42 protein-coding genes, 2 tRNA genes and 3 pseudogenes (1 of these 47 cut by a window edge) are annotated in these 57,671 nt (G+C 45.7%); 12 read left to right on the top strand and 35 right to left on the bottom strand.

Annotated features, from left to right (window positions below):
• Positions 1–150 precede the first annotated feature (150 nt).
• The 11 genes and pseudogenes from G493_RS0105525 to G493_RS0105470 all read right to left on the bottom strand — a co-directional run bounded on the left by G493_RS0105525 (position 151) and on the right by G493_RS0105470 (position 11,808).
• Entirely contained in the window at positions 151–585 is a 435-nt protein-coding gene (locus G493_RS0105525; protein WP_028579576.1) for a GNAT family N-acetyltransferase, read from the bottom strand.
• A 352-nt stretch (positions 586–937) separates the two neighbouring features.
• The gene (locus tag G493_RS27950) at positions 938–2,947 is read right to left on the bottom strand and encodes a methyl-accepting chemotaxis protein (protein ID WP_051309034.1); all 2,010 of its coding nucleotides are present in this window, start codon (positions 2,945–2,947) and stop codon (positions 938–940) included.
• A gap of 431 nt (positions 2,948–3,378) precedes the next feature.
• The gene (locus G493_RS31840) at positions 3,379–5,676 is read right to left on the bottom strand and encodes a PAS domain S-box protein (protein ID WP_051309033.1); all 2,298 of its coding nucleotides are present in this window, start codon (positions 5,674–5,676) and stop codon (positions 3,379–3,381) included.
• A gap of 3 nt (positions 5,677–5,679) precedes the next feature.
• Positions 5,680–6,804, bottom strand: coding sequence for an ABC transporter substrate-binding protein (locus G493_RS27940; protein WP_051309032.1), 1,125 nt, complete (start codon positions 6,802–6,804; stop codon positions 5,680–5,682).
• A gap of 715 nt (positions 6,805–7,519) precedes the next feature.
• Positions 7,520–8,437, bottom strand: a complete 918-nt coding sequence (locus G493_RS0105495; protein ID WP_153306436.1) for a hypothetical protein — start codon at positions 8,435–8,437, stop codon at positions 7,520–7,522.
• A 456-nt stretch (positions 8,438–8,893) separates the two neighbouring features.
• Positions 8,894–9,226, bottom strand: a complete 333-nt coding sequence (locus G493_RS27935; protein WP_051309031.1) for a methyltransferase domain-containing protein — start codon at positions 9,224–9,226, stop codon at positions 8,894–8,896.
• Between the two features lie 163 nt (positions 9,227–9,389).
• Positions 9,390–9,512, bottom strand: a pseudogene (locus G493_RS34295) (IS3 family transposase); the annotation flags it as partial.
• 159 nt (positions 9,513–9,671) lie between these two features.
• Positions 9,672–10,001 carry a low molecular weight protein tyrosine phosphatase family protein gene (locus G493_RS0105485; RefSeq protein ID WP_028579572.1) on the bottom strand — a complete coding sequence of 110 codons (330 nt, stop codon included), beginning with the start codon at positions 9,999–10,001 and terminating at the stop codon, positions 9,672–9,674.
• Between the two features lie 199 nt (positions 10,002–10,200).
• A tRNA-Arg gene (locus tag G493_RS0105480) sits at positions 10,201–10,277 on the bottom strand.
• Positions 10,278–10,462: 185 nt separating this feature from the next.
• On the bottom strand, positions 10,463–11,245 hold the full coding sequence (locus G493_RS31835) for a flavodoxin family protein (protein WP_051309030.1): 783 nt from the start codon (positions 11,243–11,245) through the stop codon (positions 10,463–10,465).
• A gap of 11 nt (positions 11,246–11,256) precedes the next feature.
• Positions 11,257–11,808 (bottom strand): DUF309 domain-containing protein, encoded by a 552-nt coding sequence (locus G493_RS0105470; protein ID WP_028579571.1) that lies wholly within the window; start codon positions 11,806–11,808, stop codon positions 11,257–11,259.
• A gap of 266 nt (positions 11,809–12,074) precedes the next feature.
• Between G493_RS0105470 and G493_RS0105465 the strand changes: the two genes are divergently transcribed.
• From G493_RS0105465 to G493_RS0105455, 3 genes are read left to right on the top strand one after another with little or no spacing between them, the layout of a single operon-like run.
• Positions 12,075–12,959: a DMT family transporter gene (locus G493_RS0105465; RefSeq protein WP_028579570.1), complete on the top strand. Its 885-nt coding sequence runs from the start codon at positions 12,075–12,077 to the stop codon at positions 12,957–12,959.
• Positions 12,960–12,962: 3 nt separating this feature from the next.
• Complete coding sequence (locus tag G493_RS0105460) at positions 12,963–14,189, top strand: exonuclease SbcCD subunit D C-terminal domain-containing protein (RefSeq protein ID WP_028579569.1); 1,227 nt, start codon at positions 12,963–12,965, stop codon at positions 14,187–14,189.
• Between the two features lie 4 nt (positions 14,190–14,193).
• Positions 14,194–17,862 carry an AAA family ATPase gene (locus G493_RS0105455; RefSeq protein WP_028579568.1) on the top strand — a complete coding sequence of 1,223 codons (3,669 nt, stop codon included), beginning with the start codon at positions 14,194–14,196 and terminating at the stop codon, positions 17,860–17,862.
• Between the two features lie 70 nt (positions 17,863–17,932).
• On the opposite strand, the gene G493_RS27925 is transcribed toward G493_RS0105455, so the two are convergent.
• From G493_RS27925 to G493_RS27915, 11 genes and pseudogenes are all read right to left on the bottom strand, one after another.
• Positions 17,933–19,105: an AI-2E family transporter gene (locus G493_RS27925; RefSeq protein WP_084813435.1), complete on the bottom strand. Its 1,173-nt coding sequence runs from the start codon at positions 19,103–19,105 to the stop codon at positions 17,933–17,935.
• Between the two features lie 134 nt (positions 19,106–19,239).
• Positions 19,240–21,503, bottom strand: a pseudogene (gene bioA, locus G493_RS34790) (adenosylmethionine--8-amino-7-oxononanoate transaminase).
• On the bottom strand, positions 21,500–22,144 hold the full coding sequence (locus G493_RS0105435) for a YkgJ family cysteine cluster protein (protein ID WP_028579565.1): 645 nt from the start codon (positions 22,142–22,144) through the stop codon (positions 21,500–21,502). The pseudogene bioA and the gene G493_RS0105435 overlap by 4 nt, the downstream one beginning before the upstream one ends.
• Positions 22,145–22,150: 6 nt before the next feature.
• Entirely contained in the window at positions 22,151–22,732 is a 582-nt protein-coding gene (gene amrA, locus G493_RS0105430) for an AmmeMemoRadiSam system protein A (protein WP_028579564.1), read from the bottom strand.
• Positions 22,733–23,022: 290 nt separating this feature from the next.
• Entirely contained in the window at positions 23,023–23,529 is a 507-nt protein-coding gene (locus tag G493_RS0105420; RefSeq protein WP_028579562.1) for an LEA type 2 family protein, read from the bottom strand.
• Between the two features lie 224 nt (positions 23,530–23,753).
• Positions 23,754–26,264, bottom strand: coding sequence for a response regulator (locus tag G493_RS0105410; RefSeq protein WP_161629794.1), 2,511 nt, complete (start codon positions 26,262–26,264; stop codon positions 23,754–23,756).
• A gap of 199 nt (positions 26,265–26,463) precedes the next feature.
• Positions 26,464–27,375 (bottom strand): Tll0287-like domain-containing protein, encoded by a 912-nt coding sequence (locus G493_RS27920; RefSeq protein ID WP_161629793.1) that lies wholly within the window; start codon positions 27,373–27,375, stop codon positions 26,464–26,466.
• Positions 27,376–27,561: 186 nt separating this feature from the next.
• Entirely contained in the window at positions 27,562–29,955 is a 2,394-nt protein-coding gene (locus G493_RS0105400) for a response regulator (protein WP_028579558.1), read from the bottom strand.
• Positions 29,956–29,957: 2 nt separating this feature from the next.
• Positions 29,958–30,446 (bottom strand): rhodanese-like domain-containing protein, encoded by a 489-nt coding sequence (locus tag G493_RS0105395; protein ID WP_028579557.1) that lies wholly within the window; start codon positions 30,444–30,446, stop codon positions 29,958–29,960.
• Between the two features lie 15 nt (positions 30,447–30,461).
• Positions 30,462–30,776: a rhodanese-like domain-containing protein gene (locus G493_RS0105390; protein WP_028579556.1), complete on the bottom strand. Its 315-nt coding sequence runs from the start codon at positions 30,774–30,776 to the stop codon at positions 30,462–30,464.
• 89 nt (positions 30,777–30,865) lie between these two features.
• Complete coding sequence (locus G493_RS27915; protein ID WP_035273675.1) at positions 30,866–31,294, bottom strand: response regulator; 429 nt, start codon at positions 31,292–31,294, stop codon at positions 30,866–30,868.
• A 521-nt stretch (positions 31,295–31,815) separates the two neighbouring features.
• On the opposite strand from G493_RS27915, the gene G493_RS0105380 reads away from it, so the two are divergent.
• Positions 31,816–32,424 carry a PEP-CTERM sorting domain-containing protein gene (locus G493_RS0105380; protein WP_028579555.1) on the top strand — a complete coding sequence of 203 codons (609 nt, stop codon included), beginning with the start codon at positions 31,816–31,818 and terminating at the stop codon, positions 32,422–32,424.
• Between the two features lie 468 nt (positions 32,425–32,892).
• Positions 32,893–33,651: a fibro-slime domain-containing protein gene (locus G493_RS0105375; protein WP_028579554.1), complete on the top strand. Its 759-nt coding sequence runs from the start codon at positions 32,893–32,895 to the stop codon at positions 33,649–33,651.
• 310 nt (positions 33,652–33,961) lie between these two features.
• Here the strand turns inward: G493_RS0105375 and G493_RS0105370 are convergent, their stop codons facing one another.
• From G493_RS0105370 to G493_RS0105335, 7 genes and pseudogenes are all read right to left on the bottom strand, one after another.
• Positions 33,962–34,915 (bottom strand): L,D-transpeptidase family protein, encoded by a 954-nt coding sequence (locus G493_RS0105370; RefSeq protein ID WP_028579553.1) that lies wholly within the window; start codon positions 34,913–34,915, stop codon positions 33,962–33,964.
• A gap of 412 nt (positions 34,916–35,327) precedes the next feature.
• Positions 35,328–35,630 (bottom strand): Lpp/OprI family alanine-zipper lipoprotein, encoded by a 303-nt coding sequence (locus G493_RS0105365; RefSeq protein WP_028579552.1) that lies wholly within the window; start codon positions 35,628–35,630, stop codon positions 35,328–35,330.
• Between the two features lie 98 nt (positions 35,631–35,728).
• Positions 35,729–36,961, bottom strand: a complete 1,233-nt coding sequence (locus tag G493_RS0105360) for a L,D-transpeptidase family protein (RefSeq protein WP_205623639.1) — start codon at positions 36,959–36,961, stop codon at positions 35,729–35,731.
• Positions 36,962–37,283: 322 nt separating this feature from the next.
• Positions 37,284–39,098: a putative Na+/H+ antiporter gene (locus G493_RS0105355; protein ID WP_051309029.1), complete on the bottom strand. Its 1,815-nt coding sequence runs from the start codon at positions 39,096–39,098 to the stop codon at positions 37,284–37,286.
• A gap of 221 nt (positions 39,099–39,319) precedes the next feature.
• The gene (locus G493_RS0105345; RefSeq protein WP_028579549.1) at positions 39,320–40,612 is read right to left on the bottom strand and encodes a BamA/TamA family outer membrane protein; all 1,293 of its coding nucleotides are present in this window, start codon (positions 40,610–40,612) and stop codon (positions 39,320–39,322) included.
• Between the two features lie 17 nt (positions 40,613–40,629).
• Positions 40,630–41,658 carry a DUF2860 family protein gene (locus tag G493_RS0105340; protein ID WP_028579548.1) on the bottom strand — a complete coding sequence of 343 codons (1,029 nt, stop codon included), beginning with the start codon at positions 41,656–41,658 and terminating at the stop codon, positions 40,630–40,632.
• A 141-nt stretch (positions 41,659–41,799) separates the two neighbouring features.
• Positions 41,800–42,237 (bottom strand): annotated as a pseudogene (locus G493_RS0105335) (anaerobic C4-dicarboxylate transporter family protein); the annotation flags it as partial.
• A 688-nt stretch (positions 42,238–42,925) separates the two neighbouring features.
• Between G493_RS0105335 and G493_RS0105325 the strand changes: the two are divergent.
• Entirely contained in the window at positions 42,926–44,527 is a 1,602-nt protein-coding gene (locus G493_RS0105325; RefSeq protein ID WP_028579546.1) for a cation:proton antiporter family protein, read from the top strand.
• Between the two features lie 21 nt (positions 44,528–44,548).
• Here G493_RS0105325 and G493_RS0105320 read toward each other — a convergent pair whose 3' ends face one another.
• The 3 genes from G493_RS0105320 to G493_RS0105305 all read right to left on the bottom strand — a co-directional run bounded on the left by G493_RS0105320 (position 44,549) and on the right by G493_RS0105305 (position 46,998).
• The gene (locus G493_RS0105320) at positions 44,549–44,962 is read right to left on the bottom strand and encodes a septal ring lytic transglycosylase RlpA family protein (RefSeq protein ID WP_035273673.1); all 414 of its coding nucleotides are present in this window, start codon (positions 44,960–44,962) and stop codon (positions 44,549–44,551) included.
• A 658-nt stretch (positions 44,963–45,620) separates the two neighbouring features.
• Entirely contained in the window at positions 45,621–46,415 is a 795-nt protein-coding gene (locus G493_RS0105310) for a nitroreductase family protein (protein ID WP_028579543.1), read from the bottom strand.
• A 19-nt stretch (positions 46,416–46,434) separates the two neighbouring features.
• Entirely contained in the window at positions 46,435–46,998 is a 564-nt protein-coding gene (locus G493_RS0105305; protein WP_028579542.1) for a flavin reductase family protein, read from the bottom strand.
• Between the two features lie 446 nt (positions 46,999–47,444).
• On the opposite strand from G493_RS0105305, the gene G493_RS0105300 reads away from it, so the two are divergent.
• Both G493_RS0105300 and G493_RS34785 read left to right on the top strand, forming a co-directional pair.
• The gene (locus G493_RS0105300) at positions 47,445–47,798 is read left to right on the top strand and encodes a winged helix-turn-helix transcriptional regulator (RefSeq protein ID WP_028579541.1); all 354 of its coding nucleotides are present in this window, start codon (positions 47,445–47,447) and stop codon (positions 47,796–47,798) included.
• 111 nt (positions 47,799–47,909) lie between these two features.
• Positions 47,910–48,152 carry a tyrosine-type recombinase/integrase gene (locus tag G493_RS34785; protein WP_084813431.1) on the top strand — a complete coding sequence of 81 codons (243 nt, stop codon included), beginning with the start codon at positions 47,910–47,912 and terminating at the stop codon, positions 48,150–48,152.
• A 41-nt stretch (positions 48,153–48,193) separates the two neighbouring features.
• Here the strand turns inward: G493_RS34785 and G493_RS0105290 are convergent.
• The 3 genes from G493_RS0105290 to G493_RS0105280 form a co-directional block, all read right to left on the bottom strand.
• Positions 48,194–48,270 (bottom strand) — tRNA-Arg (locus tag G493_RS0105290).
• Positions 48,271–48,378: 108 nt separating this feature from the next.
• Positions 48,379–50,559 (bottom strand): Rne/Rng family ribonuclease, encoded by a 2,181-nt coding sequence (locus G493_RS0105285; protein ID WP_028579540.1) that lies wholly within the window; start codon positions 50,557–50,559, stop codon positions 48,379–48,381.
• A 135-nt stretch (positions 50,560–50,694) separates the two neighbouring features.
• A complete protein-coding gene (locus G493_RS0105280) occupies positions 50,695–51,684 on the bottom strand; it encodes a radical SAM protein (RefSeq protein ID WP_028579539.1) in 990 nt (329 codons plus the stop codon).
• Positions 51,685–52,028: 344 nt separating this feature from the next.
• Here G493_RS0105280 and G493_RS0105275 point away from each other — a divergent pair, with 344 nt between their 5' ends.
• The 4 genes from G493_RS0105275 to G493_RS27900 form a co-directional block, all read left to right on the top strand.
• Positions 52,029–54,356 carry an LPS-assembly protein LptD gene (locus tag G493_RS0105275; protein WP_028579538.1) on the top strand — a complete coding sequence of 776 codons (2,328 nt, stop codon included), beginning with the start codon at positions 52,029–52,031 and terminating at the stop codon, positions 54,354–54,356.
• 16 nt (positions 54,357–54,372) lie between these two features.
• A complete protein-coding gene (locus G493_RS0105270) occupies positions 54,373–55,341 on the top strand; it encodes a hypothetical protein (protein WP_028579537.1) in 969 nt (322 codons plus the stop codon).
• A 331-nt stretch (positions 55,342–55,672) separates the two neighbouring features.
• Entirely contained in the window at positions 55,673–56,821 is a 1,149-nt protein-coding gene (mltA, locus tag G493_RS27905; RefSeq protein ID WP_051309028.1) for a murein transglycosylase A, read from the top strand.
• A 73-nt stretch (positions 56,822–56,894) separates the two neighbouring features.
• Positions 56,895–57,671: the 5' portion of an SAM hydrolase/SAM-dependent halogenase family protein gene (locus G493_RS27900; protein WP_051309027.1), read on the top strand. The gene runs 15 nt beyond the window's last position; 777 of the gene's 792 nt are visible here — the first part of the coding sequence; it begins with the start codon at positions 56,895–56,897; its stop codon lies beyond the right edge, outside the window.

Raw genomic sequence — 57,671 nt, 5'->3', positions numbered from 1 at the left:
GATGAAAATATTCAGGATTGAAACAGCTTCAAAACCCCTGTATTGCAAATCAATGACGACAGCTGTAGTAACACAGCTAGGTCGCCACCGGTCTGGAATCCTGATATGACCTTTTCGGTATAAATGAATGCCAAATACATTGCTAAAAGGTTAGAGTCGTTTGAGCGGATAATGCATTTCTATCAGTTGGTGGCCACCAACAATTTCCACTTCTTGGACAAACTCAAAGCCAAATCTTTCATAATACTCGCGCAAATATTCATGAGCATGTATTTCTATGGAAACCACATTTGTCTCTGCGGCATGGGTAATCAATGCCTTTACAACTTTGGTTGCAATTCCTGAATGTCTATATTCTTGAGCTACGGCTACCCTGGCCATTATCGCATGCTTCCCGTCGGCTGTGAAAAGTCGCGCTGTTGCAATGGGCAGGTCACCCACGGTCACTAATGCGTGACAGCAATTTTCATCCAAACCATCGAGGTCTAATTCTAAAGGGATGCCTTGTTCGATTACAAACACCTTATGCCGTATAGCTTGAGATTTAGCAATAATATCAGCGTTATTTCCTATTATTAATTCCATCAGATGAACACTAGTTGGTCTTTAGTGACTACTCATAGGGACAGTGACTAAACCTTGTAACTCTCCTGTATTTGTAACTGCTAACAGAGCGCCTGAGGTTTTCGCAATCAGGTTGGCGCAGCGTATTACCCCATACGTAAACCAGGCTGATCGCGGAAAGATCCGGTGCGCTGTGACCAGTTACGACTATTTCAATAAGTAAGGGAGGGGATGTTTTAATATAAGCAACAACTATTTAATGTCCAGAGAAACAACTCTTCTGCTGATCTATTGTGCACATGAACGGTTAAAACATCCCCGGAAACAGCTCTCCCTGTCTGTATTGCGTTTGCGCTAACGTATTGCAGGAATGTTACACCTTAAAGGTTCCCACTATTTCGTTGAGCTGGTTTGAGTTACTTAAAAGCTCTTGAGCATTTTTGCCAACTTCTCTGCTGCTTTCAGAAATGCTTTGAGATGCAACTGAAATCTCAGATATTTCTCCGGTAATATCAGCTGCCATGATAGAGCTTTGGCTCACATTTTCATTTACTTCTTGGATTCCCTGGCTCGCTTGGGAAATGTTTTCAGCAATTTCGCTTGTCGCAGATGTTTGTTCTTCCACTGCTGTTGCAATTGAGCCGACCGTATCATGGACTCCGCCTATGACATCAGAAATTTTGACAATTTCCGCTCCTGTTTGCTTGGTAGTTCGTTGAACATCTTCAATGAGTGTTTTGATCTCTAGGGTTGCTTCTGCCGTTTGTTTGGCCAACTCTTTAATTTCATTCGCAACAACCGCAAACCCTTTTCCAGCCTCTCCAGCACGAGCAGCCTCAATCGTTGCATTGAGTGCAAGCAGGTTAGTTTGTTCAGAAATCTCTGTTATGGCTTCAGTTACTTTACCTATTTTATCTGCTGCGCTTCCTAGTTCACCCATGTAGCGAGATGCTTCTTGCGCCTGTTTGACCGCATCCATGGAAACGCCACGTGCACGTTCTGCGTTCTCAGCGATTTCATTGATAGTGGTATGCATTTCTTCAGCAGCAGCTGCAACCATATTCGCATTGGTAGATGACTGTTCCATTGCTGCGGCAACGTTGTGAAGGTTTGAACTCATTTCGTGAGCCGCAGCCGCAACTTTTGTAGCTCGATTAGAGGTGTTTTTTGCATTTTCTAAGAGATTGTCAGAAATTGTTGATAAAAAATGAGAGCTTGAATCGACGTTGCCAGAACTAGAGGCAATTTTTTTGACAATTTCTTGAAGCTTTTCTATGAATGAATTGAACCACTTTGCGAGTTCACCAAGTTCATCTTGGGAGCTAACATGAAGACGTTTAGTCAGGTCTCCTTCGCCTTCAGCAATATCTTGTAACATATTCGCTGCTTTTCTAATTGGACGAGTAACGCTATTCGCTAGGAAAAGTCCCATGATACAAAAAATAACTAATAGGAAAGTGGCTATAGCAAATAATATTTTGGTAAGTGTGTTAGCCTTCTCCATTACTTCAGATTTTGTAATAAGGCCAATAAATTTATATCCAAGACTCTGTGAACTGTGGATAGTAGCTATATATTTCGTATTATCCAATTCTAATTCAATGGAACCGCTATCCATGCTATCAAGAGTTGTATACGCAGGAATTTTCAAGTTATTCATTTTTTTGAAATTAACTTCAGGCAGATTGGGGTTCGCTAAAATTGTTCCATCAGACTGAACCAAAACAACGAAACCGGTTTTTCCAATCTTCACCTCATCTATAAGATCTGTCATGCCCTTGAGAGAAACATCTATCCCTATAACCCCAAGAGGATCGTTTTGCATGTCGTTTATCGGAGTGACGACACCAACCACGGCTGTTTGTGTTGTCACACTCATGTAAGCTGGTGTTATCATTAACTGACGTGAGTCAAAAGAGCCTTGATACCATCCGCGTTTTCTCGGATCATAGCCGGCCGGCATTTCACTAGGTGCTGATGAGGCAAATCCGCCGTATTTTGTCCCCATGTATACTTCAAGATATGCATCATCTGCGTCTTGAATGATTTTCAAAAAATCAGCCAGCTCAACAGCGTATTTACCTGCCTGCTGAGCTGTGATAGTTGTTTTTGTTGTGGTTGTTACATAATTAGGGATTGTGTCATCCGCACGTCTGACCAGGGGGGTGTTGGCTGCTGATTTTACTGCGCTTTCTACCCCTTGCATAAAAAAGGTAAAACCTCTGTCAATCTGCTGCAGTTCTCGGTTGGTAGATGATATAAAAGAATCCAACGCATTCTTTTTGATGTTGCTAAGTAAAAATAGGGAAAGGATGCAAATGGGGATTAACGTAACCAGCGCAAATGCCAAAATGAGTTTTCTCTTAATTGTCAATGTATTCATAATCTTTTTAAATTGAGTGCGTGTGAATCTGAAAAGTTACTGTCTTGCAACGCCTTCCCCGGAGTATATCATGCATAAAAGAAGGGATAAAAGTATTTCCTACATGATGTAGCGCAGATCCATTTTAATGACCGCTAATGGACGCATTTGTCCGAAAATAGATAGAAATGTAGGTGAGAAAGGGGGTACCCCCTCGAGTGTGTTGAGCAACACCTGGGAGAACCCAAAATTGCTTGAAAGGACGATTGAAAAAAGGTTACTCGATGTTGACAACAAAAGGAAAGGAATTTACGAGAAAGTTAGGGGGACTTACAAAGCTATATCTTATTACCTCACCTATTACCTTGTAACTGATCATGTAGTCTCCCGCCGGTAGCTCACCTGCGGAAAATAGCGCTTGCCCAAATCTGAAGCACCTGTGATCAGTTACATTACCTATTCATTGCTTCTCTTATTTTTGCAGCCAGTTCCTTTTTAGATAATGGTTTAGATAAAAAGATAACACCATCATCCAATACGCCCCGGTGAGCAATGACATTAGCTGTGTATCCGGACATGAAAAGTGTTCTAAGATGAGAGTATTGCCGTTCCAGTTGCTCGGAAAGCTCACGGCCATTCATTTCCGGCATAACGACATCTGTAATCAGAAGATTAATTTCATTAGAATGCTTTTCAGCGAGCCTGATTGCCTCACTTGGGGTAGATGCTGGCAGCACTTTATATCCTAAGCTATTGAGCATTCTTTCACCGAGTTTCAGGATAGACTTATCATCTTCAACCAACAAAATGGTCTCACCCTTGCTCAAGGGGATTTTCTGGTCACTACCATGACTTATTGTAATAGGTTCTCCTGTATATCTGAGCAGATAGCTTTTGATCGTCGTGCCTTTTTCCGGTTCACTGTAAACGTTGATGAAGCCGTTATTCTGTTTGACAATACCGTAAACGGTGGAAAGCCCCAGCCCGGTTCCCTGGTGAAGTTCTTTGGTGGTGAAAAATGGTTCAAAAACTTTTTCCAGGGTCTCGGGATCCATGCCGCTGCCGTTATCACTGACAGCAAGCATTATATAATCGCCGGGAATAAACCCCGCATGATCGGCACAGTATTCCTCGTCGAAGCTGACATTCTTTGTTTCAATGGTGATTTGTCCTACGCCATTTATGGCATCTCGGGAGTTGACGCAGAGGTTTGCCAGAATTTGATCAATCTGGGAGGGGTCAATTTTAACGGGCCATACTTTTGATCCGGGCCGCCAGGCAAGATCAATGTCTTCCCCGATTAATCGTCGCAGCATTTTAAGCATATTCTCTATGGTGTCATTTAATTGGAGCACTTTGGGTGCGGTTGTCTGCTCGCGTGCAAAAGCAAGTAATTGCCGGGTGATATCGGCCGAACGTTTGCCGGCATCTAAAATCTCTGTGATGTCGTCATATAGAGGATCTTCAGGGTCAAGACTGTCGAGGGAGGATTCTGCATAGCCGATGATAATGCTCAGCATATTATTGTAATCGTGGGCTACCCCACCGGCCAATCTGCCCACCGATTCCATCTTCTGTGCCTGGAACAACTGCTGCTCAAGAGTTTTACGTTTGCGCTCCAAGATTTTATGGTCTGTTCCCAGCCGAATAAAGTTCAAGGCATAGGCAAGGTCTCCTGCCATTTCGGTAAACAGATCGAGCTCTTCCGCCTCCACCTCGATATCGTCGTCGATGACCGCAATGAGATAACCGAAGGTATTGGCGTCATGGGCCAACCTTATACACAACGAGGTCGGTTGTTGGGATTCACCGGCAATTGGACAACTGCCGCAAAGATCCTGCAGAGAATCAATCACTACGACCCCATTGGCACTTCTGCTTAGGGCGCAGCAAGGGGGGGCTTCCCGGCGTCGAAGCATTGCATCGATTTTGTCAGGGGAGCATATTGGGCCGGAACCCGCCCAGGTGACGATTCTATCCTTTTCGTCTGTAAGAAAAATCAGGGCAGAAGCGTACCCTCGATTATCAACCAATAAACGGCATCCTTCGTGGATCAGGGTCTCTGGATCCCGTTCACGGACGATTAATTGATTGATGGTCCGGATTGAACGTAATACACGATTTAAATGCTCAATACGCTGTTCGGCATGCTTGCGATCGCTTATATCACGAACTAAACCTTCGGTTCCCATGGTTGTACCATGTTCATCGTGAATGATTTTTATAGTACTCGACGACCAGAATTGCGTACCATCCCTTCTTCTGAGCAAAATATCACGATCATACAGGACGCCTTTTTCTCGAAGCGTATGAATCAATTCTTCTCTGCTATTGGGGTCGGCATACATTGCTGCTATGTTGCGACCGATAAGCTCCTTTGGCGATGTAAAACCGCACATTTTGGCGATTGCCATGTTCGCCATCGTTATGTTGCCATCGGTAGCCGCTCGTATAAATCCTTCTTCCATGAATTCAAATAAGGAACGATAGCGTTTTTCGCTTTCTTTCTGTTTTTTTATGAACTCGAAGATAAGAATGCCAAGGGATATAAAGAGAAAAACAACCATAATCCGGGAAACAGTCTGATATGGAGGAACTCTTAAAAGAAATGTGTCAAGATAGGAGGAAGGTTCACTGAAAATTAAATTTTTTAAATTGTTTTCAAAAGACAGATACGACCAGATACTATCCAGTACCCAGTAAAATAAGCATACAACCCCTATTATCGTATAGCCTTTCCATCTTCTCATTAGCTATTCTCCATATATTTCCGCTGCGATCTTTAATATACCTCCGGGTATGCTGAAATGTATCTTTTGGGCTGTTTTGATATTGACGGCTATTTCTAAAGGATCCTCGCATATCTGATTTAAAACTCTTGGTGTTGTGCCATTTAAAATTTCACCAATTTTATTGGCATTGTATTTTCCCTTTGCGGCATAGCCAGAATCACTTGAGATACTGAATAACATGCCCTCTTTGACAAACTTTGAACCTACCATAGAAAATGATGGGATACGTTTGCTTATAAAAATATCTGCAATTTCTTTTGCCTTTCTGTCAACACACGTCAAGCCGGTTACATATACTGCGTCAACGTTTTCCGAAAGCTCACGATAACACGCTAAACAGGAGCGGTCAGATTTTTGAGTATCGGGGGTTGTATCAAAAACCTTGCAGGTTCTGATTTTAAAGTTCATTTCTTTGGCAATGGTTTGTACTTCGTCCATTGCCGAATAGGTTCTTCCGTCAGGAGTGTCTTCAAAGGCAATGCCCAGGGTAGAAAAACCCGCAATTCTGTGAAACATTCTTAACTGTCGAAGATACCGGTTCGGATCAACCCGTGCGGTAACATGATCAAGCCCAGAATCCTCCGCACTTCTTATGATACCGGCTTCTATCGGATCGGACGTGGATAAGACGAGAACGGGAACCTTATGTTCATTGTTTGCCAGGTCAATACCGGCCCAGGTTCCCATTGCAATCACCAGGTCGATTTCAGAGTTCTTGAGCTTTTTTAATAATTCATTTCTACACGTTAAGCGAAGCTGCTTGTCCCAATTGGCGGAATAACAATTTTCTGGCTTAAATGATAGATAAGGACTTTTGATTGTATGTAGCCATTCAATATAAGGTTTAGGCATCTCTTTATGATATTCCGGTGGATCGATATCAGGGAGCCAACCTAAATCAATCAGGCCATGAACCAGCGTCCTCATCTCCTCAGTATAATCGGAATACGGCCCACCCTCGTAGTAAGCAATGCGCCACTTTTTTCCATCGTTTAATTTCGGGGTACTCTTTGCGAAGACAAAAGGTGTAAAGAGTATCGCAAGAAAACAAACTCCTGTCATGAATCCAATCGCCTTGGTTCGCATCACGTTTCTCTTGTATTTACATTGGCTTGTTTGTTGTGACTTGTTGCTTCCACGCCGTAATGATAAGTGATTACTATGTTGAGTATAGCACGGGTCTTTATAAAAAAACAAACACCTGTAATATGGTGGACGTTCACATCGATTTCAGGTTTCTTATACATTTTTACGGAGATGTTGCTCGCAGGGGCATAGGGGCAGGCCATGCTAACACTCTATAATCATGTCTGTAATTGTTTACAAAATGTAATGAGTCATAGGGGAAGTGATTCAATCTGAAAACTCCCCTGTATTTGTAACTGGTTAAAGGGGAGCTGAGGTTTTTTCAAGCAGGCTGCCGCAGCGTATTGGGTCATGCCTAAGCCAGGCTGAAAGTGGAAAGATCTATATGCTTCTTCTTCTTTGTAAAATGGATCTTATTGCTATTATATGGATGGATTATGTCGATGATTTCATATATCTGTAACAGCAATTAAGGGTCACGAAAAGAATAAATAATCCAATCTTGCTTGTCTCTCAACTCGGTAATGTTGTCGCGTTAATGGTTCAATACGGCCAGTATGGAACCATTGCGCGATAACATTACCAAACCGATATCCTACGCAATTTTTGGATATTTATTATTTTCCGCGACCCTCATCTCATATGTATTTTTTCACTGCATAAATAGCTGCGGCTTGACCGCAGAATGTTCTTGTTGGAGTTTTTCTTACAATTTTTATGGACACGGCACACTGCCGTCACCGGACAACGCAGAAGATTCAAGCTGAACATCAAAAGAAAATGAAGTAGCGGTCGAGCTTTGAAGAATAATTGGCGTGATGCCGACATTATCCTCCCAGAAATCTTTTCTTTTGTCCAGGTTATAGATGGAGCCATAACGAATGCCGGTTTCGGCATCATGGGATGCGAGAACCACTTTGATGCTGGGTTTGAATGCAGGGGTAATGGCTGCATAGCCCTGAGCTGCTGAATCTATATCGTTACAGTTGCCAATGACATTCACCATCAATTGATTTGTTCTATCACTGGGGAAAAAGCCAGGATTGTCGGGAGGAACCCACGGAGAAAAAGCAAAAGGTTCAGTTGCCATACCATGGGCGATTTCCACCCATTTCATATCACCGGTATCCCCGGTATTGCCTGAAAGCAGGGGAACGTCATCAAGATAATTGCTGGCTATTTTATAAAGATTTAAGTCACCCCCTGCCGCTGAAAGAAGGCCAGCCAGATGGATTGAGTAGATTCCCGACCCTTTAATTTTTTTTGCCGCTTTACTGTACGAGAAGTCTAAGGTCATATCCCAGGAGCCATATGAGGACGATGTACCGCGCGATACATTTCCTGTAGCGACAAGATGAATTCCTTTTCCCTTTTGCACTTCTAGAGATCTGATAACAGAGTGTTTGAGAACCGCACCTGGAAGAAAAGGTTGTGCATACCAGGATGAACCCCATCCATTGATATCTACACCAGGGTGTGGGCGTAGGATGAGTGTGCCATTATTATCCACAAGGGTCATGAAATGATGATCTTCACAAAAAAATCGATACTCGATGGAACCGTTGTTGTTGAATTGAGATATTGTATACGATGCATAACCATGCGACATAATGGCAGGGAGAAATAATAACATCTTATTTGTTGCCTGTACTTTTGGAGATAATAGCAACAAAATTAGGACAATAGTCAAATGTGTTAGTTTAGATCTTTTCAGAAAACCCATGATTTTTCCTTTGCATGGCATAATCTTTATCCTTACGCAACGTTGTACGAAAGGGCGTCCCGTTGACGGACTCGCGGTACGCCCGGCATGGGCGTAATTTTATGGGGGGTAAGGCCCCTGTATGTGAACCTTGTTTCTATGAAATTACAGAAGCATAAATACTAGCCGAAGGCAAGGGTAGTCTCGTGAGGGGATGTCTGAAAGAAGCTGGAGTGCAGGTAAGGGAGGTGCGAGACTCCGCAACTATGGACCGACGCCCAGAAACAGCATACAAGGCTGAGTCTCCGGGTAAGTCAGCTATACATGATAAAGCCAAGGTTCAGAAAATACGGTAAATGCTGCGATCGTGTAGTGAAAAATTACGTTCTAATCCGGGGACGTGATGGTTGAATGCATGACGCATGTCGCCACTGAGAAAACAATGCATAAACCGCGTAAGGTTGCTTCCTGCTTTGCCCGCTCGACCTCCTGAGGCGAAAGGTCGGACGCAGGTACATGATACCCCCTGCTGGATAGGGCAAGAGCTTGCGTACCGATGCCGCAAGAAACATCGAGAACAGATGAGGCGTTATCATCCACAATTTCATGTATTACAGTTTCAAGCATTCTGCCTTGGTACTGAATGCTTTTATCCCAATCCGGATAAATGAGGTGATACAAAGGCGTAAGCCCTGCATAGAATTGATTTGTGTTTGTCATTTTTCCGGGCACAACTCAGACAGGAGTTTATCAGTTAGAAGAGGTCCTTCTGGGCAACATGCTGTTTTGCCGATGCAATTCTTTCGTCATTTTTGTAAGATAGTCCATCGACTATCTGTGCGTAAAAGCTTCGAATAATTTGAGCCTGCAGGTCATCCGGCTACTTTCTCCAAATAGCCATCCGGGGTGCATTGATTACCAGGTGCCGGTCAATGCGCTCACCCATAGACCAGCCAACAACTTCTCGATTAAACAGATATATAACAACTGCAAGGTAAAGCCAGCCTGCCCGTATTTGCTATTTGATAAAGATTGTCAATGAAGGACGGCGGCAGCAGGTGCCACAGTATGATTCGGGAAATCAGCACGACCTTAGCGAAAAAGAACGCTATGATAGCCGGCGAGCTTCAGTGAGCTCGGTTGATTCGCTTGCTATCGTTTTTTTTTATTTTATTTTGAAGAAGTTGTCTAGCTTACTGTTAAAGATAGTAACTAGTTCAGGTTGCATATACTCATAATCATCTGGTATGTCCAAGCAGATTACTCTTTGCTTGTTGAGACTTTTCCTAAACTTTTTTTGCAGTTTATTTTTTTGCGATTTCTCCATAACGAAGATAGTTTCTGCCCATTCTACGAGCTCTTTAGTCAACGGAATTTCTGCATCGTTATTTAGACCAGCCGACAAAACATCAAAACCTTCTTTGTCAGAAAATATTGTTTCTGCTGTAGGGCTTCTCAATTTATTTTGACTGCAGATGAACAATATATTTTTCATTTTTTTATCAATAAGAACAAAACCTTGAGATTTTTCCAGCTGGGCGACTCCCCTGCAAAATAAAAAAAGACCCGCAAAAAAAACGCCTATATTTTCCATGCGTAGGAGCTTGAAAAATATAGGCGAAAAATGTGCCAATTTATGTCAATTTTCATTTCAACAAACGGGCTGATGAATTAGCCTAAATATCTGAAATGATTGGCACACCCGGAGGGATTCGAACCCCCGACTCTCGGATTCGAAGTCCGATGCTCTATCCAGCTGAGCTACGGGTGCGCTCATGATCAAACTAGATTTGGATGGCAGGTAATTACCATCAATCATGCTTTGATGCAAGGTTTAAGTGAGTGGTATGGAGTCCGGCATATTGTTTAATTTTCAGTTTTGGTTTGTTATCAGAGTGTATATTCCATAAGCACATCCACAAAAAGTAACCATTCACGGGATCTGCAACTTTTTGTTTATACTAAAGAAGAGGGCTTGATCGAGGTTCTCTGTTTTGATTTTTCCAGTATTTTCTTTCTGGTATGAGGGAACCGCTTCAGTATGTTGAATACTGTTTTGGGTATTGGCAGCACGTTAGCTCGAATTCGTTTTTCGATTTTACGGGAGATAAAGCCGTCAGTTGCCAATTGTCGTCCTGCAAAATGAACATCAGCAAGGATTTTTGCCAGTTTTTTGTTGGGTTCTTTTTGAATCTCTTTATGCAAAAGTGCCCATCCATTTCTTACTATGGACCCTACCTGAGGGGCATCCATGAAAGCCGAGTATGTTTTGAAAAAAAGTTCTGTGCTCTGTGTTGTCAGGTCCTCTGTATTGGAGGCAGTGATGACGGAAACAAACGGCTTGGACAGGGTTTGATGATCAATATCGTGGAAAAATAAATGCGTTTTGGAATAGGTATTGATGTTGCTTTTCCCCCTTCCATACATGCGCTCAAAGAATACCCGCAGTCTGCTGGACATGTGAAATACATAGATCGGTGTTGCGAATACAATGGTATCGGCTGAACGAAAAGTCTCTAGTATTTTGAGAAAGTCATCCTTAGTGTCCTGAATACACGCATAGAACTCCAGCCGTTGACACGCATCGCAAGCCAGGCATGGTCTTATATCATAGGTGGAGAGGCGTATAGTTTCAACAGCAGCTCCCTTGCTCGCAGCCCCTGCCAGAAGATGGTCTAAAATGATTTGAGTGTTTCCACCCACTTTCTTGTGGGATCCGTTGATTGCTACGATTTTCATACCAACGTTTTTTAACGACTCCGCGCACCAGGTTTGAGTAACTTTGGTGCAGGCATTTCAGGGCGTTCAAGGGCCTGGATCAGGATCTGGGGATCAATGTACTCCGCAAGACGTTGTTGTTGATCTCGCAGAACCGGCAGAGCTTTGGACGCCATTTTTCCTGCCGCCTCCCGGTAACCGTACTCAAGTTTGATATATACTCCGGCAGCTCTGACCATGGCCTGGAGCAGGAGTTTTTCTTGGCCCTGCTGTTTTAACCAGGCGTGTTCAACTACTTCGTGGACTTCGAAAAACAACTCGTTATCCCAGAGTACAAAACCCTGCCAGAGAGGGTCCGTATGATAATCTGTAATGATTTTCAGACTTTTTGCATATTGTTGCAGTCTGAAGGCAATGTATTCCTGATAACAGGGAGCTGTAGCCCGTGAAGCAAAGGAACTGGCAACCTGCTCGGCCGGCTGCAGGGATTGCTGCTTGAGCACATCGATAAGGGATTCTGAGAGTTGGTTGCGGATATCCCTGCTTAATCGATCCATGAAGGGTTCGAATATTGTCTCTGACATGGGAGCCTCCGGTTGTGGAGTTTGCTGTTGAGTCGTGCAGAATTGCTCTGAAAGATTTACTGTATTGGTTGAGAATAACAACTACAATCTGCTGCAAAGCAGTATTCGTCATGATCTTTGCTCCAGCGGCTTTATGCGTATTTGCCAACCTGAAATGAAACTATTTTTTCCTGTTCAATTTTTCTGGAACGCGTTACATCTGGAAGGCTGTAGCAGCTCTGGCAACCTGCATATATTACTGCAAACTTTTGACTGTAGATTTTCTTATGCCTTATTTCCTGCTTGTTATGGCCACCTTGTTCTGGTCCGGTAATTTTGTCATCAGCCGCGGCATGCACGCATCCATTCCGCCCATGGGCTTATCGTTTTGGAGGTGGGTGGTTGCTATGATTGTTTTGAGTCTTTTTACGTTGCCTCAGCTTCGTCGTGATAAAGAGATTTTTTTCAAAAATTCTCGGTATATGATCATCCAGGGGCTATTGGGAGTAACGGGATTTAACAGTCTTATCTACCTGGCCATGCAGACAACAACAGCCATTAACGGCGTGCTGCTCACATCCATGACGCCTATTTTTATTGTTGTCATTTCCTGGGTGGGATTTCGAGAGACACTGACTTTTCGCCAGATTGCAGGTGTTTTTGTCTCTTTTGCCGGTGTGTTGCTGATTATAGCAAAGGGAAAACTGGCTACGCTTCTGAATGTGGATTGGAATCAAGGCGATATGTATGTATTGCTTGCGGGAATTATGTGGGCATCATATTCCACCAATTTGAGAAATATGCCTAAAGATTTACACCCTTTCTCGTATATGGGAGGGATTGTGGTGATCGGTCTCATAGGAATACTGCCCTTTTATTGTCTGGAAATCAGTCAGGGCAAAATGGTTGCTCTGACTTCGGGCAATATTGCCAGTATTCTTTACGTTGGAATTTTTGCATCTGTCATGGCTTTTCTCTTCTGGAACCGGGCAGTACGTACTGTGGGGGCTAATAAGGCTGGTCCCTTTGTTCATCTCATGCCGGTTTTCAGCACTATTCTTGCCATCATCTTTTTGGGAGAAAAATTTGCGTTGTTCCATGCTCAGGGGATGCTTTTCATTTTTGGGGGTATTCTGATGACCACTCTCCGGGTTCAAATTAAGGATGTGTAGAGAATGCGCATTTTGCACACTTCAGATTGGCATTTAGGGCATCGTTTATATGGACGCAACAGGTATGATGAATTTGCCGCCTATCTGAACTGGCTGGTCGACTATATTGCAGAGCAGGAAATTGAACTGCTCCTGGTGGCAGGTGACATTTTTGACACCACCACGCCGGGGAACCGCGCCCTGGAACTGTACTATCGTTTTCTCCATAGAATCTCCAACAGCCCGTGCAGGGCTGTGGTAATCATTGCCGGCAATCATGACTCTCCAACCTTGCTGGAAGCGCCTAAAGACCTGCTCAAGCAATTTGATGTTCATGTAACCGGAACACCTGCAACCGAGCCCAGGGATCAGGTTGTTTATATTCCAGGCCTACAGGGTGATGATCTTTTGGTCTGCGCTGTGCCGTTTCTTCGTGATCGCGATATTCGTCTTGCTGGGGCAGGAGAAAGCCAGGAAGAGAAGGCTGCCCGAATGGAGAAAGAAATTGAGCGACATTATCAACAGGTATATGCGGCAGCTATGGAGATCAGAGAGGAACGTGGGAAACCGTTGCCTGTGATAGGCATGGGGCACCTGTTTATGACAGGAGCAAAGACCGTTGATGGTGATGGTGTTCGAGATGTGTATGTTGGTGGGTTACAGCAGACGTTTGGAGGTCGTTTCCCTGAAGGCATGACTTATTTTGCCCTGGGGCACTTGCATCTGGCGCAGCGTGTTGGAGGCGGGGAAACCATCCGATATTCCGGAGCTCCTTTGCCCATGGGATTTAATGAGGCCCGAAAGGCGAAAGTGATGCTGCAGGTGGAGTGTGACAGGGAAAAGCTTCAGGTGCATGAGGTGCCGGTGCCGGCTTTCAGGGAATTACATATACTCAAGGGTGAATTGCCTGAATTGCTCCTGGAGATTGCGCAACTGAAGGAACAGGGAAGTACAGCATGGCTGGAAATCCGTCATCAAGGCGTGATGGAGGCAGGCGCTCTTCGGCAGCAGCTGTATGATGCCGTGGACGACAGTGATATGTCTCTTTTGCGAATTCGGACCAGTCTGCATCTCAAAACCGCTCTTGCCCAGGAATATGAGGCGCAATCCCTGGATGATTTAAGTGTGGACGAGGTGTTTGAACGCTGTCTGCAATCCGTTGACCTGGGTGATGATGAGCGTATTGAATTACGCGATTGTTTCCAGGAGATTCTCTCCTCCATGCATATGCAAGACCGTCGGAGCGAATAAAAGCATGCGCATTCTCACACTTCATCTTCGTAATCTCAACTCGTTGCGTGGTAACTGGCAGATTGATTTTACTGCTCCGGAGTTTCTTGCCAATGGCATATTCGCCATAACCGGCCCTACCGGAGCTGGTAAAACAACGCTTCTGGATGCTATCTGTCTGGCTCTGTTCGGGGCAACGCCGAGACTGGGAAAAATTACCAGGTCCAGCAATGAAATAATGAGCCGTTCCACAGGGGAGTGCTTTGCCGAGGTGGAATTTCTCGCAGGCGAGGGCCGCTATCGTTGTCACTGGAGTCAGCATAGGGCGCGACGCAAGCCGGAAGGCGATTTACAGCAACATAAACATGAAATTGTTGATGCAGAAACCGGCAAGGTTCTGGAAACCAAGGTGAAAGAGGTTGCCAATCTGGTCGAACGTATAACTGGACTGGAATTTGCCCAGTTTACTCGCTCCATGCTGCTGGCTCAGGGTGATTTTGCCGCGTTTTTAAACGCTGATGCTGCGGAAAGAGCCCCAATTCTTGAACAGATAACCGGCACGGAAATCTATAGTCAGATATCTGTTCAGGTGCATGAACGCTGGACTGCGGAGAAAAAACAGACAGAGATGCTGCTGGCCTCTTTGGATTCGGTGGAGTTGTTGACTGCTGATGAAGAAGAGAGCATGAAGAGCCGGCAACAGGAACTGCAGGCAAACGTGAAATCTTTACAGTACGAATTGACACATGCGGAGCGTCAGATTGCTTACCTGCAAGAGGTGGAGGCCAGGCAGCGAGAATTGGCAGTGTTGCATGGTCAACTTGAAGAACATCACGAAAAATGCGAGCAGGCAGCAGACGATTTAGCTCGCTATGCAAGCGGAAAAAATGCCGTTGCAGTGCATGGATCGTATGAAACCTGGATGGGTATCAGGCAAACTGTGCAGGAAGAAACAAAACGCCTTGCCGTGTTGCAGGAGCAGGAAAAAGAAAATTTGCAGGCCTGTGAGAAATTTCAACACCAGGTGAAGGAAACAGGTCAGGCTGTAGAGAAATTTGAACTGCACCTTGAAAAGGAACTGGAATTGCTCAAACAGGTGCGTGCCCTTGATGTGAAGGTTTCCAGTGCAGAGAAGCATTTGATAGAGCAGCGCAGGGAATATCAGGAGTTGCACAAACAGCGCGAAAAACAGCAGCAAAAACAACAGCAACTCATTTGCAGGCAAAAAGGGTTTCAAGAAAAACAGCAACTTACGGCCACCTACCTGGAAAAGCATCGGGAAGATGAACAGCTGGTTGAACAGATGCAGGATATTGCAGGGCAATTGAATCGTCTGGTACTTCTGGATAACCAGCAACTGGAACTCAAGCAGTCCTTGGAAAAGGCCAGAGAGCAACGAAAAGAAGCTGTCAGCAAAGTCGAAACGGCAAAAGAGCAACATGTTAGAAGCAAGGAGCGTCATGCAGAGCTTGAAAAACAATATGCTACTATGCATGGGGAACAGCAGCAACGGCTTGCCGGCAGGGAAACCCCGGCCTTACGTGAGGAAATTGAGCAGCTGCGCATCGCTTTGCAGGCAATGGAGGATGCACGGAGGTTGTTTGGTCAACAGCAGGAATTGCTCCAGGAGCAGGGAAAAAACACAACAGCCCGGCAGCTTACTGGGGAAAAACTGACGAGCTGCAGGGAACGTCTGGAATCCAGACAAAAAGATCGGGCTGCCCGGGAAGATTTGCATGAACAGCTTCGAATTAATCAGCAGCTGTGTCAAACCATTGCCGATTTTAGCGAAGCACGAGCCAGGCTGAAACCAGGGGAACCCTGTCCATTATGTGGCGGCGCTGATCATCCCTGGATGCAAAAACAGCCACAAGTCGCAGATAAGGCTGAAGAGCTTTTTCTGCTGGAAAAGGAACTTAAAAGTTTGGATGAAGAGATTGTCCATATCAGGGAAGAACGGGCTCGACTTGAGCAGGCAGAAAAGGATATTCTGCAGCGCGGTACGGCTTTTGAGACCTCTCTGAATCGTCTGCAACAGCAGCTTGTGGTCGGATTGGACTCTTGCGGCCTGGAGACCAAGCCGGAAACTCTGGAAGACCTGATGCATGTCCAGGCAGAGAAGCAGGCGCTTTTGCAGCATATGCAGCAGGAGTTGAAAGCCATTGACAGTGGAGCAGAGCAGCTCCAAAAATGTCAGGCTGAGCTCTCCGGATTACTTGATCAGTTGCATCAGCATGCAAATGCTCTCAAAGAAGCGCAACACACAGTGGAACGGATTGATGACCGTATCGAAACCACTGAGCAGCAGAAGCTGGAAGCAAAGAAAGGCGCTCAACAGTTGTTGGAAGCCCTGGAGCAACAGCTGAAGCCCTTTGGAATTGATCAGGTTATGCCAGAAAATGTGGACACTGTTTTAGCCCAGTTACAGAAGCGTCGAGAGCTGTGGCAGGAAGCCTCCGGCAATCACCTTATTGCAGAGCGCGAGCTGGTGGCTGTTACGGCTGCCCTGGATGAGTTGCATGCAACTTTGGCGGATCAGCAGGTTGCTCTTGAGAAAAAAGATGCAACCATGGGCGAAGCACAGCTTCAGCTCAAGGCGCTCCAGCAGGAACGGCAGGCACTTTACGGCGAACGGATTCCAGATGCGGAGGAAAAACAGTTACTTGCACAGAAAAAGACTTTGCAGCAACAGCTTCGTAATATTCAGGAACAATTGCAGCAGATTGAAAAACTGGGCGTGCAGATCGCAGAAAAAGTGCTGGCAACAGGGGCGTCTCTGAAAAAAAATATCGACCAGGAGCAGAAACTGCACGAGCAACTTACAGATCTGTTGCTGAATAAGGGATTTGCTTCTGTGGAGTTGTTTCTTCAAGCCCTGCTTCCTGAAGCAGAAATGGATAGTCTGGCTCATCTTAAGCAGAATCTTGTAAAGCATCATGATCAGCTCATAACATTGTTTCAGGAAAAAAAATTGGCATTGCAAAGGCTTGAGCAGGCTGATGCGCCAGAGAAGAAGGTTGAGGAACTACGGGTAATACAGGCGCAATTATCCGGGCAGGTGCAGGAAGTTTTGCAGCAGGTCGGGGCCTTGGCTGAACAGTTGCAGCGGAATGAACAGGCAAAAGACAAACAGAAAAAACAACTGGAACAGGTAAAACTGCAACAGCAGGTGGAGAGCAAATGGGGCAGGCTGCACCAGTTGATTGGCTCAGCAGATGGGAAAAAGTTTAGAATGTTTGCCCAGGGAATGACTTTGGATCTGGTTATCCACCATGCCAACCGGCATCTTCGCCGAATGAATGACAGGTATCTGCTGTTACGTTCAGCGGAACAATTGCTTGATCTCCAGGTTATGGACAGTTATCAGGCTGGTGAAATACGTTCCACGAAAAATTTGAGCGGTGGCGAGAGTTTCATTGTCAGCCTGGCGCTGTCTCTTGGGCTGTCTTCCATGGCTGGCAGGAATATCCGTATTGATTCACTCTTTCTGGACGAGGGATTTGGGTCCCTGGATGAAGAAGCTCTGGAAGTGGCGCTGCAGGCCCTCAGTGAGTTGCAGCGGACAGGGAAATTAATAGGCGTCATTTCCCATGTGCCAATGCTGCAGGAACGGATAGGGGTGCAGGTTAAGGTCCTTCCCAGATCAGATGGCACCAGCTTGCTGGAAGGGCCTGGGTGTCGTCAGGTGCAATGATACCAAGAGGAGAGGCTTTCATGTGTATCCGTCTCCTTGGTGAGTAGTTGCTTTCGCTAAATAAAAGGCTTCATTCGGTTTTCGGATCATCGGTGTCTTTGACAACTTCCTGGTTTTCCTGTAGTTCTCCTTTCCCTTGTTCCTCATTTGATTCTGGTTGATTTGAAGAGTGTTTCAGACTTACCCCGACTTCTGGAAGATAGGCATGAAAAGCCTTGCCATAAATTTCCCACAAAGAGATAAAGAGTGCGGCAACAATGGGGCCTATGATGATACCCAGAATGCCGAACATTGTGATGCCGCCAAGGGTACCGAACAGGACAAAAAGGTCATGCATTTCCGTGTCCTTACCGACCAGACGGGGACGGATGACATTGTCCAGGTTGCCTGCAACCGCACCACACAGGATGGCAAGAATAAGGACACCTGTAATATCTCCAGATAAGGCGAGAATGATCAATGCCGGCAACCAGATAATGGCTGTGCCGAATGCCGGGACAATGGACATCACTGCCATGACTGTCCCCCAGAAAACAGAGGCATGAATACCAGCCAAAGCAAAAGCAAGTCCACAGATGGTTCCCTGCATGATGCCGATAATCAGGGTGCCTTTCAGGGTTGCAGTGGTAACAGAGGTAAAACGGTTCAGTAAGAGTTGCTCATCACGATCATGGAGGGGCAGAAAGTAGAGAATTTTGTCCAGCAGAACCTTGCCCGTATTCAGAAAATAGAACATGGTATAGAGCATGATGACCGTGCTGAATATGGCGTTGACCGTGAGCTTGGCACCCGAATTGAGGTTATCTATCAAAAATGTGGTGACAATGCCCACAATCTGACCGGCTTTTTCAATCAGCATTTCCCTGTACGGAAGGATATGTTCCGCATAAGGAATTTTTGCTATATACTGGGTAAGAACGCTTGGCTCGTTGATGAATGTCTGTACCCAGGGCGTGACTGACTGGCCAACACTGATTGCCTGGGATACCACTACGCCAATCAGTATGGTCAATGGAACCATGACCAGTACAACAATGCCAATGAGTAGAATTATGGCGGAGATATTGGTCCGCCCGCCTAATTTTTGACTCAACCATCTGTGTGTTGGATGAACTATGGCTGAAAAAAGCCCGGCCATGAACAGGGGCATGAGAAACTGGCTGATCATGGTGAGGAACAGGGCTGAAATACCCAGGACCAGCAACAGTAAGACGGATTTATTGACAACCTCGCGGGCTAGCATGGAGACTTCTCTCTGTTGTTATGGGGAAACAATGTACTCCCTGTTACTCTGCGGTAAGTACTACGGCAACGCTGAATGCTACTTTCAGCAAGCATTGTTGGTAAGAAAAGCTGTACATTCGCAGCCTACACGGTTCAGGGGGTGATAGCCGCTGCCTTAACCATGACAGATGTCAGCTGACGTAACTCTTCAGGCTGTATTATATAGGGTGGCATGATATAGAGCAAGCGGCCAAAGGGGCGAATCCAGACACCGTTTTCCACAAAGAATTGCTGCATTTTTGCCATGTTGGCCGGTTCCCTGGTTTCAATGACGCCGATACCTCCAAGTACGCGAACATCGGAGACTGTGTCCATCTCCCTTGCCGGAGCAAGTTCATCCTGCAACTGTTGTTCAATGTTTTTCAGCTGCTCTTTCCATGCTCCGCTCTGGAGAATCTGCAACGATGCGCAAGCCACGGCACAGGCCAGGGGATTTCCCATGAAGGTCGGGCCGTGCATGAAGACACCTGGAGAACCTTGTGACGTGGTGATCCCCACATCTTCACTGGCAAGGGTTGCTGCCAGGGTCATGTATCCGCCTGTTATGGCTTTTCCCAGGCACATGATGTCCGGTGAGATACCGGCATGTTCAGCAGCAAACAGGGTGCCGGTTCTGCCAAATCCCGTGGCGATTTCATCAAAGATGAGCAGGACATTATACCTGTCACAGAGGGCCCGTAAGCCTTTGAGATACTCAGGGTGATAAAACCACATCCCGCCGGCGCCCTGCACAATGGGCTCAACAATGACAGCTGCTATTTCCTCGTGGTTCCGGGCAAGGAGTTCCTCCATGTCCTGTAAATCCTCTGGGTTCCATTCTTCCCCAAAACGGCAGGTGGGACGTGGAGCAAACAGCTGCTTAGGCAGGGAACGTTCAAACAGGGTGTGCATACCGGTGACAGGGTCGCAGACAGACATGGCGTGAAAGGTGTCTCCATGATACCCTCCACGGATAGTGAGTAGTCTGTGTTTCTCTGGCTTTCCGGATACATGCCAATACTGGAGGGCCATTTTTAAAGCGACTTCCACGCTGACAGAACCGGAGTCGCAGAGAAAGACCTTGTCCAGTCCGGGAGGAGACATCTCAACCAGGAGTTGGCCAAGATGAACAGCCGGTTCATGGGTTAAACCTCCAAACATGACATGGGACATGCAATCGAGCTGTTTTTTTGCTGCTGCATCCAGGGCAGGGTGTCTATAGCCATGGATCACAGACCACCAGGAAGACATACCATCAATGAGTTGACGGCCGTCCTGGAGTTCAATGGTGACGCCTGAGGCAGATCTGACCGGAAAAACAGGCAAAGGGTTGGTCATGGAGGTGTAAGGATGCCAGAGATGGTTGCGGTCAAAGTCGAGCATCTGGTCGGCTGACATCATTCTGCTTCCTGTTTAAAGGTGTATCCCAGTTTTCCCAGTTGGGCAAGGTCACCGTCAATGCCTGAGCCGGTTGTAGTCAGATAGTTTCCAACAATGGCTCCGTTCGCTCCTGCCGTAAAGCAGCGATACTGATCCTTGCCCAGTTGTTGTCGTCCTCCTGCCATACGGATGACTGCCTGGGGATTGATCAGCCTGAACAGGGCAACCACTGTCAGGACATCCTCTGTCGTAAGGGGCTCCAGTTGTTCCAGAGGTGTGCCGGGAATGGGAGTCAGGATGTTGATCGGGATGGAGAGTACGTTAAGTTCCCTCAGTTCAAAGGCAAGGGCTATACGGTCCTCCATGGATTCACCCATACCTATGATACCGCCAGAACAAAGGGTCATTCCTGCTTTTTTTGCAATTTCAAGGGTATTGACTTTTTCTTCCCAGGTATGAGTGGTACAGACCTTGGGAAAATACTCTTTGTTTGCCTCCAGGTTGCAATGGTATCTGGATACCCCGGCAGTGACAAGTGTATCCGCGATGTCCTTGGTGAGCATACCGGCAGAAGTACATAACTGCATGGCAGTAACAGCTGAAATATCCCTGTACAGGGAAATCAGCTGCTCCAGGGTTTCAGCATTCAGACTGCGGCCTGAAGTCACCAGAGACAATCTGTGCACACCGTTGAGGTCGTTGTCTTTGGCGATGGTCATAGCCTCGTCATGCTCAATCATGGTGTAGGTATCAATACCTGTGTGATGTCTGGCTGACTGTGCACAGAACCGACAATTTTCAGTGCAGTTGCCGCTGCGTGCATTAATGATGGAGCAGAGATGAAAATGATTGCCCATAAAATGTTTTCGGACCGCATCTGCAGCTTGCAACAGCGGTTCTTTGTCCGGCAGGACAGCTAACTTGTTTGCAGTCTCCGCATCCAGTTGCAGATCTTCACGTATTATCTGTTGCACCAGTGTATCCAATCCAGGTGTCATAAACAGTCCTCCTGACCTTTAATGCATGATTTAATATCCTGGGGAGGACCTTTTACAATCATTTCAGCTATGGTCATTTTAATGCGGGGGTACAGGTGGCGCTTGTGTCCGAGGAACCGTGATTCCAGTTGTGCCAGGCGCTGGTAGAGAATGGTCCTTTCCATGGCAGGTGCGTCGGCTTCTACTGCATAACGGTCTTTGACAATTTCCTGGCAGCGAAAACAGCCGGGAAAGCGCATGTGTTGTCCATCCGGACGCGTCAATGTGGCAGGAACCCCGTGGGTCCGGCATATCATCAGGCGGTGGGCATACAAACCGCACAATCCCTCCTCACTGAGCAGTGGACAGGGAATTTGTGGTCGTATCTGTTTGCTTATCAGGTCTGTGCTTTCATGCACATAGGCTTTGGCTTGTGCCGTGATATGGTCGAGCTGATCGTCGTCGAGTTTACGTATGCCTTCCCAAAGGTAGGCCCATTCACAGTATGTATAGTGCTGAAAATAGGAGTCACAGCAGTTATCGGGACAACCCTGACAGGTCAGGGAAATCTGTTTGGCAACCTGGTCATAGCTTTCTGCCATTGTTGCATAGATCTCAGCAATCTCGCAGGAAAGCTCAGGCGGTAAAAAAAGTTCACCCATGAAATACTATCCCGTATGACGGGATTCCTCAAAATATTGCACGCGATAGGTTTCAACTTCAAGCTGATCATGGAGCCATGCGTGCTCGGCCAGGCCAGCTTTTCGACAGAGATGCCCTAAAAATAATTCAGGTTGGGGCAGTTGTTTCCATACCTGGGGGAGAAACGTTGCGCTCAGGCCGGTTGCAGAGCGGATAATGACACCGTCTTCCTGCGGTGTCAGCAGAGAAGGCAGTTCCTGTCCGCTGGAGTAGTCCAGCTTTTGTGGTGGGCTGAGGATGGATACCTCAATATGCAGTAAAGGAACTTCGGCAGGCGAAACCGGCTCAAACCTGTGGTCATGAAAGGCTGCATTGATTGCATGCCGTCGCACCGCATCACACAAAGGTTCAAAACCCTGTAAACTGCCGATGCAGCCACGCAAGGCTTCCCGCTTGTGGAGAGTTACAAAAACACCGTGTTTGATGGAAAAAATAGGGTCGTTCAGGTCTGCTTCCGAGACAGGATTGCTTGCATCCATATGTAAATGCTGCTCAATTTCCTGCCGTGCAAGCTGAACTAAAATCTTCCCCTGCTTTTGGTTCAGCACAATTCACTCCTCAGGGTTGAATGCTTTTGCAGGCCCCGTACTCTATTGCAGATATCGGGCTTGTCAACAGTTATCTTGTGAGCGTCAGGAAATGGCCTGGGAGGGAGCTCCCGGTAATACTCTCAATTGTCATTACGGGGAAAATCATATTCCCTTGTGAAATGGGTATGTTCCAGAAATCATTTTTTTCAGCATATGCCGTAACTACTCATGAGGGAAACGGATAAACTTGAAAGTTCCTGGTAGTTGTAACCGGTTACCATGTGCCAAACGTTATTTTGTGGATAGCACTATCTTGTTGCAGCTGCTTTGTTGAAAGACAATTCACCTTCACTGGTAAATGGTAAGGTTTTCAATATTCCGGCCCCGTCTATGCGGACCTTGCCGCTCAACCGGTAATTCAAAGGGGCGGAGCTGCTTGCTGATTGCTGGGTGTTCCCGATGATTTCTGCCACTGAGGAAATCATTTCAAACATGGATGCGTAAACCTGAACAGGGACCAGGGCTGAACCAAAAGAAGGTACTGTGATTTCCTGGTTGGTTATCCCACGCGCAAAAGGACGATCGTCAATATCCAGATCGCACTGAAGACCTTTGATTTCCAGGGGGGAATCATTGAAATTGAGCACGCGTAATTCCAGGAGAAAGGTGCTTTCCATGGCCTTGATTTCCTGAATCTGCACATTGGCTACAGTAATGGTTGGTGGTTCACTTATGTGGTTGAATCCGGCACATCCACCAAAAATGAGCAACAGGCTGAGCAGCAACAGATGTGAAAGGGAGGTTATTGTGCGCATGGGCTATCTCCTGATTGATTTTCAAACAGGTCATACCATGAAATCTGGGGTTGTCAAGTGTATACAGATACCTGCCAGGAGTTCTCACAACCATGTTTTGCAATGCACTGTACTTGTATTTATGGATGCATATTTGCAATACATGCAGCGTAATATGTTGTCAACAATGCATGCTGAAACGGGAACAGGAAAAGATAATCACCCATAGCTGAAGATACGTGTATTTATGATGAAAGGGCGTTTTTCACAGCCAGACCAAGTTGTGTTATGGAATATGGCTTCTGGGTAAAGCCGGAGGCACCCATGTGCAGGACTGCACGTATATCGTCACTTTCGGAAAAGCCGCTGGCAATGATCGCCTTTTGACCAGGATGAAGGTTAAGAATCTCCCCATAGGTCTGGCGTCCATCCATCCCCGGTTCCATAAGCATATCAAGAATTATCAGGTCAACAGGCTGGTCTTTGAGAAAACGCAGTGCTTCTTCTCCAGAAGATACGGAGTCTACTGTATATCCCAGGTTTTTCAACATCTTGGTTGCAAGTTTGCGCAGCTGGGATTCGTCGTCGATGATTAGAATATGCTCTCCGTTTCCCCTGATATTTTGCTCTTTGTTTTCCGGCTCACAAGGGGCCCCGGTTGTGTCGCAGGTCGGGAAGAACAATCTGAAGCAGGTTCCTTGTCCGGTATTTTCAACTTCAACCTTTCCGTTATGGTCCTTCATCGTATTCCAGACAATACTCAGTCCCAATCCTGTACCGCTGCGGCCCATTTCTTTGAGCGTGTAAAATGGTTCAAAAATATGATCCATGTGTTTTTCATCCATGCCGGGTCCTGTATCGCGTACACTGAGCACAACCCATGTGCCCGTTTGCATGACCTGTGTATCGGCACGTTCCTCATCAATGATTTGATTCTCGCTTGAGATAATCACTTTTCCCTGATCGTTTGCCATGGCTTCCATGGCATTGCTGAGAAGATTGTACAGGGTTTTACTGATATGAATTGCAGAACAGAGGATGGTAGCCTGCTCTGCATGTAGTTCAAGATACAGTGTTATATTCGGATGGCGGGCAGCGAGTTCGATATACTCCAGAGATTGCAGATGGTTCTGCACCAATGTATGAAGATCATGGGAAGTCTTGGCAATAGCCGCTCCCCTGGTAAGTGTCAGCATGTCTGCCACCACCGCGGCGGCTCTGATTCCTGAATCCTGAATTTCAAGCAGTGGTTGGCGTAATTCACTCTCTTCCGGCAGGTCTTCAAGGATCATCTCCGGATACCCTACAACACCGGCCAGAATGTTGTTGAGGTCATGTGCAACTCCGCCAGCCAGAAGCCCAATGGCTTCCATTTTTTTGCTGCGCTGCAATTCTTTTTCCAGAGCCTGCTGCCTCTCTTCCATCTTTTTCTGTTCAGTGGTTTCGCGCATGATTTCCAGCTTGCAGAGAGTGCCGTCTATGTCCGTGTAGGGAACGGCTATCATGCTGAAAGAACGTTTGTCAGGCAACGTGCATTCGTGGTGCAGGACCAGTCCTGTTTCCAACACCTTACTGAGCGGGCAACTTGCCGGAGGAGCATTTTTACCTGTTATGGCACGGTAACATGTTTGGCCGACCAGATTTCCAAAATCCTGCATCATCCCATTGCTCATATATTTAATTTTGTATTGCGCACCAACAACCATGAGATAGAGCCCGGAATGGTCCAGAGCCTCCAAAATCGATCTTTGCAGACGTTCATTTTCCGCAAGTTGGCTCTGCTGGTCTGAAATGTGCCGGTCTGTCCTTCGTAAGAGAAGGGTGAAGAGAGCAACAAGGAATCCCAACAGGAGGGTGGCCATAGCCGCAATTTGGTATATGAGAAGGGTAAATGCTTTCTGGGTGGCTGTATTGTCGTAAAAGACGAAAATGTCAGCAATTGTATTTTTTTTTGTATCTTGGAAAGGGTGTGAGAATATTTGCAAATCTCGCGAATCTGCTGTTTTTGTTCTAAATATTTGATTAGACCGTTGTACATGTCCTTTCTCGAACAATGCATCCAGTTGCGTTGCCAGATAGGGACGGGAGGCATACACAAGAACCCTGTCGTCGTAACGATCCCAACTGTACCTATTCATGGCCTGTTGCTTGCTTTGTTCCCACAGTTCACGTTGCAGGAGTTGTTTGTTCACTGTCACAGCCATATCTACATGCAATCTTGTGTGCAGCAGTTGTAAGAAGGGATATATTTCCTGGGCGAGTTCCATGTATCCTACTAGGTTGTCATTGGCATATACAGGTGTAACAACCCGCAGGGAAAGCGTTCCACCGGCATCCAGTTCCACATTCCATGCCTGTCCGCTTTTTTCAGCATTTGCAAGTGTTGCCCTTTCAATGGCTCCTGCCTGCATTTCCGGTTTGTGGATGCGTAATAGAATCGCCTGGTCAACTTGGTGGAAATACAGGTGAGTAACAGAATATTTGCTAAGCGTTTTGTTAAAGATGGGAGTGAATAGGGCTTGGAGCTGGTCTCTGTCCTGCTCCTGCAGTGCAGTTTTGAGGCCGGGTTCTCGAAGCAGAAGTTCGCTGAGAGCAGAAAGGGAGGTCGCACCTCTTTTAATGGTCACCTCCAGGCTCCCCTCCACGTCAGCCATCATCTGTTTGATGAATTGCTCTTTTCCATGCTGATAGGTTAAAAGCAGGGCGACTGAAAAACCACTTACCAACAGGAATACAATCAGGCATAGTGGAATCATAAGCCTGTAAAAGACCGAGGTCACAGGAGCAGTATGGGTGAAAGAATGTGTCTTCCTGCTATCATTCATCATGTCTGAGAGAATATGCAACGTTGCAGGTTGGTGGGTGATTGCAATGCAGCTTCTATAGGGGGATATCCCTTATCGAGTTCACCTGTACGCAGCTACATTACAATAGCCCGGGAAAATACAAAATTTTCTAAGATGTTTCTTCATCGTTGAGTTCAGGATATAGCGTTCTCTGACATTCCGGACATATTCCATGGCTGAATTTCAGATCTGCATGTTTATGCAGATAGGCTTCCATCTGGCTCCAGTAGCCTTGATCGTCCCGAATCTTTTTACAGTGCATGCAGATGGGCAGTATTTCTCTGAGGGTTTTGATCTCATCAAGGGCGTTCTGCAGGTCAGCGATAAGCACTTCTCGTTCTGTTTCCACGGCTGTTCTTGCTGCCAATTGCTTGCGACTTTGCTGAAAAAAGATGGCAAGCGCTATCAGGCCGGCAAAATATGTCAGAAGATGGAATACCGTATGATTATATGCGCCTTCTTCTATGGCTTTGCTTACTTTGCCCAATGAGACCGTGGTGCTGATGCCTCCCCTGACATCGCCGAGCTTGTACCCTTGCTCTGCGTGGCATGCAAGGCAGGAGTGGCGAGTGTAGACCGGCAGCATAACCCTGAGATACGGGGTGTTGTCGATTTCAACTGCCTCGGAGAAAAAGTTCATCCCTTTTTCAAAAGTGTTCAAGGCAACTGCTTCCCAGGGGGTGGGCGCATTTTCAGGGCGTATGAGTTTAAGGCTGGTGAGGTGTCCGGGGGTATTGAACATTTCCATGCCAAGCTGATGTACTTGGCGGGTCATATAAGCCGGATTGATAAGGGTCAGAGATTGCCCGTTACTGGTAGTTACTATTTTGTGGGGGTGGTTAAGGTATGGATTGGGCTTGGCTTTTTCGCCAATGGGGACATAAACGCCTCCGTAGCCCGAGTTCCAGGCTCTGTAGGTGAGATCCTTTTCCAGGATGGAGCGGCCAAGTTCTTCACCCAACAGGGTAATGATCTGCCATTCACTCCCCTTGTAGAAATGGAGCACCCCAATCTGGAACACTGTCCAACAGATGAATGCAGCTATGCACCAAATTATGAGATGCTTCCGGTCCTTTTGCAGTTGTAGCAGCACGGTCCTTTGAACTCCCTGTCAATATGAGATAACAAGCAGATCGTTTTGCTGTAAGTATAGCACGTTTAGCAGGGAGACAAGGATTGAAATGGATAATTACAGGTGTTTTTTTCATTACTCATCCAATTCCTGGCGTAAGGCTGCAGCAATAGCTGCAATGGAGTAGGGTTTTTTAATATAGGCGCCTGCTCCGAGACGTTGTGCTTCCACAACCTTGGCACTTTCTGAAAAACCGCTGACAATGATGGCTTTTTGCCTGGGATTATATCTGCATATTTCACGATAGGTAGCAAGTCCGTCCATACCTGGTTCCATAATCATGTCCAGCAGCAGGATATCCACTGTATGTTCACGGAGATAGGCTACTGCCATTTCACCACTTTCCACTGCGACTGCTTCATATCCCAGTTCTTCAAGCAGAAGCGTGGCGATTTGTCGTTGCTCCTTGACATCATCAATAACCAGGACCTTTTCACCTTTGGCTTTCAGCAGGTCAAGGTCGACGTGCGTTGTTTTTTCTTCCACGGAGAATCGCTGTAAAGGAAAATACAGATCAAACGTGGTACCTGCCGCTGTATCGCTCACAACGTTTATATACCCGTTGTGATCTTTCACTGTACCCCAGACAACAGCCATCCCCAGGCCGGAACCGCTTCTTCCCATGGATTTGGTTGTAAAAAAAGGTTCGAATATTTTTTCCAGGTTTTCATCAGGTATGCCTAAGCCGTTATCCTTCACCCGCAGCCTGATGTATTCTCCCTCTTTTACCTGGTCATAACTTTTAAACACCGTGTCTATGTATTCGTCGGATGTGCAGATCTCCACAATACCATTTTTGGTGATGGCCTCAGCTGCATTGCTGACAAGGTTGGTAAGCGCTTTGGTCAGATGAACCTTGGAGCCAATCATGGTCGGGATGGCGGCTTGAAGATGAAACTCAAAGGCAACCTGTGGGTGTTGTGTCTGAATGTTGCTGAATTCATGGCTATCCTGAAATTCTTCTATCAGGTTGTGGATGTTTATGATTTTTTGCTTGGCAACTCCTCTGCGTGCCATGGTCAGGAGATCTTCCACGATAATGGCAGCCTGTTCTCCTGATGTCATGATTTTCTGAAGAGGTTTTCGAAAACTGTGATCCTCAGGCAGGTTCATTAACAGCAGCTCAGGATAACTGACAATTCCGGAAAGCAGATTGTTCAGATCGTGAGCTACTCCACCGGCAAGCATGCCCAGGGCTTCCATTTTTTCAGCTCTGCTCAGGCGCTCTTCCAGTTCCTGGCGTTCAGACTCGTTTTTGACCCTTTCTTCAATTTCTGCAGTAAGTTTCCTGTTAGCCCGGTGGAGGTCTGCGGTTCTGGCGGCCACCTGCTCTTCCAACATGTTCCGGGATTCGTCCAACTCTTCTATTGTACCTGCGATGGTGCAGCCCATCTTGTTGAGTGAGTTGAAAATATGGGAGAATTCCGCGTATTCCTTTTTTCGCGGAGTTATGCGGTAGCTGTGGTCCTCTTCTATTTTACTTGTTTCCAGGACAACTCTTTTCAGATCCCTGATAATCTTTCTGGCAATGGTGAACAGGATGATCACTATCAGGAAATTTATACATAAGGTGGCGATCCGTATATACCTGACAAGCAGAGAAAATCGATTCGTATTTTCTTTGATGTCTGTTTTTACTGCTTGCAGGTTGTTCATCAGTTCCTGTCGGTTCCACGCAAGGTTTTCCATCTCCCGTTGAATGAACACCTCAAGGTCCAAAAATCTTTTGAAACTCTGTTCAAATGTTCTCCCGTTCAGGAGAAGTTTTTCCACAAGTAATCCATCTTGGGCATCCAGGGAAAGCTCTTCAAACGTGTTGGTTGCTTTGTAGAACTGATGAATGGAATGGGTAAAATCGTTATGAATTTTTCTGGGGGAATGCCCTCTCTGCAAACGGGTAAATATTTCCACTATATTCAGCATGCTTTGCTGAATATCTATGGCGGCAGAGATAATATTCAATTCAACAGCAGGTTGATCGATATCCTGTTTATTCGGAAGTTGAGCATCAGGCCTGAAAATGTCGCTGTCCCGTTCCTCAAGGTTTTTTAAATAGGCGATATGATGCCTGTGGATATAGCTCACACTCCCGGCAAGTTCAGGTAGGATCGTATTGAGTCTGGAATAGAGGGACTGCTGTTCCTGCCGCAGGTTGCTCAGTTCAGAATTTATCCGGATGCGTTGATGCAGGAGGGATTCTTCCAGACCGAGTTGCGAGTCTGTATTTTGTCGAATGGTTTGCCGATACCTTTCCAGCACCGTATTTTGAACGGAAGGGCTGAGTTCAGCATCTCCTTCAAGGACCAGGGTTGTCATAAAAGTATGTTCCACCTGGTAACACGCGAGATTTTTTGCCCCCATTTCCTGCTTTTTGTATTGCAGATACGAATCAACAAGATTCATGATCAGTTGCAGGGTGATCGCAAAAACAATGAACAGCAGTGAATATTTAAGAGATTTGGAGAACATAATCAGCGAGTGGGGTACCTTTGTTTTATCCAGCCACGCATACCGAACTTAAGTCCCTTGATGGCAGTAAACCCATATTGAGAAAGGTAGCGGATGGCAAATTCATCTCTGTTGCCTGTCTCAGTGACAACTACCATCATACCTTTACGTGGCAGGTTATCTCGTGTCTTTTCGTCCAGGAGATCATCAAGAAGATATGTGGTAACCTTACAGGTGGTTTTAATCACCGGCGGAGGTGTATCCTTTTGCAGGATGTTGTCATTTCTGAGATCGAGCAGGGTGAGCAGTGGGTCTCCGTTTATATCCCTGCAGTCGCGATGTTGGAACTCCTTGAGTAATGCATATAAAGCTTTGGCTTCGATAAAGGATACTTCCGTTTCTGGCAGAGGTGCCTCGCTTTCCAGGGGAAAGTCGTTTTTTTTCCAGTCCTTTATCCCCCCGTTATAAATTCGGATATTGGAAAACCCCAAAGCCTTAATGGCAACTGCCACCTTGTAGGAGAATACTCAGCGATACCCCATGCAGTAGGTGATGATTGGTTTGTGTTTATCCTTTCCAAGAAGTGAAGCATGGCGATTGATGTCGCTCCAGGGAATATTAATTGAGCCTGGAATGGTGTGGTGACGGGCAATTATGGTGTCCAGAGTGTTGACAAGGATAAAGTCTGTTTCCCCCTGATTACGCTTAAGCAGTAAATTGTGCAGTTCGGATGACGTAACGATATCAAAACGGTCCATGCCAACTGCAGGTGAAATGGGAGTCATACAATACAGCAGCGTAATGAACAGGTGAATAACGATCCCTTTGAGCAGTCCAGGCATTTATACTTTCCTTATGCAGAGCTTGCTTGTTACTCAACTCGGTAACCTACGCAATTTTTGGATATTTATTATTTTCCGCGACCCATACGTTATTTTGTCTGTGGTTTGTTGGCATTGTGAATGAGCTTCAACTCTACCAGCGCTTTCAGCAGAGCTGCCTTTTTTATAGGCTTCTGCAGATAGGCGTCACACAGATTGTCATAGGATTCAAAGACAGTTTTGATATCACCTAAAGCAGTGGTCATGATAATTTTTGAGGGAGATTGAGAAATCCCGGAGTTTTTCGCATCTTCTTCCATGTCTCGGATATTGCGCAATGTTTCATTGCCATCCATCATAGGCATCATGATGTCTAAACATATGAGATCGTAAGGTTCACCAATGTCTAGCGAATGTTTGACTGCTTCGAGTGCTTCCTCTCCATTATCTGCTATTTCCGATTTTCCGTAATTTTCAAGATGGGCGCGGAGTAAGAGGCAATTTGCAGCGTCATCGTCAACAACGAGTATCTTGAGCATCAGTTACCTCATATAAATGAATTATGGGTGATTGCCATCTATATTTGCATTATATGGCAACCGTGATGTTCAACAAAATAGATAATAGAAGAAGCCGCAAAAGACTGTAGAAAGGTGAAATATTTGTTTTGGCTATGAAGAGGAGGGGCAGAATTGCGTAAAAATTAGCATAGAAGCATGAAAGGTATTCTTATCAGTAAGATCTTGTAAAAATGGAGAAAAATATTTAGTCATTTCTCCTTATATGAAATTAGTGTTTGCTTGTTAGAAGTATTTTTCCGATTTTTCAGATTTTATTGTTGAATTGTCTCGATTAAGCTATTTTTCATCGTTTTACGCCCTAAAAGGTGTGGCAAAATAACAATTTTCTATTGAAGTTTGTCGTTATATTTAAATGGGTTATTTTTTTGGTGCGAAATGTGGATTAAAATTTGCAATTGTCATCTTAGAGGGACACGCGATGTGCTGTTAGGTTTTAAGCGTCTGGTTTTTCGTTAATCTTGATGTATAAGGAGGAGATTATGCAACGAACCAAGATGACCATGTTTGCCTGCCTGCTGTTTTGTTTCATGTTATCCACGGTAAACGCAATGACCATTGATGTGATTGGATTTGGAGACAGTGATTGGGGAGTCGGGGAGTCCCCTGGAATTCTGGGGGAGCGGGATCATTGGGATGATGTCAAGGAGATGGAAAATCTATATACAGATGGGGAAATATCAGCCAGTGGAAGTTATTACGTGTACGATCCTTCGCCCGTCGATCCTGGCTGGGGTGGTGTAATATGGGTATTTTCCGGTTCCGTGCAATCTGTTTTTAACAATGCTCCGACAGATACCCTGTTTGTTCAGTTTGAGTCAGATCGAAATGATGGGTGGGCAAATTTTTATATTGATGGAGTGCTTTCCTATAGTTTGAATACTTACAATGGTAGCTGGTTTGCCGTAACGTTCAGTGGTTTGGCGTTGCAAAATCATACCTTGATGGTCACCGCGGCAGGTGGAGGAGATTTAGCCATTGACGCTATGGGGGCGACCCATGCCAATTCCGCTGTTCCCGAACCAGCCGCAATGGTTCTGTTTGGAGCGGGGCTGGCCGGGTTGTCTGCCATTATGCGCAAAAGAAAATAGAAGCACGTTAAGTATCTGATGGGCGAGCCGCTTCCTGGCAGGGAAGCGGCTTTTTTCTTTTTTCCTGGAAAAATGTATTATTGGGTTATTTTTAAGAAGGGCATGGGTAAGTTTTGTTAATTAAAAGGATTATTGTGTGAAAGAGACTGTGTCCTTTTGTATCTTTCCGTATTTTCGTTTTTTTTGTTTGAAAAAGACAATGGCAAAAGTGTTTTTTGTTGGTCATGTTCCTTGTATTTATGGTTGTTGTCAGGCAAACAAATTGAGTTGGGTACGAATTATATACTCTGTTACAGAGTTTGATTGTGGAGATCTAGTTGATATTTTTCACTAAAAATCAAGTAAGAAACAGACAGTACATCTCGAGTAGTGTACAGGATAAGGTTTTGTGCTGAAAGTTACTGTAGTGGCATTGTTTTTGTAAAGTGAGGGTATGAAGGTATTTATTTACTACTCAGGAGAGGTACTATGAAAAGAAAATATGTCGCTTGTTCTATTTTTTCCGTTTTCTTGCTGGGATCAATTCACATTGCCTCAGCTGCAACAATTAATGTAACAGGAACAATTCGTGATTTTCAAACTTCTCACCCTGACATGGAAGGCGCAATTCCTGGATTGGTAACAGGTCTTGTCAGTACCAGCCTTCCTGGAGATAAAAATCCTGATTTTATTGGGTTGCCAGGTGATGGGGCAATCACGAGCAGTGCAACATTTGACCAGTGGTATGAAGATGTTGCTGGGGTAAATTTGTCCAAGAATCTTACCATAACTCTTGATAACTCCATTACTGCAGATCCAAATGTTTATACTTTTACAGATAGTACCTTTTTTCCAATAGATGGAGAGCTGTTTGGAAATGAAGGGCGTGCCCATAACTATCACTTCACTTATGAAATTCATTCCAGCTTCACATACCAGGGCGGGGAGACGTTTTCATTCACCGGTGATGATGATCTGTGGGTCTATATTAATGATATGCTTGTCATTGATCTTGGAGGAGTACACAGCGCATTGAGCTCATCCATTAATCTGGACCTTCTTGGGCTGACAATTGGTGAGTCCTATGATTTTGATCTGTTTTTTGCAGAACGGCATACGACCCAGTCAAATTTCAGAATAGACACATCAATACAGCTGGTGAATGATGTGCCTGAACCAACCACTATGCTCCTTTTTGGGGCAGGGATTGCAGGCCTCGCTGCTGTTACTCGCCGACGTAAAGCATAAGGTTGCTCGCCGAGTTGTACAAAAGCCGCTTCAGTTAATTGAAGCGGCTTTTTTTTTGAGGAACTCGTTATAATAGGATGGATTTTTGTCCTGTATCACAATGCCGTAACTGATCACAGACACTCCACGAAGTCTTCCGCTGGTCACTCATCGTTTTTGAACGATCACTATTTCACGCATAGCTAGGCTTGCTGAATCTGCGCTTTTGCATGAAAAAGTTGGGGGTGAGAAACCCGAAAGACGTTGAGCAGGTAACTGTTTCCCAATATGCTTTAGCCAGCTTCATGAGCGGGTTGTACGTCGGGTGTTATTATGGTTGTATTTCAACCGGGGTACCATCCGGGACAATCTGTGCGATTTCTTCTATTTCTTCATTGGTAACAGCAATACAGCCGTCGGTCCAATCCAGTGTGGCGTGAAAAGTGCCGATATCCGGGTGCCCGTTTTTCAGACCGTGGATCATGATATCACCACCTGGGGAGACTCCAAGGGATTGAGATCGCATTGTATCTTTTTGATTTGGGTAGGAGAGTCGCAGAGAAAGGTGATATTTGCTGAGCCTGTTTCTGGACTCGATGAAATACAGGCCCTCCGGGGTCTTGCCATCTCCTTGTTGTTCTTTTGGCCCAACAGGGTTCTTACCCAATGCTACTTCGTAGGTTTTTATCGCTACCCCCTGGGAGAGTAATGTGAGGCGTCTTTTGTGTTTTTCGATCAGTATCTTATCGATGGGGATTGTTGAATACGTAAAAATTTTTTGCCTTAAATTGTCCAATTCCCCACGCAGGTTTGTAATTTGACTTTCCTGTTCTTTTATTTGTCGCCGATAGGCGTCAGCCTGTTGCCTCTGGCGATCAATCAACTGGTCTTTCATCAAGACATTACTGACCTGGAATAACATCATCTGACTGTCATCACGATATTTACTTTCAGGGAAATCATCTATGATCCTTTGGAAGCAGGCTGTTGCTTTTTGGTAGTCTTTCCCTGTGTTTTTTGGATGGCTGTACGCGATACCCATTTCAAAAAGGATACGATCCGCGAACTTTGGTTTTTGCTGTAAAAGTTTTTGGTATTGGATGAGAGACGCGGCAAAGGCATCCTGTTGAGAAACATTCTGGTTCGATGTGGGGGGAGAAGGAATGGGAAGCGTTGCCGCATTATTGGTGCAGGCAGAGAAAAAAAGCAGTGCAATGGAAATGATGCAACACGCTAAAGATGAAAGGATGGTGTTTTTGCAGTGAAAAGGTTTACCCGTAATCATCTTAATAACTGCTGTACTCACATTTAAGATACTGAAATCTGTTAATCGAAATAGAAACAACAGGACGTAAGTAATCAGAGGTAGTTACAACGTCTTTGTTTGTTCCTTACCTGCAAAAATGAGGCGAATACACACCTGGCGCCGCTCGTGAAGAATTACGGTGTGGAGGTATACTAACCTCTGAATTTACCCACCCGGGAATGAACGAAACGTGCCGGGTTATGGCAACCTGGCACGTTTTTCTTAAGTTTGTGTCGGGCCATAAATGGTCTTCGGAGTCTCGTTGCTCGCTTACCTTCCCAATTTTGCATCATGCGCAAAATCTTATCCTTGCAGGTAAGCGAAGACTCCGATATCAGCTCTTTGCTTACCTCAACTTGAGCAAAAAGACCATCTATGGACAGCCACTAGTTTATTTTCTCATTGAATTGGTAAATGCTGCGTTTGCCCGATTAATTTTTTCGTCAGCAACACGCTCTCTTTCGATGGCTCTCTGTTCGGCGGCTTCTGCTCTTGCTATAGCTTCGTTTGCTTTTAAGATTGCCTCGTCAGCTGAAGATTTAGCCGTCTGTGCATCAAGGGCCGCCTGATCAGCTTTTGCGCTGATTTCCATGTTCTGGGCCCGTACATCCTCAATATCGTTTTTTGATGCACATCCGCCGATAGTCAAGGCTAAAGCTAGGGCCAATACAATCATTTGTAAACTTTTCTTCATCTGTTTGCTCCTGTTTTCGTTTGATTTCATCATGCAGTGACGATGGTTGTCTTTATTACTCAAAAATATACTAAGATTGTATAGTGCTGTATCATTGGCTACGGTGCAACAAGTATGCCATTGAGATTCAGGTCTATATGTAAACGGTGCAGGGCATTGACCGCTTCGCCCTTGGTTTTGAACGGGCCGGAGAGAACTCGGTTTTTGTTGTTGCTCGCCATAACCCGGGTTGGAATTTGTGGTCCCTGGTGGTTGATAATTGCTGAGAGTCTGCGAGCTTCTGTCTTGCTATCCATGACGGCTGCCAGGACATACCATGCATCGGATTTAAGCTCTGGCACTTGTGGCTGGCCACGGAGTTTTGCCGGATGCTTGAGCCGTATGGTGTGCCGGCCAAAGGTTTTGTCCATCAGGCCTGTCGAAGAAATGGCAATGGGTATCCCCTGAGCTTTGGCAACGATGGCTTCTATCTTGTCCCAGTCAAAAGAAAAACCGTTCTTTTTCTGGAGCTCATTTAATTGCAAATAGATTTTTTTCAGTCCTGTTTTGCCCAAATCGTTAAACGGAGTGTGTGCTTCGAGGTACACTATTCCATCACGCTGGCCTAGGAGATAAGGTTGGTTTACTATTTTTACAGGTGTCTTGACTGAAGTGATCTTGAAAAGACGTTGTATGTCTTCCGGTAAGAGCCTTATACAGCCGTTTGATGCTCTCAGTCCAACACTGGCCGGTTTATTGGTCCCATGGATGAGGTAACTCGGTTTACTCAGATACAGTGCATACTCACCTAAAGGGTTAAGCGGACCGGGTGGAATACGGGATGGCAAGGGATCTCCTTTTGCGAGATGATCCGCGGCAATGGACGCAGGAACATACCACGTAGGAAGATGTTTTTTCCGTGTGATATGCATATTACCCATGGGGGTAGCGCGATCAACAGCACCTGCTCCGATAGGAAACGTGGAAACAATATGCTGGCTGCCTTGCTTTTTATAATGAAAAAGCCTCAGTGCAGGCAGGTTGATGACGATGCCTTTTCTGGCTGTATCCGGTAGGATATAACTCAAAGGAAGAATAATTGTTTTGCCGTGATCAGGCACCCAAATATCAACATCAGGATTAGCTGCGCTGAGGGTATTGATGCCGAGGCTGAAATGACGGGCAATATCTGGCAAGGTATCGTTCTGCTCAATTTCCATGGTTGCCAGTTTGCCGATAACACTGGTTTTTTTGTCGACCAGGAAGAAATTACTTTCAATGTCATTGGGGTCTTGCCCTAAAATGCCTGTGATGCCGGCACAACCCTGAAGGGACGCGAGGCAGACAGCCAAAAAGAAACATTGTAAAATAATTGAGTAAGTCAGGCTTGCCGACAACCGGAAAGGATGAGCTGAGCCTTGTGGGACAGAGGATTTGGTAACGCTTGTGTGTAAGCCGGACTGCATCAAAAAATACGCAATAAGTAAGAGTTATCGTACAAAGGAACCTGAGTGGAAAAATAACTATAATAAATTTCCGAAATGTTTCAAAATAATTAATGCGTGGAGGTGCGCAGTAAGAATATGTGATATGGATGTAAGGGCCGTAAAAAGCAACGACACTGTTATAAAAGCTGCTCAGCCTTGCTGCAATATGCACTATTATGATGCTGCTTTACAACAGCAAAAAAGTAAACCAAATGATGACTGTCGGCAACAGTGCTCCTTTCAGCAACCCTATGGGAGAAATGCCATCTTTAAAATGGTGTTTCAGTAAAGACTGACCTGCCGGATTGGGAGCATTTGCGATAACAGTGAGGCCACCACCTGAAACTGCTCCGGCAACAACGGAATATTTCAATGTATCAGTAAATTCTGGCACAAGGGTACTGAGAAAAGTAATGGCAGCATTATCGTTAAATGCCGTGAGAATGGTTGAACCAAGCATCAGGGGGATTTCATTGAGACTGCCCAACACAGGTTCTATCCACCAGCCTTGTACACCTCCGTGAATGACAAGACCACCAAGAAAAAAGCCGACAAGAAGTGGCTGTTTCAGGTCTATTCGGTTTTGGTAGGGAGCTGTTACTTGCGCAAATCCCAGAAAAAAGAGCATCCCCGGGATAAAAAGTTCAGGATAGTGGGCGGTGAAAATTGTCCAGCCCATGAAGGCTACATGAATGACTATAACCCACCATGGTACGCTGTCTTCCCTGTTATCCCATTCCGGATCAAGATAGGGAGCCCTCTCTGATTCAGGAACAGCTAAAGGGAAATAGGCTCGTAATTTTGAAAGTTTAACCTCTTCAAACCGTTTTTCAAAGGCTTTTTGGGCAAGGGCCTGGTCCACTCCTGTTTTCGCAACTTTTTCCAGGTAGCGGGGTTCCAGTTCTTTCCGTATTCGGCTGGAAATTGCATCTATTTGTTCGGTTATCGTCTCTTCAAACTTCAACTCCGTGCGAATTTTAGGGGAGATCGTTTCAATGTAGGCTTCCATTTCATTTCGGCACAGATGTTTTCGACGGATTTCTTCCTTGAGGCGTCGCAATTCAAATTTTTCAGCCAACTGCTGAAAGGTGCTACGATAAATAATCCAATAGATGGCGTTTGCAGTCAGAATACCAAGCGTTGCTTTCCACCCGAATTGCGTAAGCATATGCATTGTTCCCCAGTCCCATGGATTGGCTACCATCAATACAGGGGGAGCCGCAAAATGGGTAAGGGTGCCACCTATGGAGATGTTGACAAACAGCAGACCAAGCGTGGCATATTTAAATACCTCAGGAGGATCAAGATCGTAAAATTTTCTGCTCAGAAGCAGTGCGGAAATAGTCATTGCAGCCGGCTCGGTTATCAGTGAACCGATGAGCGGGCCTAACGTTAAAATGGTGAACCACCAACTGACTAAAGATCCCCCCAAAAAGTTGGCTATTTTTTCCATAACCTGTTCAGAGAGTTTCAGGATTGGACGGGTCGCAGCCAGTGTCATGATAACAACGACAAACAATGGTTCGGTGAAGTTTACTCTCTCTGTCAGATAGTACTTAAGGGTCGACCAGTCGAAAAATAGTGCTATGCAAAGGCCCAGAGCTACTGCCCATATACCGAATACAGCTTCAACTTCACCAAGAAAATGAAAAAGTTCGCCCTTATGTGATACTGAATTTTTAGGTACTTTTCCGCGAGCCTTCAGCTCTTCATGATCATGTTGCAGCTGATGGGCAATCGAAAGGAATTTCGATGTCATAAAGGTATGGACGATGGCCAGCAAGAAAATCAGCGTAGCCAGGAGATTGAATGGTTTAGTCGCAATACGGTGAAGCAGTCGCTGACTGATGCTTCCCATGTCAGCGTCGTTGTAACTCTTCAACAGCATGGGAAATTCAGCCGAACCCGCACCTTCAGGGGCTGCTGAGAAAACCGGGTCAACAAATATACAAAACAGGGTTATGCAGATAATGCCTGTTATTACTGTGCGATTATAGTTCATGGGCAATGCCTCCTTCGTTATGGTGACGATAGATGCAATGCAAACTGGTTACCATGCACCTGATCTTTCCGTCATCAGCCTGGCTTACGTGTAACCCAATGCGCTGCACCAGCCTGCTTGCAAAAAGTTCAGGTGCCTGTAACTAATTACAATACAGAGACTTTCAAGTTTATCCGTCTCCCCTGTGAGAAGTTACCCATAGTCAGGGCAGGGGTGACAAGCTAAAATTGAAACGGGTGCCCCACCATCATCTGTATTTTAAAGTCTTCGTCAGAATAAGCGGTATCTATGCGTGCAACAATGCCTTTGGCCCAGGCCCGAATTCCTACTCCAAGGCTCCATTTCATATCTTGGTGTAAATCCTCCAGGTTCCACGAGGGCGAGACTCTGCCTATTTCAGCGAAAGGCACGATCTGAAGCCATTGAACACCCACGTAACGCTGGAGCCACTCAGACTTGGTAAACGGGTTCCATTCTGGAATAAGTCGCCATTCTGCGCCATAATATATAGCAGCTTTGTCACTGAACCGCTGTGAGGGATACCCTCGCATTCTCCAGATTCCACCCAGGGTTGAACCGGTATAGGCTGGAGGGCGGTTAGCAATGGTTCCGTCTGGCTGGACGCTCCATGAAGGGGAGTAGGATGTCCAAACGTTCAGGGCCAGCACCTGCTGACGAAAATTGCGTATCTTTCCTAAAGAGAAATACGCATCGATTTCTCCATCCATGTTTGTCCAGGAACCGGAGCTGTCCAGTCCTCCAAAATCTCTTGAAACTTTGAACCGTGCTGAAAAACCTTGAGACGGATTGGGACCAAAATCGCGGTTATCCCAGTACAGACCTGTGTCGATACCGTTTGTCTGGATGTCTCTGTCCAGGGTGTCGCTTTCAACCGATTGAGATCGGTAAAAAGGCTTCATCTCCAGAAAGGACTTCCCGCTTGTAAATGGATTAAAAGAAAATTGAAATGCCTTCTCCTGAATTGGTAATCCTCTGTCAATCTTGTGGTAGGTGATGATTGTATCTTTTCCCTCACCAACTGGCAGAAGGTACTTGAATTTAAGCCTGAAAAAATTATCCCAACCATTGCCCACCACATAGTCATCCGCGTCTGAATCATTACTCCCAGAGCGGGAATTCGCATATTCAGCATTTCCGTCTATGTAGAGATCGTTTTCCCGAAAATATCCTACGGATATCACTGGATCGAGAAAAAGCCTTTCCGACCAGGGCAGGCGAAGATCCTTCCCTATCAGAAATCCCATGGCCGACCCCTGACTCCCGGCCATGACCGTGCCCAAAAGGGATGACTGAGGCTGTGGCTTGCCCACTACTCCATACACATAACCCGCAGCAAGGCCGAAGCTCTCATTATAAAAAGCGTATGGCAGACTCAGCGGTTGGCTGGAGGTATTTCCATGTTTGTCCGTGAGAATTTCCAGGGCTTCCGCGGAAAATGGCAGTAAGATGCAGATACTGAGCACAATGCCCTTGGTTATTGTAGATGCTGACATATTTTCTATGCAGTGTTTTAGAAACGAAGCATTACCCCAGCCATCGCAATATTAGCAGCGGTATCATAAAAATCGATATTTGCATCTGTCAGCACATAGGTTTCCATTGCAAACACACTGAAATCATTCAAGCCAAAAGGTTCCCAGCCAAAAGGATTTTTATAGTACAGCTGAATACCTGCCATATAGCTGTCTTCTTCCCGGGTAACTCCATAAATAGGGTGAACTTCGTCGTAATCCGCTGTTCCTACAAGTCCGTTGAGAACTAATGTGATCGGGTCATTGAGAAACAGGTAGCTGAGTTGAAAATTTGTCCTTGTATTGGACATTGCTTCACCGTCTCGGTCTGCCACCATATATTGTATAGATGGAATGAATATATGCTTTTGGTTGACCGTATAACGATAGTTCAACTCAAGCTTGTGGTTAGAACCATCTCGGAGCAATAAGTTTCTTGCCGCTGATGTAAGGCCCAGATAGCTTCCGCTCTCTTCTTCATCAATGTCAATGTTGCGCCAACTGTAACTTGCTTCAAAGTTCGAACCTAGAATACGATCAAAAGTAAAGCGGAATCCACTGGAATTTCTGTCAGTTTCCTGGCGGTTGCTATTGGTCATGTAGGGATCTTTCCACACCTCTGTGGGAATCCCTGAGAAAAGAAAACCTGCCATGATGATGCTCTTGTCAACCAACTCCTGTTTTACAGCAAGTTGCTGACTTAACTCCATTTGGGCGAGATCCTCTATTTGGGATCCTAGGGTAATCTGGGTTCGTGTTTCTGAAAAAGTATATGCTGCTTCAAAATTAAATAATCCACTGGCCGTGGTATCCGAATCAGGCGAGTCGTATAAGTCGCTGATCACCTCATTACCAATATCCATAAGAGAATTCCCGGCAACCAGGTTATTTTTAAACCAAATGCCTCCTGCACCGGCCCGGACAAAGCCGCTGAACCCCGATTCCTGTGGAATCGGGTCCAAGGCATAGACAGTTTGCATACAAAACAGAACCACAACGGATGCTGAAAAAAAGATTCTCTTTGCCATGTTTATCCCCTATGTAGAGTCTTAAAAATCGTAAGTATATTTTTATCGGAATCCTTTTAGGTATCTTGAGCTTTTTGCAGAATTTCTGTCGATAAAGTGTCTTGTTATCCCGGAAACGTGGTCACAGGTGATTCAGATTTCTGCAGCCGCGATCGGGCTTGCGGTGATTCCCATCTGGCTGGCTATCGTGGAGACAGCCATGGGCCTTTCCGGACGAATACCTTTTTTATAGGCAACATCGTAAATAACAGGAAGAAGAGGGTAGACTGAATGGCCTGTGCCGACCAGCATGGTGAGGGAATAGGTACAAAACGGGCCCAGGTAGACAATCCTATTCGGATATCGCCGTAATAATCGCTCTGCATATTCTACCAGAAGATCCAGACCGCCGGTTGCTTCCAGGGTGGCTGAAGCAGCAACAACAGTCAGAATAATGAGCATAACGCTGACCGGCGGAGTTCCTGGCGCTATGCCAAAAACAGCAATACCAAGGCCACCCAGCAGTCCAAAAGCAACCCCGCCATACCTCATACCTATAAAAATAACGATGAGTAGCAACAGCAAGTGCACCCAGAACATAATCTGAACCTCATAGAGAGTTTGCAGCAAGATTACAGGCCACCCACCTGTATACTTCTTCCTGCTCTTGAGATGAAGGTATTAGGACGACATCATTTTTTACTCACATGAACAGACTGCTATTTCATAGTTACCACTATTAAAATTTGGACGCAAATGGTAAATACTAATTTAACAGACGTTGAGGTGTGTGATCTACTGCATGCAGGTTTGCCACTTTCTGGTTATTTTTTCTGTTCAACTGAATGTGCCAGCTTTATTGGTATGACCTGGTATATAGTATTCAGAACTCGTTAACTTATAAGCTCTTTGTACTTTGGACGATGTGAAGTGCTTGAGGTCCGTCGCAGTGTTGGCATCAGTGAAATCAAACAACAGTCTCCGTGGTTGAGTTGCTCTGCAATCGTCTTTTTTGCAGAAATACAATTGAAACAAGTATTCGGATTTTACCATAGATATTGAATAGGGCCACCTGCGTCGTAAGAACTTCCTGAAAGGCTGGTGTCCGGGATACTCCATGCATTGTCGGTCAGCGATTTGTACGTCTGCTTCTCAATTCGGTCGCAGCAAAGGGAAATCCAATTATAATGCTGTGTATTTGCAACATCATCTTTGCATATTTTGTGATGGTGTACCTGTGAGCAGTTATAAATAATCAAACAGCCTCATAGCAAAAGGAGGAGAACTGATGGATGCAACCATGCTACTGGCTGCTTTTATCCTCGGGTTTCTGGTCAAGCAGATAGGATTGCCACCACTTCTGGGATTTCTTGCAGCTGGATTTGCCTTACATGGTTTGGGCGTCGAAGGAGGCCCAATGCTGCAGAGAGTAGCTGATACAGGTATTATGCTGCTGCTTTTCAGTATTGGATTAAAAGTTCGGGTCAAAAATCTTTTGGCAGCAGAAATATGGGCTGTAGCGACATTGCACATGCTGGCAAGTGTGGTGCTGATTGGTGCCTTTATTACGCTGCTATCCTATACTGCGATAACAGCATTTTCTGAGATCAACTGGCAGACAGCGCTTCTGCTATCTTTTGCACTCAGTTTTTCAAGCACTGTTTTTACTGTTAAAGTCTTGGAAGAGAGGGGGGAGATGGGGGCCAAACATGGCCGTATCGCCATCGGTATCCTGATCTTACAGGATTTTTTTGCGGTCCTTTTTCTCACATTATCAAGTGGTAAACTGCCATCGCCCTGGAGTATTTGTCTTTTTTTGCTCCCTTTGCTTAAACGACCGATTCTGCTGTTGATACGGCGAAGCGGACACGGCGAATTACAGATTCTTCTCGGTTTTCTTATTCCTTTTGCCGCAGCAACCCTGTTTGAGGTCTTTGGTGTTAAACCTGATCTGGGTGCGCTGTTAATAGGTATGCTGCTTGCCGATGATGAAAAGGCTGATGAACTGGCCAAAACCATTATGGGGTTCAAAGACCTGTTGCTGGTAGGTTTTTTTCTTACTATTGGACTATCAGGTATGCCTACTCTCTCCAGTTTGGGCGCCGCGCTGCTCATCACCTGTGTTATACCAATAAAAGTTATATTGTTTTATCTGTTCCTGACGCGGTTTAAATTGCGGGCAAGAACGGCTCTTTTCTCCTCATTGAATCTTGCAACCTATTCAGAGTTTGGCTTGATTGTCGGGGCATTGGCATCAAAGAATAACTGGATTTCCACTGAATGGTTGATTGTTTTTGCCTTGTCTATCTCTGTGAGTTTTATTTTTGCGTCTCCATTAAACAGTTCAGCACATGTACTGTACCAGCGATTTCGTTTTCTCTTGAAATACTTCGAAAGCAAAGAAAGGTTGCCGGATGACAGAATAGTCTCAATACAAGGGATTGATGCAGCGGTATTCGGTATGGGAAGGACAGGTACAGCTGCCTATGAAGTTTTACGCGAACGCTATGGCAAGCATGTGGTAGGCGTGGATCATGATCAGGAACAGGTCAGCTTGCATAAAGACCATGGCCGTATTGTATTTCAAGGTGATGCCATTGACTACGATTTTTGGGAGCGGTTCGAGATTGAAGAAGGTGGCGTTAAGGTTTTGCTCTTAGCCATGCCCAGTTATACAGCTAATCTTTATGCTTCGGAGCGGATAAAACAAAAGTACGCAAACGTTACAGTTGCTTCAGTGGTTGCCTTTGATGACCAGATCGCCGGACTCAAAAAGGCTGGTGCCGATCTGGTGTACAATATCAATTCTGAGGCTGGAAAAGGCTTTGCCAATCACGTTTGTGAAAAAATGGAAAATCCCGCTGTGCATGAAGACGGCTCTTACATGTAATCGGTGTCTTTCATACAGGTACTATGGAATAACTTGAATTCTGACCTTGATTTTCCCTTTATTCGTGTGAGCGATTCTGGAAAAGGCTGAGCGGGTGAGATCAATAATCCTTCCTTTGACAAAAGGGCCTCTATCATTAATTTTTACGGATACAGATTTGTTGTTTGCAACATTGGTAACCAGAACCTTGGTGCCGAACGGCAAAGTTCTGTGTGCTGCTGTCATTGCCTGGTTATTGAACTTTTCTCCACTCGCCGTTCTTCTTGATTGCAATTTCTGGGAATAAAATGAGGCAATGCCCGTTTCCGAGTATTGCATGTTTTTTGGACGAGGCGTGGCATGCTGAAACTGGGTGCAGCCATACAGCAGATGAACAAGCATGACTGTGAGCGTCAGGGCAAGGGCACTGCCGATGAGTTTTTTGAGGGTGCTCATTCTATGCACGGAAAGAGTATTCGATTTTTTGATTATATTTTTGAGTGCACAAGGCTTTTTGGGGTCATTGTATTGATTGAATGATAACAAAGACGCCGATGGCGATATACATAATCACAAAAAGATAGAACAAAACTGGGGTATGGGCCTTGTCGTAATAATTTGGTTTTAGTCCTTTTGAGCCTGCCATAACTTTTCCGTTAAGCAAACCAATACCTCCGAGTATCAGCAGTATAACTCCCAGTATGACAAACAGTGATAGGTGCATAATATAGTCGTATGTATTTGTTCAAAATATGCGTTGGGTTTACATGGCCATACCCAGGATGGCGCCGTAAGCGTGGGCAGAAAATTTGCAGCAGCAAGTTAAACACCCACACAGAGCATTACTCATACGGATGACTGGAAATGTTGCAAACGAGGGCTGACAATGATCATACGGGAGTTGTACAAAGAGAGAACAAAAAAAACAAGGGGTTAAGTCAAGATGAATTAACCCCATTCAGGTTGAGTTAATGCTTGTTGCGTTCTCACTTTGGATTGAAAAATATCGCATTTTTTTCGTCCAACTCGCTGGCAATAATCAAAGTGTTTGTGCATAAACTCAGGGAGTACAGGCGAAGAAAACCCTTAGCGCAAAAAGCGTAAACAGCCCTTGTTATAGCCAGGTTACATGAGCTTTGTTTCGTGGTGGTATGAGATAATGCTTTTGTCGAGGTAGTCCTAGCATCAAGGCGCCGCCTATATTGTGTCGTTCAGGGATGCCGAGAATTTCTTTAAGTTGAGGGAGATGTCTGCTCGCCATAGTCACTAGTCCCGCCCAGCATGCCCCCAGTTGCATCGATGCTGCTAAAAGCTCCATATAGGTCAGGGCAATAGAACAGTCAGTTTCGGTCCAGACATAATCTTCCGGGCAATAGGTAACTGCTAAGGCCGAAGCTCCTCGCAATATCACATCTCGGCCCTTTGTCGCTGTTTCAAGATAATGTGCACGTGTTGGTGTTGGATCGGTTGCCAACCATTCAAGGGTAAGTTGTCGTATTTGTTCCAGACGATCAGAGCTTTCTATCATATTCCAGCTGATTTTCTGTGAATTGGATGCCGTAGGCGCTCGTCTGGAGATTTCCAATAGTCTTTCCAGTTGATGGTGTGGGATCGGCATGTTTTGAAAACCACGTATGGACCTTCTGGATATTAGCAGAGCTTCAAGGGATTCAGGATCGGGTTGATTTTTGGGGACAGTAAGGAAATCTTCACTGGATAGCAAGCTGTGAGTGAGTGCGCCTTTTGGACATACTGCGACACAATGACCACAAGCAATGCAGTTTTCTATTTTGGTGGTATCTGCAAATGGAAAGCCTCCCTTTTTCTGATCAATAATAGCTACGGGGCACGATTGCACGCATAAGCCGTCTTGATTGCATTTCTCCGAATCTATAGTAATAAAAGTCATATTCGTTCTTCCTCTGTTGTCAGTTGTTTTTTAATTCTTTACCAATATTCCAGCAGTCGCCCAATGGTTCTCCAAGAGCCCAGTATTTCTTGCTTGCCATGTCAAAAAGAAGAGGGGAAAGTTTAGCAATATTAATATTGCCTTCGGTTATCACAGAGTCATCTGCATAGGTCTGCACAAGTTCACCGATAAATATTTCGTGTTTTCCAAGGCTTAGTACATCCTGTAATTTCAGTTCCATGTTAACAGGGCACTCATGTATCATGGGCGCGGTTTTAAGTTTTCCGAAGAAAACATCAAACAGGGCGGCCTTGTCTGTCTTTTTGCCGGTCATAATTCCGCAATAATCAGTTTTTTTCATAAGATTTTCAGAAGGCAGGCAAATACTGAATGTTTTGTTTTCATGGATTCCCGAGTTGGAATAGTGGTCTTTATTAAGGCCGACGGAAAGATATTGTGGGGTTCCATGGTTCATAATTCCCACGTGGGCTACTGCGAGGAAATTGGGTTTGCTGTCCACAGTTACGCCTACCAGAGTTGTAGGCATGGGGTATAAGGCGTTAGTTGGACCAATTGGCTTCATTCGTTATTCCTATTTCAATTGAGATAATAGTAAGTTTGGCCACACTACAACATGATACTTGAGAAGTTTGACTTCTTTGGTTGTTTGGTGTCCTGCCACTTGTAGCCGTAAGTTCAATGCCTTGTTTGAGGGCCGAGCACCTTTGCTCAGCCTGGCATGAATTTTTTTTCAGGCATGATCAACGTGTTGAGTAACTCCTCATAAGGGAAATGGATAAATGTAAAACTCCCTCGTATTTGTAACTGGTTACATGGTACCTGAGAGTTTCGCAATCAGGCTGGCGCAGTGTACGGATCATACGTAAGCCTGGCTGAACGCGGAAAGGTCAGGTGCACTGTGAGCAGTTACCTTGTTGAATCTATTACACGCATATAGTAGAAAAAGAAAGTAGGCACCTTTTTGTATGGTAGTATGTATTTGTATACTAATGAGAGATTGATTAAAAAATGAAAGAATGTACCATTAAGCATAATGGAAATCGGAGCTATTCCTGTACAGTGGAATTAACTCTTCAGGTCATTGGCGGCAAGTGGAAACCCGTTATCCTTTATCATCTTTCCAGGGTAGACTGCCTCAGGTTCGGGGAACTGAAAAAAAGCATGCCAAACATCACCCAGAAAATGTTGACCCAACAATTACGGGAACTTGAGCAGAACGGACTTGTGAACCGGGAGGTCTACGCCCAGGTGCCGCCCAAGGTAGAGTATTCCCTGACCACGTTCGGACTTACCATTTTGCCTGTCCTTAATAGTCTTAGGGAATGGGGTGATACCTTTGAGCAGCGGCTTGAATCGGTATAGCACCAATCAACGAGATTTGATTCATTCTCTGGAAGATCTTTTCTCGTTAGCCCCTGATTAATCACCCATTCTTAGCCCTAAAAATATAATAAAAGGTGTTGAAAGTATCTAATGCGGAATCTTTGCGAAAGGGCAGGGGTGCCTTACTTCAGATATCACGCCCTTCGACATGCAGGGGCGTCGCTGATGGACAGTGTGAATGTGCCTATCGGAGCGATACAAAAGATTTTAGGCCACGAAAACAGAAGGACGACGGAAATATATCTGCACAGTTTTTCAGAACTGGAGAAACAGGCGGTGCGCGATTATGAGGCTGCGAGACAAAAGTCTCACACTTTTTCTCACACCAAATAAACAAGGGGTTAAGCCAAAATGACTTAACCCCTTGGGATTACTGGCGCGCCAGGGAAGATTCGAACTCCCGACCTACGGATTCGTAGTCCGGCACTCTATCCAGCTGAGCTACTGGCGCATAAATGTGGTGCCCATGTATACACGATGTTATATTTCTGGGCAAGTGTTTTTTTATAGGTTGCACTCTTTTTTTGATTTTACTCCATGAAGTAAAAGGCAGTAGCAACTATTCTGCGCTTTCGTCATTTTGGGTACTGGAGATAAAGTCTATCTGGTTCTCGCCTGGTTTAAGATGTGTGCTGGCAATGATTTCTATTTTTGCATTATGCTTCTGTTCCAGGTCATACAGTTCTGCACGTTTTTTATTCAAGAGATATTCAGCTACATCCAGTGGAATTCTGCAGGTCACCAGTCCGATTTTCTTTTTACTGATACCTGTCTGAATACGCCGCAGGTAGAAGAGTGCCATGGTTTCCACAGAGCGAACTACCCCTCGTCCCTGGCAATGACTACAGGTTCTGTAGCTGCCTTTTTCAATAGGAGCTCCCATCTTTTGACGTGAGATTTGCATGAGGCCGAAACGGGAAATTCTGCTGGTGTCCACTTTCGCTTTGTCCCGCTTCATGCTTGTGCGAACTTGCCGTTCAACTTCGCGTATATGCTTTTTATTACGCATGTCTATGAAGTCTACAACAATCAGTCCACCAAGATCCCTCAGGCGTAATTGACGGGCCAGTTCTGCCGCCGCCTCCATATTAGCCAGAAAGATAGTTTCCTCAAAGTCGGCATTTTTAGAGGTACGTCCAGAGTTAACATCAATGGCAACAAGTGCTTCTGTGGGGTTGATAACAATAGATCCACCGGAAGGAAGGGTCACCTGAGGCTTGAAGATGGATTCAATCTGTTCTTCGATATTGTACTGGTTGAAGATTGGTTTGGCACCTCGGTGCATTTTAATCTTCACCTTACGTTGTGAAGCAGGCAGAAGTCGGACGAAATTTTTTACATACTCATAGGAAATGGAAGTATCTACATGAATTTCGCTGATTTCAGGTGTGTAGTGGTCGCGCAGAAAACGGATAACTGTATTTTCTTCCTCATACACCAGCACTGGAGCAGGTTGTTCCTGGCCTTTGGTTTTTATCTCATCCCACAGGCGAAGAAGGTAGCGCAGGTCTTTGTGAAAAGCTGTTTTGGTTATCTCTGCACTGGCAGTACGAATGATATAGCCTATCCCTTCCGGAATATTAAAGGAGGCCATCATCTGACGCAAATCAGAGCGACGCTCTTCCTCCGTAATCTTGCGGGAAATGCCTGCACTGTCGCTTCCTGGCATGAGCACCAGAAAACGTCCGGGCAGGGAAAGATATGTGGTGATGTTAGCGCCTTTATTGCCGGTGACCTCCTTCACTACCTGCACAAGGACCTCTTGCCCCTTCTTTACCACCTCTTCAATCTTCAGTTTTTTCCACTGGTGTTGAGCAATGAGCTGTCTATTACGTTCACTGATGTCCTGACGGTAATATTCAGGATGTATTTCGTTGAAGGGGAGAAAACCATTCCTGCCAGTGCCCATATCTACAAAAGCTGCCTGCAAGTTAGGTTCTATGGAAACAATGGTTCCTTTATAGATATTGTTCTTGGTTCTTTCCCGAGATACGGTGTTAGCATGGAAAGACTCCAGTTTGCCGTCTTCCACCAGAGCGATACGACACTCTTCAGGTTCTTCTGCATTGATAAGCAGTTTTGTCAGTACGGATTTGGACTGCTCAGCGAAATCCTCCAGCTCCAGCTCCTCATCCTCTTCATCCTCTTCTTCTTCCTGCTCAACTTCAGGCTGTGGCCTTTTTCTATTGTCGTTCTTTTTTCTACCCTGTTTTTTCGATTTTTTAGCTCTTCTAGGCCTTTCTTCAACAGTTTTAGGCTCGTTGGGTTTCTCATCTTCAGTTGTTTCTTCAGGAGCTGTCGATTCAGAATCCGTTTTTTCCTGTTCTAGCGGCTCAGGTGATGAATCCTCCACATCCGTGTCTTGACCGGTTTCTGCAGCAGCCGGTATTTCGGATGCATCCTCTTCCTGTGTTTCAACTTGTTCCCGTGATGGCTCTATAGCGTGAGGAGGCTCTTGAGGAAACTCTGAAGACGCTTCAACCATGGCCTTGTCTGGCTCTGGCAGAGTAATCGCAGGCGAGTTGGTCGCTTCCTGGGAGGTAGGACGAGCGATGGGTTCAACCGGTTCAGCTTCCTCTGCCTGAGAAGCAGGTTGCGATTGATTATTCGCTTTTATCTCTGCACTTTTTTGTTTTTCTTTTTGTATTTCCGGAACAATGCTTTTCCACCATGCGCCGGTACTGGCTTTTCTGATGGTTTGTTTCTTTTTGGGTGTTTCCTTGTTTTTTTCTTCTGTCATATTGTAACCTTACTTGAATGAGTACAAGCAGGGCTTCCTGAACCTTTCGCGTGTATGAAAAAAGCCTGAGTATGCAGGCCGCTTCCCGTGAGGGGTGCGAACATATGCAACGAATTATTTGGTTTCCAGCCGTATTTATGCGTTGAGTGATTGTACGTACTGGTAAAATAAGTGTCCTTCGTGAGTATATGTTCGAATTTTTCCTTCATATACCAGCGGTTCAAGAAGTTGCTTAACTTTTTTCGAACTTCCTATATTATGTGTTTTGCTGATATCTGCAGCCGTACACGGTCTGCGTTGAATCATTTGAAGAATCCCATCAATACTTACCTGAGCCGACGACGCAGCTTCGTCCTTATCCTCTGCACAGGCAGGGGTTTCAACTTGACTGCTCGGGGCTGGTAGATCAATGGGGGTGGATAACTTTTGTTTGAGGAGATCTGCAATTTTCCTCATTTGGTCACCTGAGATAGGGTGCGCCGAAGATGTAGCTGGAGGCCTGAACACTGTATTAAGCTGGAGCCGGTCCGGGCGGATGCTTTCAATTGCCCGGGTCAAAGCCTCAATTTCTTCAATACTGTCGTTCATGTTCTGTACAAAAAGCACTTCGAGCCATAGCTGACCGGTGAAAGACCGGGAAAAGGCTGTTAATCCCTCAATTATTTTTTCTACCTCAATAGCGGCGTGGGGGCGGTCCACCCGTTGAAATGCAGCAGGTGTCGCCGCATCCAGGGAGGGGATGACAATGTCTGCCAGGGAGAGTTCCTGTCGGACCTGGGGGGAATCCATGGTACTTCCGTTTGTCAGAACCACCACCGGTTTTGACGATGTCTGTTTGAGATGAGATAGAATAAGCCCGAAATCACTATGCAGAGTAGGTTCGCCGCTGGACGTTAACGTACATACATCTATCTGGTCGCTGAACGATTCGTCCTGAAAAGCGGTTGTGATTTCTAGCAGAATATCTTTGGTGGGAGAGTATTTTTTTCGTATATGATAGAGTGCCGGCGAGGGGCCAACCTCGCAGTAAACGCAGTCAAAATTACAGATTTTTGATGGAAAAAGATCGATACCGAGTGATCGACCTAGCCGCCTGGAACGTACCGGGCCAAAGATATATTTCATAAAATGGGTATGCTGGGCTACATATTGATGGCAGGTGCATTTGGTCAAATCACTGAGACTTTGATATTTGCCTGCCCCTCAACCTGCCGTTTATTAAACTAAATTGGCCTGTAGTGCAAGGCAATTCTACGAGTTTTGTCTTGACACAACACAGCCATGGGCGTACATTCCGACGCATTGTATGTGTAATTTTTATACACGTTATTCTAATACGTTGCTCTCGTTTGATTGCGCCTATATAATACAATTATGCAGATAATTAGAGAGCAGTCAATACTATCTGTAAATCTTTATTGAACCGTAACCACCCCCAAGTTACCTCTTTTACAAAGGAGCCGATCGAGGTGAAGCAATATATAACCAGGTCCCCGATCCTCAACCTTCTTCTTGTTTTTGTCGTCTGTTCAAGTGCCGGTGAGGTTTGTGCCGAATCAGTTGACGCCCTACAATGGGAGATTACCGCCGACAAATTAACCCGTTATGAAGATCCTCCCAGTATCATCGCTGAGGGAAATGTAGTTTTGGAAAAACGGGAGGCCGTTACCCGGGCGATCAAAAAAGAATCAGCCGGCTGGGCTGACCTTTTAGGGGAAGATGCCGCGGAGCCTGAAGAACAGGGCGAGGAAAATGTGGTCACCACCACCAAGGTATTGACCAAGATTAAGTCCGATTGGATGGTTTACGATGTTGACCTGGGGCGTGTAAAAGCCCGGGGAAACCTGCTCATTGATATCGGCCCTGATCAACTGGCCGCAGATTCAGGGGTTGTGAACCTCAATGAAGAAACCGGAACCTTTGAAGGTGCGTCGATTATACGGGAGTACAAAGACATGCACATCGAAGGCAAGGTTATAGAAAAAACCGGTGACCTTACCTATCATATTGAGGATGGCTGGATTATCACCTGTAAACTCAAAGATGATGAAACAGCGCCCTGGAGTTTTGCTGCTGCAGACACCGAGATCACCGATGGTGGTTATGCCTACCTGAAACACGCGACTTTTCGAATTAAAGGTATACCTGTTCTTTACACACCTTACATGATCCTTCCTGCAAAACGACAGCGGCAGACGGGATTCCTGTTCCCTTCCATGTCCTACTCCGACCGTGATGGGTTTGGTGTTGAATTGCCTTTTTTCATCAACCTCTCTCCCAGCAGCGACCTGACACTGTATCCATATTTCATGGCTGAGCGCGGGGTGATGGTCGGTGCGGAATTCCGTTATATGGTCGATGTTGACGATAAAGGTATGATCATGGGCAACTATCTGTCAGACGAGTTGAGTGATCCATCGGAGACTGAGTATTATACAGAGACCGGCTACCAGCACACCAATCAGTCCAGGTATTGGGTTCGTGCCAAAGCAGACCAGGATATTGGTGACTGGACCTCACGATTGGATATCGACCTGGTTTCAGATCAGGACTATTTACTGGAATTCGATAGCGGCAATACTGGCTACGATAACACTGAGGATCGTTTTCAGGAAATTTTCGGACGTGGTTTTGAAAATGATACCAACCGGTACCGTACCAACTCTTTTAAAATACTTCGCTCCTTTGATAATGGAACGTCTTTGCAGGGCGATGTGGTCATCATTGACGACATCAGCGAAGCTGAAACCATTCCTTCCAAATTGTGGAAACTGCCAGGTTTGACATATACAGGTCTGGTCCCGCTATATGATGGAAGTAGTGTGGATTTTTCATGGGACGCCGATTATGTGAATTATTATCGTGAAGAAGGTGTTGGTGCCCATCGATTTGACCTGCATCCTCAACTTTCAACATCGTTGCCTCTGAGTCAGTATCTTGAGACAACGGTTACAGCAGGTGTCCGGGATACTTTCTATGGCCTTCAGGTGAATGGCGATACCACTCAAAGTACCAATGGAGAAGGTACGGCTGTAGAATTCGAGGATGGTGATACTGAAAATCGTCTTCTTGCGGATTTTAATGCCGAGATCGGGACCACCATGATTGGTGAATTTGATACCTTCATGGGAAGTGAAACCCCGTGGACGCACACCTTTCGGCCATATGTTGAGTATAATTTCGTTTCCGATGCCGATCAGGACGAGATCCCGTATATGGACAGTACTGATACCATTGCCGATGAAAGCACCATTTATTATGGCACGGATAACTATTTTACTGTTTTCAGTGGACCAAGCGGTAATCTCAGGGAACGAAATTATGGCTATTTTAAGATCTATCAGGGGTACAGCCTGTTGAGTGAAGACGAAGATGAACCGCTGACTCCCGTATATATCAATCTCGGTTACTACCCGCTTCCCAATATGTGGCTGAAATATAAAACCAGAGCAGACGTATATGCTGACGGTTTCTATTGGCATTCCGTAGAAGCGGCCATGCGAAGTAACAGGGGCGATTACCTTTCTGCAACCTACAAGTTTAATGACGCAAGTAATACCGAGTCCGTAAGCGGTGATGCCTGGCTGGTTCTGCCTTATAATTTTTACTTTGGCTATGAATTATCCAAATCTCTTTCCGATGATATAACCGTAGAAGAAAATGTCCGTCTGGTCTATCAACCGGCCTGCTGGTCCGTAGAACTCCTTTCCAATTACTCAGAAAACGATCATAAGTATTTGGTTGTGTTCCGGCTTGCGAATATCGGCAACCCATTTGGCGTTCATCTGCCAAATTAACAGGAGTCGATTTTCCATGTACATTGATGTGTTTAATGGAGATGCTGACGGCATCTGTGCACTGCATCAGTTGCGTTTGCATCAACCTCGTCCGTCTGCCAGGTTATTGACCGGTGTAAAAAGAGATATACGGCTACTTGATGTTCTTGCAGCTGAAAAGGTCGTTGATACAGCGATTACAGTGCTCGATATATCCCTGGATAAAAACCGCAGTCCACTAGACCGACTGCTTGCAAATGGCAATTCCGTATTTTATGCAGATCACCATTACAGTGGTGATCTGCCTGTCTGCGAAGGGCTGGAGCTTCATATCCATCCGGAACCTGAAACCTGCACGTCCCTTATTATCAGTGGGTTGCTCGAAGATATGTATCTTCCCTGGGCCATTACAGGTGCTTTTGGTGATAATCTCAATGAAGTGGCCCTGAGCAGGGCCATGCAAGCAGGTTTGAGTCAGGAACAGACAACCATATTGCAGGAAGTCGGTGTATTACTGAATTATAATGGGTATGGTTTTTCCCTGGACGATCTTCACGTATCACCGGCAATTCTCTACAAAGAGGTCCGACAGTATTCTGACGTATTTGAATTTTTCCGCCAAAGCGCTGTTCTTGAAACCCTCAGGAATGGGTACAAAGAAGATATCGCCCAGGCTGAGGCCCTCCGTGCTACTGTTGAAACCGAATCAGCGCGTGTTTTTGAGTTACCCAATGCTGCCTGGGCTCGCAGAATTGTAGGTGTCTTTTCCAATCAGATAGCTCGGGAAAAGCCAGAAAAAGCACATGCAACAATGATTCTCAATGAAGATGGGAGCCAACGGGTGAGCGTACGCGCCCCTTTGAACAACCGTAAAGGTGCAGATGCGTTGTGCAGGCAATATCCAACCGGGGGCGGGCGAGCAGCTGCCGCTGGCATCAATGCATTGCCAGCTGAGCAGAAAATACTTTTTATAGAGGCGCTTTCCAGCCATTTTACGGCAAACTGACACATATTCTACACAGACTGAATGGCTCGTGTGTTCACGGGGGTATGCGATAAAATGTTGTGACTTGTTTACCAGGGCATGAAACAACAGGCATAACCTGGCAACTGTAGCCACTTATGCTGTGCTCCACGCTTGTCTGGCAATATCAACTCTATGTCTGCGGTAAAATTTATCGCATGCCTCGGAGTCTACGCTTACCTAAACTTGAGCAAAAATTCTCATGTATGGAAAGACTTCGCTAGAGTTGGTATATGCTGTCTTTTCTGTTCAGTGTCATATTGTCTGTGATACTGTCTTGCCTTTGATTCCTTTTTTATTCAGACTCTGATACATGCACCGATACGTTTGTTTTCTTTTTGCCGTGCTGCTGTTTTGTACCTGTTCCATCGTTTCTGCGGAACCTCGTTTACACAAGGTACCGCTACGTGAATGGCCGGAATTAGTCGATGATCTTGATTATGGCGGACTGATTCATGCGTTGTCCATCAGTGAACGTTATCTGCAAAGGCAAGCAGGTGAAAAACAGCTATATGTTGGAGAGCAAACCGTTACTGTTGATCAGCTTCTACAGGTAAATACATTGTTGAAGCGTCTTGTTGCCAGGAGACTATCCGCAGAGCAGTTACGGGAAAGCATACAACGACAGTGTTCCCTGTATCGGGTTGCTGCAGATACAGGAAACATCCATCAGCGGGACATTCTAGTGACAGCGTACTATCAACCGATACTGGAAGGTCGCCTTAAAGCGGATAATGAGTTTCGTTATCCGCTGTATAGAATCCCTGATACTCTGGCCCAACGTGGTGATGGTAAAATAGGGCGTCTGCAGAATGGTGCATTTGTTTCGTATTGGAGTCGAAGCGAAATAGAACAGCAGCAGAAACTGGTCGGTCAAGAGATAGTGTGGCTCAAAGACCCGATAGATGCGTTTTCTCTGCATATTCAGGGATCAGGGCTTATCCGCCTTGAAGACGGCTCTCTGCGCAGTATAGGCTACGGAAATCGAAATGGACATCCATACAGCAGTATTGGCAAATATATGGTCGATACAGGGCGCATGCAGATTGAGCAGGCCAGTTTTGATAGAATTCGCCATTATCTTCAGGAGCATCCTGAGCAAGGAGAAGAAATTCTGAATCACAATGCGTCTTATATATTTTTTCGCTGGTCAGATACCATTGAGGCCATAGGTAGTATGGGGGAACCGGTGTCCGCTGGTCGAACTCTTGCTGCTGATCGCACCATATACCCACTTGGCGTGGTTGGGTTTCTGAAAGCACGTATGCCCCGAATTCAACATGGTCGGGTAATTGGGTTCGGGGAAATGCACCGTTTTGCCCTGGTTCAGGATACCGGATCAGCGATTAAAGGGGCAAAGAGACTGGATTTTTTCTGGGGTAGAGGCCCTGAGGCCGGAGTAGCTGCCGGCAGGGTGAAGCAGCAGGGAGCGCTGTACGTTTTATTGCCTAAAAATATTTGACCCTGCAATCGCATATCACCCGTTCTCCGGGCCCTTACCGGGGCTGTAGACATTGTGACTGGAGAACTGCGGTATGAAAAGCTTATCCATAGTGACATTAATAACGGACTTTGGACTCGAGGATCCCTACGTTGGGCAATTGAAAGGTGCGCTGCTTTCCATTGCCAGGGATCTTTGTATTGTGGACATCACGCATGCTATTCAGCCCCATGATATAACAGGCGCAGGATATGCGCTTTCTGCGAGTTATATTCACTTTCCAGCCGGTACCGTTCACCTGGCAGTTGTAGATCCTGGAGTAGGAAGTGACCGGAATATTCTGATCGCCGAAGGTAACGGGCATGTGTTTGTTTGTCCGGATAATGGAATTCTCTCACCGCTAGTGGAACAGGAAACGATTGAGCGCGTCTACGCAGCATCCTATGGGCAGGCAAAAAGTCATACCTTTCATGGCCGCGATATTATGGCTCCTCTTGCAGGAAGGATCGCCAGAGGAGAACCCTGCGAGAAATTGGGCCAGGCAATGGCTCTGGATGCATGTGTCCGGTGTCTTCCGCGTCAGGTCAAGCGTAAAGGGCAGTTGGTAATTGGTCACGTGGTCCGTATTGATCATTTTGGCAATATCAGGACGTCATTGCGTGGGGAAGAATTTGGAGATATTGACGCAGAGGTTCGATGGCTAACAATCAGGAAAAAGAAGGTCTCCACTTTTTGTCGCACGTATGCAGAAATTCCCTCTGGAGAAACAGCATTCCTGATAGACAGTGATGGTTTCATCGAAGTCGCTGCAAATCAGTGCAAAGCTGTAAGTTTACTAGATGTAACAGTTGGTGACGAGGTGGTGTGTAAG

This window comes from Desulfogranum japonicum DSM 18378 (assembly GCF_000429945.1).
In the GTDB taxonomy this organism is placed as follows: domain Bacteria; phylum Desulfobacterota; class Desulfobulbia; order Desulfobulbales; family Desulfobulbaceae; genus Desulfogranum; species Desulfogranum japonicum.
This window is presented reverse-complemented; position numbering and strand designations above follow the sequence as displayed.

Bases quoted from the DNA above. Each gene is read 5' to 3' on its own strand.
- G493_RS0105380 (WP_028579555.1), top strand. From the start codon at position 31,816: ATGCAACGAACCAAGATGACCATGTTTGCCTGCCTGCTGTTTTGTTTC.
- G493_RS31840 (WP_051309033.1), bottom strand. From the start codon at position 5,676: ATGAGAAGATGGAAAGGCTATACGATAATAGGGGTTGTATGCTTATTT.
- G493_RS0105305 (WP_028579542.1), bottom strand. From the start codon at position 46,998: ATGAAGCCAATTGGTCCAACTAACGCCTTATACCCCATGCCTACAACT.
- G493_RS31835 (WP_051309030.1), bottom strand. From the start codon at position 11,245: ATGAAAATCGTAGCAATCAACGGATCCCACAAGAAAGTGGGTGGAAAC.
- G493_RS0105470 (WP_028579571.1), bottom strand. From the start codon at position 11,808: ATGTCAGAGACAATATTCGAACCCTTCATGGATCGATTAAGCAGGGAT.
- G493_RS27940 (WP_051309032.1), bottom strand. From the start codon at position 6,804: ATGCGAACCAAGGCGATTGGATTCATGACAGGAGTTTGTTTTCTTGCG.
- G493_RS0105340 (WP_028579548.1), bottom strand. From the start codon at position 41,658: ATGGCAAAGAGAATCTTTTTTTCAGCATCCGTTGTGGTTCTGTTTTGT.
- G493_RS0105345 (WP_028579549.1), bottom strand. From the start codon at position 40,612: ATGTCAGCATCTACAATAACCAAGGGCATTGTGCTCAGTATCTGCATC.
- G493_RS0105420 (WP_028579562.1), bottom strand. From the start codon at position 23,529: ATGCGCACAATAACCTCCCTTTCACATCTGTTGCTGCTCAGCCTGTTG.
- G493_RS0105465 (WP_028579570.1), top strand. From the start codon at position 12,075: ATGCCTTATTTCCTGCTTGTTATGGCCACCTTGTTCTGGTCCGGTAAT.
- G493_RS0105435 (WP_028579565.1), bottom strand. From the start codon at position 22,144: ATGGGTGAACTTTTTTTACCGCCTGAGCTTTCCTGCGAGATTGCTGAG.
- G493_RS0105365 (WP_028579552.1), bottom strand. From the start codon at position 35,630: ATGAAGAAAAGTTTACAAATGATTGTATTGGCCCTAGCTTTAGCCTTG.
- G493_RS0105370 (WP_028579553.1), bottom strand. From the start codon at position 34,915: ATGATTACGGGTAAACCTTTTCACTGCAAAAACACCATCCTTTCATCT.
- G493_RS0105410 (WP_161629794.1), bottom strand. From the start codon at position 26,264: ATGATTCCACTATGCCTGATTGTATTCCTGTTGGTAAGTGGTTTTTCA.
- mltA (WP_051309028.1), top strand. From the start codon at position 55,673: ATGCACCGATACGTTTGTTTTCTTTTTGCCGTGCTGCTGTTTTGTACC.
- G493_RS0105285 (WP_028579540.1), bottom strand. From the start codon at position 50,559: ATGACAGAAGAAAAAAACAAGGAAACACCCAAAAAGAAACAAACCATC.
- G493_RS34785 (WP_084813431.1), top strand. From the start codon at position 47,910: ATGCGGAATCTTTGCGAAAGGGCAGGGGTGCCTTACTTCAGATATCAC.
- G493_RS0105280 (WP_028579539.1), bottom strand. From the start codon at position 51,684: ATGAAATATATCTTTGGCCCGGTACGTTCCAGGCGGCTAGGTCGATCA.
- G493_RS0105375 (WP_028579554.1), top strand. From the start codon at position 32,893: ATGAAAAGAAAATATGTCGCTTGTTCTATTTTTTCCGTTTTCTTGCTG.
- G493_RS0105460 (WP_028579569.1), top strand. From the start codon at position 12,963: ATGCGCATTTTGCACACTTCAGATTGGCATTTAGGGCATCGTTTATAT.
- G493_RS27925 (WP_084813435.1), bottom strand. From the start codon at position 19,105: ATGCTAGCCCGCGAGGTTGTCAATAAATCCGTCTTACTGTTGCTGGTC.
- G493_RS0105525 (WP_028579576.1), bottom strand. From the start codon at position 585: ATGGAATTAATAATAGGAAATAACGCTGATATTATTGCTAAATCTCAA.
- G493_RS0105310 (WP_028579543.1), bottom strand. From the start codon at position 46,415: ATGACTTTTATTACTATAGATTCGGAGAAATGCAATCAAGACGGCTTA.
- G493_RS27950 (WP_051309034.1), bottom strand. From the start codon at position 2,947: ATGAATACATTGACAATTAAGAGAAAACTCATTTTGGCATTTGCGCTG.
- G493_RS0105390 (WP_028579556.1), bottom strand. From the start codon at position 30,776: ATGCCTGGACTGCTCAAAGGGATCGTTATTCACCTGTTCATTACGCTG.
- G493_RS0105495 (WP_153306436.1), bottom strand. From the start codon at position 8,437: ATGTTATTATTTCTCCCTGCCATTATGTCGCATGGTTATGCATCGTAT.
- G493_RS27935 (WP_051309031.1), bottom strand. From the start codon at position 9,226: ATGACAAACACAAATCAATTCTATGCAGGGCTTACGCCTTTGTATCAC.
- G493_RS0105400 (WP_028579558.1), bottom strand. From the start codon at position 29,955: ATGTTCTCCAAATCTCTTAAATATTCACTGCTGTTCATTGTTTTTGCG.
- G493_RS0105300 (WP_028579541.1), top strand. From the start codon at position 47,445: ATGAAAGAATGTACCATTAAGCATAATGGAAATCGGAGCTATTCCTGT.
- G493_RS0105325 (WP_028579546.1), top strand. From the start codon at position 42,926: ATGGATGCAACCATGCTACTGGCTGCTTTTATCCTCGGGTTTCTGGTC.
- G493_RS0105320 (WP_035273673.1), bottom strand. From the start codon at position 44,962: ATGAGCACCCTCAAAAAACTCATCGGCAGTGCCCTTGCCCTGACGCTC.
- G493_RS0105270 (WP_028579537.1), top strand. From the start codon at position 54,373: ATGTACATTGATGTGTTTAATGGAGATGCTGACGGCATCTGTGCACTG.
- G493_RS0105455 (WP_028579568.1), top strand. From the start codon at position 14,194: ATGCGCATTCTCACACTTCATCTTCGTAATCTCAACTCGTTGCGTGGT.
- G493_RS0105485 (WP_028579572.1), bottom strand. From the start codon at position 10,001: ATGAAAAATATATTGTTCATCTGCAGTCAAAATAAATTGAGAAGCCCT.
- G493_RS0105355 (WP_051309029.1), bottom strand. From the start codon at position 39,098: ATGAACTATAATCGCACAGTAATAACAGGCATTATCTGCATAACCCTG.
- G493_RS27915 (WP_035273675.1), bottom strand. From the start codon at position 31,294: ATGCTCAAGATACTCGTTGTTGACGATGACGCTGCAAATTGCCTCTTA.